This window comes from Caballeronia sp. LZ029 (assembly GCF_031451275.1).
GTDB classification, from domain to species: Bacteria; Pseudomonadota; Gammaproteobacteria; order Burkholderiales; family Burkholderiaceae; genus Caballeronia; species Caballeronia jiangsuensis.
Genome location: NZ_JARUXO010000001.1, coordinates 2754076 through 2809646, shown reverse-complemented (window position 1 = coordinate 2809646; position 55571 = coordinate 2754076). Strand labels below are relative to the sequence as shown.

58 protein-coding genes, 1 tRNA gene and 1 riboswitch (1 of these 60 running past the window's edge) are annotated in these 55571 nt (G+C 62.8%); of the genes, 52 read left to right on the top strand and 7 right to left on the bottom strand.

Translation table 11 applies throughout. The annotated features are described in order from the left end of the window. Both lysA and QCE73_RS13185 read right to left on the bottom strand, forming a co-directional pair. Positions 1-545: the beginning of a diaminopimelate decarboxylase gene (gene lysA / locus QCE73_RS13190; protein WP_187609316.1), read on the bottom strand. Its footprint begins 718 nt before the window's first position; 545 of the gene's 1263 nt are visible here — the first part of the coding sequence; its start codon is at positions 543-545; the stop codon falls past the left edge of the window. A gap of 36 nt (positions 546-581) precedes the next feature. Continuing rightward, on the bottom strand, positions 582-890 hold the full coding sequence (locus QCE73_RS13185; RefSeq protein WP_035506721.1) for an LPS translocon maturation chaperone LptM: 309 nt from the start codon (positions 888-890) through the stop codon (positions 582-584). A gap of 35 nt (positions 891-925) precedes the next feature. Here QCE73_RS13185 and cyaY point away from each other — a divergent pair, with 35 nt between their 5' ends. Continuing rightward, a complete protein-coding gene (gene cyaY, locus QCE73_RS13180) occupies positions 926-1243 on the top strand; it encodes an iron donor protein CyaY (RefSeq protein ID WP_035506719.1) in 318 nt (105 codons plus the stop codon). A 52-nt stretch (positions 1244-1295) separates the two neighbouring features. Here cyaY and QCE73_RS13175 read toward each other — a convergent pair whose 3' ends face one another. Next, a complete protein-coding gene (locus QCE73_RS13175) occupies positions 1296-3704 on the bottom strand; it encodes a penicillin-binding protein 1A (RefSeq protein ID WP_309881567.1) in 2409 nt (802 codons plus the stop codon). A gap of 247 nt (positions 3705-3951) precedes the next feature. On the opposite strand from QCE73_RS13175, the gene pilM reads away from it, so the two are divergent. The 12 genes from pilM (at position 3952) to ugpQ (ending at position 16008) form a co-directional block, all read left to right on the top strand. Then, on the top strand, positions 3952-4953 hold the full coding sequence (gene pilM / locus QCE73_RS13170) for a pilus assembly protein PilM (RefSeq protein WP_309881565.1): 1002 nt from the start codon (positions 3952-3954) through the stop codon (positions 4951-4953). Beyond that, positions 4950-5621, top strand: coding sequence for a PilN domain-containing protein (locus tag QCE73_RS13165; protein WP_309881563.1), 672 nt, complete (start codon positions 4950-4952; stop codon positions 5619-5621). Before pilM ends, QCE73_RS13165 begins: the two co-directional genes overlap by 4 nt. Continuing rightward, positions 5618-6487 (top strand): type 4a pilus biogenesis protein PilO, encoded by an 870-nt coding sequence (gene pilO / locus QCE73_RS13160; RefSeq protein ID WP_309881560.1) that lies wholly within the window; start codon positions 5618-5620, stop codon positions 6485-6487. Before QCE73_RS13165 ends, pilO begins: the two co-directional genes overlap by 4 nt. Further along, entirely contained in the window at positions 6484-7995 is a 1512-nt protein-coding gene (pilQ, locus tag QCE73_RS13155; RefSeq protein ID WP_309881558.1) for a type IV pilus secretin PilQ, read from the top strand. Before pilO ends, pilQ begins: the two co-directional genes overlap by 4 nt. Positions 7996-8087: 92 nt before the next feature. Next, positions 8088-8639: a shikimate kinase AroK gene (gene aroK / locus QCE73_RS13150; protein WP_035506705.1), complete on the top strand. Its 552-nt coding sequence runs from the start codon at positions 8088-8090 to the stop codon at positions 8637-8639. Beyond that, positions 8639-9736 (top strand): 3-dehydroquinate synthase, encoded by a 1098-nt coding sequence (gene aroB / locus QCE73_RS13145; protein WP_309881556.1) that lies wholly within the window; start codon positions 8639-8641, stop codon positions 9734-9736. The genes aroK and aroB overlap by 1 nt, the downstream gene beginning before the upstream one ends. Before the next feature lie 74 nt (positions 9737-9810). Further along, positions 9811-10998 (top strand): deoxyguanosinetriphosphate triphosphohydrolase, encoded by a 1188-nt coding sequence (locus QCE73_RS13140; protein WP_222946824.1) that lies wholly within the window; start codon positions 9811-9813, stop codon positions 10996-10998. Between the two features lie 43 nt (positions 10999-11041). Further along, on the top strand, positions 11042-12367 hold the full coding sequence (gene ugpB, locus QCE73_RS13135; RefSeq protein ID WP_309881554.1) for a sn-glycerol-3-phosphate ABC transporter substrate-binding protein UgpB: 1326 nt from the start codon (positions 11042-11044) through the stop codon (positions 12365-12367). Positions 12368-12418: 51 nt separating this feature from the next. Beyond that, positions 12419-13303 carry a sn-glycerol-3-phosphate ABC transporter permease UgpA gene (gene ugpA, locus QCE73_RS13130; RefSeq protein WP_035506695.1) on the top strand — a complete coding sequence of 295 codons (885 nt, stop codon included), beginning with the start codon at positions 12419-12421 and terminating at the stop codon, positions 13301-13303. Next, complete coding sequence (ugpE, locus tag QCE73_RS13125) at positions 13300-14145, top strand: sn-glycerol-3-phosphate ABC transporter permease UgpE (protein ID WP_035506692.1); 846 nt, start codon at positions 13300-13302, stop codon at positions 14143-14145. Before ugpA ends, ugpE begins: the two co-directional genes overlap by 4 nt. Positions 14146-14161: 16 nt before the next feature. Beyond that, positions 14162-15238, top strand: coding sequence for a sn-glycerol-3-phosphate import ATP-binding protein UgpC (locus QCE73_RS13120; RefSeq protein WP_309881553.1), 1077 nt, complete (start codon positions 14162-14164; stop codon positions 15236-15238). 14 nt (positions 15239-15252) lie between these two features. Beyond that, positions 15253-16008, top strand: coding sequence for a glycerophosphodiester phosphodiesterase (gene ugpQ / locus QCE73_RS13115; RefSeq protein ID WP_309881552.1), 756 nt, complete (start codon positions 15253-15255; stop codon positions 16006-16008). A 4-nt stretch (positions 16009-16012) separates the two neighbouring features. Here the strand turns inward: ugpQ and QCE73_RS13110 are convergent, their stop codons facing one another. Both QCE73_RS13110 and QCE73_RS13105 read right to left on the bottom strand, forming a co-directional pair. After that, positions 16013-16390, bottom strand: a complete 378-nt coding sequence (locus QCE73_RS13110; RefSeq protein WP_035506783.1) for a YqjD family protein — start codon at positions 16388-16390, stop codon at positions 16013-16015. 293 nt (positions 16391-16683) lie between these two features. Continuing rightward, positions 16684-17409 (bottom strand): OmpW family protein, encoded by a 726-nt coding sequence (locus QCE73_RS13105; RefSeq protein ID WP_035506780.1) that lies wholly within the window; start codon positions 17407-17409, stop codon positions 16684-16686. Between the two features lie 205 nt (positions 17410-17614). Here QCE73_RS13105 and QCE73_RS13100 point away from each other — a divergent pair, with 205 nt between their 5' ends. The 3 genes from QCE73_RS13100 (at position 17615) to QCE73_RS13090 (ending at position 24898) form a co-directional block, all read left to right on the top strand. After that, positions 17615-18322: a transposase gene (locus QCE73_RS13100; protein WP_035506683.1), complete on the top strand. Its 708-nt coding sequence runs from the start codon at positions 17615-17617 to the stop codon at positions 18320-18322. 324 nt (positions 18323-18646) lie between these two features. Further along, the gene (locus QCE73_RS13095) at positions 18647-23350 is read left to right on the top strand and encodes a glutamate synthase-related protein (RefSeq protein WP_035506681.1); all 4704 of its coding nucleotides are present in this window, start codon (positions 18647-18649) and stop codon (positions 23348-23350) included. Between the two features lie 81 nt (positions 23351-23431). Beyond that, positions 23432-24898 (top strand): glutamate synthase subunit beta, encoded by a 1467-nt coding sequence (locus tag QCE73_RS13090; RefSeq protein WP_238295342.1) that lies wholly within the window; start codon positions 23432-23434, stop codon positions 24896-24898. Between the two features lie 67 nt (positions 24899-24965). Here the strand turns inward: QCE73_RS13090 and QCE73_RS13085 are convergent, their stop codons facing one another. Next, complete coding sequence (locus QCE73_RS13085; RefSeq protein ID WP_309881549.1) at positions 24966-26708, bottom strand: ABC transporter ATP-binding protein/permease; 1743 nt, start codon at positions 26706-26708, stop codon at positions 24966-24968. A 231-nt stretch (positions 26709-26939) separates the two neighbouring features. Continuing rightward, a riboswitch (TPP riboswitch) is annotated at positions 26940-27064 on the top strand. A gap of 185 nt (positions 27065-27249) precedes the next feature. Between QCE73_RS13085 and QCE73_RS13080 the strand changes: the two genes are divergently transcribed. The 29 genes from QCE73_RS13080 to tatC all read left to right on the top strand — a co-directional run bounded on the left by QCE73_RS13080 (position 27250) and on the right by tatC (position 48648). Next, complete coding sequence (locus QCE73_RS13080) at positions 27250-28398, top strand: FAD-dependent oxidoreductase (protein WP_309881547.1); 1149 nt, start codon at positions 27250-27252, stop codon at positions 28396-28398. A gap of 16 nt (positions 28399-28414) precedes the next feature. After that, on the top strand, positions 28415-28612 hold the full coding sequence (gene thiS, locus QCE73_RS13075; protein WP_035506668.1) for a sulfur carrier protein ThiS: 198 nt from the start codon (positions 28415-28417) through the stop codon (positions 28610-28612). A gap of 23 nt (positions 28613-28635) precedes the next feature. After that, positions 28636-29442, top strand: coding sequence for a thiazole synthase (locus tag QCE73_RS13070; RefSeq protein ID WP_063231770.1), 807 nt, complete (start codon positions 28636-28638; stop codon positions 29440-29442). Next, positions 29439-30524: a thiamine phosphate synthase gene (thiE, locus tag QCE73_RS13065; protein ID WP_309881545.1), complete on the top strand. Its 1086-nt coding sequence runs from the start codon at positions 29439-29441 to the stop codon at positions 30522-30524. The genes QCE73_RS13070 and thiE overlap by 4 nt, the downstream gene beginning before the upstream one ends. 97 nt (positions 30525-30621) lie before the next feature. Then, positions 30622-31437 (top strand): ABC transporter ATP-binding protein, encoded by an 816-nt coding sequence (locus QCE73_RS13060; protein ID WP_309881544.1) that lies wholly within the window; start codon positions 30622-30624, stop codon positions 31435-31437. After that, positions 31434-32201, top strand: a complete 768-nt coding sequence (gene mlaE / locus QCE73_RS13055) for a lipid asymmetry maintenance ABC transporter permease subunit MlaE (RefSeq protein ID WP_035506663.1) — start codon at positions 31434-31436, stop codon at positions 32199-32201. The genes QCE73_RS13060 and mlaE overlap by 4 nt, the downstream gene beginning before the upstream one ends. Before the next feature lie 93 nt (positions 32202-32294). Then, positions 32295-32876, top strand: a complete 582-nt coding sequence (gene mlaD / locus QCE73_RS13050; protein ID WP_035506660.1) for an outer membrane lipid asymmetry maintenance protein MlaD — start codon at positions 32295-32297, stop codon at positions 32874-32876. 10 nt (positions 32877-32886) lie between these two features. Further along, a complete protein-coding gene (locus QCE73_RS13045) occupies positions 32887-33777 on the top strand; it encodes a VacJ family lipoprotein (protein ID WP_309881542.1) in 891 nt (296 codons plus the stop codon). A 124-nt stretch (positions 33778-33901) separates the two neighbouring features. Continuing rightward, complete coding sequence (locus QCE73_RS13040; RefSeq protein WP_035506659.1) at positions 33902-34531, top strand: phospholipid-binding protein MlaC; 630 nt, start codon at positions 33902-33904, stop codon at positions 34529-34531. Further along, positions 34528-34815, top strand: coding sequence for a lipid asymmetry maintenance protein MlaB (locus QCE73_RS13035; RefSeq protein ID WP_035506657.1), 288 nt, complete (start codon positions 34528-34530; stop codon positions 34813-34815). Before QCE73_RS13040 ends, QCE73_RS13035 begins: the two co-directional genes overlap by 4 nt. Positions 34816-35021: 206 nt before the next feature. Continuing rightward, positions 35022-35948, top strand: coding sequence for an ABC transporter ATP-binding protein (locus tag QCE73_RS13030; RefSeq protein ID WP_187609295.1), 927 nt, complete (start codon positions 35022-35024; stop codon positions 35946-35948). Then, the gene (locus QCE73_RS13025) at positions 35945-36700 is read left to right on the top strand and encodes an ABC transporter permease (RefSeq protein ID WP_035506654.1); all 756 of its coding nucleotides are present in this window, start codon (positions 35945-35947) and stop codon (positions 36698-36700) included. Before QCE73_RS13030 ends, QCE73_RS13025 begins: the two co-directional genes overlap by 4 nt. A gap of 15 nt (positions 36701-36715) precedes the next feature. Then, positions 36716-36955, top strand: a complete 240-nt coding sequence (locus QCE73_RS13020; protein WP_035506651.1) for a BolA family protein — start codon at positions 36716-36718, stop codon at positions 36953-36955. 151 nt (positions 36956-37106) lie between these two features. After that, complete coding sequence (murA, locus tag QCE73_RS13015; RefSeq protein ID WP_238217182.1) at positions 37107-38378, top strand: UDP-N-acetylglucosamine 1-carboxyvinyltransferase; 1272 nt, start codon at positions 37107-37109, stop codon at positions 38376-38378. Continuing rightward, positions 38375-39067, top strand: coding sequence for an ATP phosphoribosyltransferase (gene hisG, locus QCE73_RS13010; protein ID WP_035506646.1), 693 nt, complete (start codon positions 38375-38377; stop codon positions 39065-39067). Before murA ends, hisG begins: the two co-directional genes overlap by 4 nt. A 46-nt stretch (positions 39068-39113) precedes the next feature. Further along, positions 39114-40436: a histidinol dehydrogenase gene (gene hisD, locus QCE73_RS13005; RefSeq protein ID WP_309881538.1), complete on the top strand. Its 1323-nt coding sequence runs from the start codon at positions 39114-39116 to the stop codon at positions 40434-40436. A 73-nt stretch (positions 40437-40509) separates the two neighbouring features. After that, positions 40510-41583, top strand: a complete 1074-nt coding sequence (hisC, locus tag QCE73_RS13000) for a histidinol-phosphate transaminase (RefSeq protein WP_309881537.1) — start codon at positions 40510-40512, stop codon at positions 41581-41583. A 32-nt stretch (positions 41584-41615) separates the two neighbouring features. After that, a complete protein-coding gene (gene hisB / locus QCE73_RS12995; RefSeq protein WP_035506636.1) occupies positions 41616-42203 on the top strand; it encodes an imidazoleglycerol-phosphate dehydratase HisB in 588 nt (195 codons plus the stop codon). A gap of 38 nt (positions 42204-42241) precedes the next feature. Beyond that, complete coding sequence (locus tag QCE73_RS12990; protein WP_035506633.1) at positions 42242-42862, top strand: MarC family protein; 621 nt, start codon at positions 42242-42244, stop codon at positions 42860-42862. Next, on the top strand, positions 42859-43500 hold the full coding sequence (gene hisH / locus QCE73_RS12985; RefSeq protein WP_309881534.1) for an imidazole glycerol phosphate synthase subunit HisH: 642 nt from the start codon (positions 42859-42861) through the stop codon (positions 43498-43500). The genes QCE73_RS12990 and hisH overlap by 4 nt, the downstream gene beginning before the upstream one ends. 152 nt (positions 43501-43652) lie before the next feature. Then, positions 43653-44405 (top strand): 1-(5-phosphoribosyl)-5-[(5-phosphoribosylamino)methylideneamino]imidazole-4-carboxamide isomerase, encoded by a 753-nt coding sequence (hisA, locus tag QCE73_RS12980; RefSeq protein ID WP_035506628.1) that lies wholly within the window; start codon positions 43653-43655, stop codon positions 44403-44405. Between the two features lie 78 nt (positions 44406-44483). After that, entirely contained in the window at positions 44484-45257 is a 774-nt protein-coding gene (hisF, locus tag QCE73_RS12975; protein WP_035506626.1) for an imidazole glycerol phosphate synthase subunit HisF, read from the top strand. A 15-nt stretch (positions 45258-45272) separates the two neighbouring features. After that, positions 45273-45665, top strand: a complete 393-nt coding sequence (gene hisI, locus QCE73_RS12970; RefSeq protein ID WP_309882003.1) for a phosphoribosyl-AMP cyclohydrolase — start codon at positions 45273-45275, stop codon at positions 45663-45665. Beyond that, positions 45662-46030 (top strand): phosphoribosyl-ATP diphosphatase, encoded by a 369-nt coding sequence (locus QCE73_RS12965; protein ID WP_106857392.1) that lies wholly within the window; start codon positions 45662-45664, stop codon positions 46028-46030. The genes hisI and QCE73_RS12965 overlap by 4 nt, the downstream gene beginning before the upstream one ends. Before the next feature lie 34 nt (positions 46031-46064). Next, positions 46065-46457, top strand: a complete 393-nt coding sequence (locus tag QCE73_RS12960) for a hypothetical protein (RefSeq protein ID WP_309881533.1) — start codon at positions 46065-46067, stop codon at positions 46455-46457. Positions 46458-46503: 46 nt separating this feature from the next. Continuing rightward, positions 46504-46866 (top strand): histidine triad nucleotide-binding protein, encoded by a 363-nt coding sequence (locus QCE73_RS12955; protein ID WP_035506769.1) that lies wholly within the window; start codon positions 46504-46506, stop codon positions 46864-46866. A 157-nt stretch (positions 46867-47023) separates the two neighbouring features. Further along, complete coding sequence (gene tatA, locus QCE73_RS12950; RefSeq protein WP_309881531.1) at positions 47024-47260, top strand: Sec-independent protein translocase subunit TatA; 237 nt, start codon at positions 47024-47026, stop codon at positions 47258-47260. Between the two features lie 36 nt (positions 47261-47296). After that, a complete protein-coding gene (tatB, locus tag QCE73_RS12945) occupies positions 47297-47827 on the top strand; it encodes a Sec-independent protein translocase protein TatB (RefSeq protein WP_309881530.1) in 531 nt (176 codons plus the stop codon). 44 nt (positions 47828-47871) lie between these two features. Further along, on the top strand, positions 47872-48648 hold the full coding sequence (gene tatC, locus QCE73_RS12940; RefSeq protein ID WP_035506608.1) for a twin-arginine translocase subunit TatC: 777 nt from the start codon (positions 47872-47874) through the stop codon (positions 48646-48648). 98 nt (positions 48649-48746) lie between these two features. Here the strand turns inward: tatC and QCE73_RS12935 are convergent, their stop codons facing one another. Further along, complete coding sequence (locus tag QCE73_RS12935) at positions 48747-49973, bottom strand: S1C family serine protease (protein WP_035506606.1); 1227 nt, start codon at positions 49971-49973, stop codon at positions 48747-48749. Positions 49974-49993: 20 nt separating this feature from the next. Between QCE73_RS12935 and QCE73_RS12930 the strand changes: the two genes are divergently transcribed. The 7 genes from QCE73_RS12930 (at position 49994) to QCE73_RS12900 (ending at position 55101) form a co-directional block, all read left to right on the top strand. Further along, positions 49994-50740, top strand: coding sequence for a Nif3-like dinuclear metal center hexameric protein (locus QCE73_RS12930; protein ID WP_187609285.1), 747 nt, complete (start codon positions 49994-49996; stop codon positions 50738-50740). Positions 50741-50955: 215 nt separating this feature from the next. Further along, positions 50956-51576, top strand: a complete 621-nt coding sequence (petA, locus tag QCE73_RS12925; protein ID WP_309881528.1) for a ubiquinol-cytochrome c reductase iron-sulfur subunit — start codon at positions 50956-50958, stop codon at positions 51574-51576. After that, positions 51577-52959 carry a cytochrome bc complex cytochrome b subunit gene (locus tag QCE73_RS12920; RefSeq protein WP_309881527.1) on the top strand — a complete coding sequence of 461 codons (1383 nt, stop codon included), beginning with the start codon at positions 51577-51579 and terminating at the stop codon, positions 52957-52959. Between the two features lie 23 nt (positions 52960-52982). Beyond that, positions 52983-53738, top strand: a complete 756-nt coding sequence (locus QCE73_RS12915; RefSeq protein WP_250484207.1) for a cytochrome c1 — start codon at positions 52983-52985, stop codon at positions 53736-53738. A gap of 93 nt (positions 53739-53831) precedes the next feature. Then, positions 53832-54443: a glutathione S-transferase N-terminal domain-containing protein gene (locus QCE73_RS12910; RefSeq protein ID WP_014192402.1), complete on the top strand. Its 612-nt coding sequence runs from the start codon at positions 53832-53834 to the stop codon at positions 54441-54443. A gap of 63 nt (positions 54444-54506) precedes the next feature. Next, positions 54507-55007, top strand: coding sequence for a ClpXP protease specificity-enhancing factor (locus QCE73_RS12905; protein ID WP_309881526.1), 501 nt, complete (start codon positions 54507-54509; stop codon positions 55005-55007). 18 nt (positions 55008-55025) lie between these two features. Continuing rightward, positions 55026-55101: transfer RNA gene (locus QCE73_RS12900), tRNA-Thr, on the top strand. Positions 55102-55571: the final 470 nt, after the last annotated feature.

Genomic DNA, 55571 nt, shown 5'->3' with positions numbered 1-55571 from the left:
GCGCGCGCATCGCTGAACGCGACGCCGAACTTGTTCGACTTGAGGCCCGTGGAGATGTACGGATGCGTCTTCGCATCGACGTCGGGATTCACGCGTAACGAAACCGGCGCTGTCTTGCCGAGCGATGCCGCGACTTCGTTCAACGCGTGCAGCTCGGGAATCGACTCGACGTTGAAGCCCTTCACGCCTGCTTCGAGCGCTTCGCGCATTTCCGCCGCCGACTTGCCGACGCCCGAAAACACCGTATTCTCCGCCTTGCCGCCCGCCGCGAGCACCCGCGCGAGTTCGCCCGACGACACGATGTCGAAGCCCGAACCCATGCGCGCGAACACGTTGAGCACGGCGAGATTGCTGTTCGCCTTCACCGCGACGTGGACCGTCGCGTGACGGCCCGCGCATGCATCGGCGTAGGCGCGATAGGCGCGTGTTATCGCATCGCGCGAATAGACGTAGAGGGGCGTGCCGAACTGCTCCGCGAGCGACGCGGCTGAAACGCCTTCGGCGTGCAGCACGCCGTCGACGTAGTGGAATGCGGAATCACTCATGCGTGGAATCGAAAATGCGCCGTGAAGGCTTGGGGATCAATAAGCGGACGACGCGGCTTTCGGCGCCGATGCGGCGTTGGGGCTGGTCTTCAGGTCCGTCTCGGGCGAGAGCGACAGCGGCTGACCCGATGTATCCGGAATGCTGCCCGCACGCGATGCGGTTTCGCTGCCCGGAGTGACATTCGAAGGCGGCGTATTCTGGAGATCGTTTGGACGTTGCGGTAGCGGGGGCACCTTCGGCAGATAGAGCGAACCGCGTTGCCCGCAACCGCCCAGCGTGATCGTTGCCGCGGCGCCGATGCTCAAAGCCGCTACAATCGCGCTCATCCTGAAAACGACTCGCATGACCGTCCCTAAACGTTGAATCGATGGAGTTTAGCATGACAGACCAGGAATACCTGACGCTGGCGGAGGCCGCGCTGACCGCCATCGAACGCTCGGTGGATCAAGCCGAAGCGGATATCGAATTCGAACGCAGCGGCAATGTTTTGACGCTGGAGTTCGAGAATCGCACGAAGGTGATCGTGAACCTGCAACCGCCGAAACATGAGATCTGGCTCGCCGCGAAGGCGGGCGGTTTTCACTACAAGTACGTCGACGGCGCCTGGCGCGACACGCGCGACAACAGCGAATTCTTTGCCACGCTGAGCAAGTATTCGAGCGAACAGGCCGGCGAGCCGATCAAGTTCAAGGCGTAAAAAAAGCGAGCGGACCGCGTGGTCCGCTCGCTTCGAATGTCGCAGGGCAGGACTACTGCCCCTTGAACAGATTCATGATGTCCTGCTTCTCCTGTTCGCCGACTTCGGGCGCCGGCGCCGTCACGCCGGACACGCCTTCCTGCGGCGGTGCCTGACTCACGCCGATGGTCGCGACAAAGCCGTGGCCCGGCGTCATGTCGTCGTAATACAGCTCGTTACCGAGCGACGTGATATCGGGCGGCATCATCGGCTTGTACTCGGGCACGCCCTTCAGCGCGCGGCTCATGTAATCCATCCATACCGGCAACGCGAGGCCGCCGCCGGTTTCCTTGTCGCCGAGGGTGCGCGGATTGTCATAGCCGATCCACGCAATCGCGACGAGCGTGCGCTGATAACCGGCGAACCACGCGTCGCGCGAATCGTTCGTCGTGCCCGTCTTGCCGGCGAGATCGCCGCGCTTCAACTGATTCGTTTTCGAGCCCGTGCCGTGCTGCGCGACGCTCTGCAGCAGGCTGTTCATCACGAACGCGTTGCGCGGCGTGATCGCGAGCGGCGCGCTTTGCTGGGCGACGAGCGGCTGCGGATGCGACACGACGCGGCCGTAAGGATCGGTGATATCGGCGATCAGATACGGATTCACGCGATAACCGCCGTTCGCGAACACCGCATAGCCCGCCGCCATTTGCAGCGGCGTCACGAGGCCCGCGCCGAGCGCCATCGGCAGATAGGCGGGATGGCGGTCCGCATCGAAACCGAAGCGCGTGATGTACTGCTGCGCGTACTTCGTCCCGATATGACTCAGGATGCGGATCGACACCATGTTCTTCGAGCGTTGCAGCGCGGAGCGCATCGACATCGGGCCGTCGAAGCCGCCGCCGTAATTCTTCGGCTCCCACGCCTGGCCGCCGGTCTCGGCGGCGCTGAAGAAGAGCGGGCCATCGTTGATGATCGTCGCGGGCGAAAGACCTTTCTCGAGCGACGCCGAATAGATGAACGGCTTGAAGCTCGAACCCGGCTGACGCCAAGCCTGCGTGACGTGATTGAACTTGTTCTTGTTGAAGTCGAAGCCGCCGACGAGCGCGCGGATCGCACCGTCCTGAGGCACCATCGAGACGAACGCGCCTTCGACTTGCGGCAATTGCGTGATGATCCAGTTGCCGTCGTCGTTCTTCATGAGACGCACGATCGCGCCCGGGCGGATGCGCGAATTCGGCTGAGCGCGCGAGCTCAGCGCGAACTGGACGAAGCGCAGATCGTTGCCGGTGATGGTCGCCGTGTTGCCGTCGATGAAGCTCGCCTTCACTTCCTTCGGACTCGCCGACGTCACCACCGCCGCGACGATCTCGCCGTTGTCGGGATGCTCGGCGAGCGCGTCGTCGATGGCCTGCTCGCGGTCATCGGCATCCTTCGGCAAATCGATATAGCCTTCCGGCCCGCGATAGCCATGCCGATGCTCGTAGTCCATCAAGCCGTTGCGCAACGCGCGATAGGCGGTGTCCTGATCGGCGGAATCGATCGTCGTCACGACGTTCAGACCGCGCGTGTACGCTTCCTCGCGGTATTGCGCGTACATCATCTGACGCACCATTTCCGCGACGTACTCGGCGTGCACGCTGAACTCGCGGCCCTGTCCCTTCACGACGAGCGGCTGATTCACGGCCTGGTCGTAGTCCGCCTGGGTGATGAAATTCAGCTCGCGCATACGTTGCAGGATGTACTCCTGCCGCACTTTCGCGCGCTTCGGATTGACGACCGGGTTATATGCCGACGGCGCCTTCGGCAGGCCCGCGAGCATCGCGGCCTCGGCGAGCGTGACATCCTTCAGATCCTTGCCGAAGTAGACCCGCGCCGCGCTCGCGAAACCGTACGCGCGCTGCCCGAGATAGATCTGATTCATATAGACCTCGAGAATCTGATCCTTCGTCAGCGCGCGCTCGATCTTGTATGCGAGCAGCATTTCGTAAATCTTGCGCGTGTAGGTTTTCTCGCTCGACAGGAAAAAGTTGCGCGCGACCTGCATCGTGATCGTGCTCGCGCCTTGCGACGCGTGGCCGTTGGTCAGCGCCACCGAGCCCGCGCGCAGAATGCCGGTGAGATCGACGCCGCCGTGATCGTAGAAGCGCGAGTCCTCGATGGCGAGCACGGCTTTTTTCAGATGATCGGGCACGTCCTGAATGCGCACGACGCTGCGGCGCTCTTCGCCGAATTCACCGATCAGAACGTGATCCGCCGTATAGATGCGCAGCGGAACCTTCGGCTTGTAGTCGGTGAGCGCTTCGAGCGAAGGCAGATTCGGCATCGCGACGACGAGCGCGTAGCCGAGCACGAGGCCCGCGCAGACGACGAGCGCGAACACACTGACGAAAAATCCGAGCATGAGCCGCGCCCACCATGGGCGCTTGGCTTTTTTGGGCCTCTCGGGCGGCGTGGACGGCGGGTTAGACGAGGAAGAAGATTGCATTGGCACCACCAAAAACGGTCACGCGATTATAGCTGTCCGGTTTTTCGACTTTTCCGAAGCTTTTCGGCGCGCCGGTCGCGCCCTCTGGCCGCTGTCTTCAAGATACGCGCGATCGTGCGGGGAAGCATCCTTCTATCGTGAGCGTTGGCCATTCGGCCGAGTGTTCGCCGCCGATCACGCTCGCGACAATCTTTCCACGTCAAGCGCCCGAACGGTTCGGTGCGCGAGTGAATGGAAGGAGTGGCTGATGAGTAAGGAAAACACGCTGCGCGGCACGATGCTGACGGTCACGCGGCGCTACGCGGCGGGCATCGACGTGGGCGAGGACGCGGTGCGGCTCGCCATCGTGAGCAGGCGGCTGAGAGCGAATGCGGCGGTGTGCGTCGAACATCTGGATTCGGTGGCGCTGCCGTCGGGCGCGGTGATCGACGGCGATTTCGTCGATCGCGAGGCGATCGTTGCGGCTTTGCGCGAGGCGTTCGGGCGCCTGCCGGAAAGCGGCGCGTGGCGGGCGCTGCGCTGCGCGATGGGCTTGCCCGCGTCGGCGACGCTCACAATGCAGATTCCGCTCGCACGTCTGATCGATACCGATGAGCAGCTCGCGGGCGCCATCGGCGGCGATCCGCGCGGCATGCTCGAACCGGCGGTGCTCATGGAAGCGGAGCGCGCGGCGGGGATCGAACGCGGCGCGCTGGCGGTGGACTGGTCCGTACAGGCCCGCGAGGACGGCGAGGCGCAGGTCGCGATCGCGGCCACGGCGCGGCGGCATGTCGAGGCGCGCGTCGAAACGGCGGCGGAGGCGGGCATCGCGCTATCCGCCATCGACGGCGAACCGGCCGCCGCGTTGCGCGCAATGCGCCATGCCGGCTCGGTCGAGCTGGACGCGGATGCGCGCTATCTCGTCTGCTGGCTGGAAAGCACCGGTCTGCATGGCTGGCTCGTCGGCGGGCGCGGCGTGGAAAACGAAATCCGATATCCCGCGCCGGAACATCGGAGTATTTCCGACGCGCTGCACGAACTCGCCGGGCAGGAGGCGCCGCTGGACTGCATCTACGTCGGCGGACAGATCGAGCTGTTGGCGCACGCGAGCCTTCCGCTTCCCGTTCTGGGCAAGACCTTCGGCTGCCCGGCGCTGCCTTTCGAAGCCGCGCCGTACTGCAACGGCGGCTCCGACATCCAGGCCGCGCACCGCGATTCGCCGCGCTTCGCGGCCGCGTTCGGGCTGGCCTTGCGCGAGGTGCTGCAATGAGCGCCGCCATGCTCGACGGTTTCAATCTTCTGCCGTATCGCGCGCGAAAACGCCGCGAAGTACGGCGTCAGCGGCTGGCGCTGCTCGGCTCGGTGACGCTGGCAGGCTGCGCGGCTGTCGGCGCCGTGGCCGGCTGGGATATGTTCGAGCGCGCCCGTCTGGACGAGCGACGCATGGCGCTGGAGGCGTCGCTGCGCACATCGGGCGCGCAGATCGACGAACATGCGCGGCTCGTTCGCGCCGAATCGGATCGGCGGCGCGCGCGTGAAGCTGCGCAGCCTTTGGCGTTGCCGCGCGAGCGCTTTATCGCACTGCTCGAAGCGCTCGCGGACGCGCCGCTGCAACGCGGCGTCGCGCTTCAACGCGTGTCGCAGCGAACGAACGAGGTCGAGCTTGCCGCGCTCGCTCCCGATTCGCAGGCGGCCGCGCAATGGCTCAAGCGGCTGGAGCGCGTGCGCGGCGTGCAGGCGGTCGAAGTAGTCGAGATGAAGCGGCGCGCGGAACCGGCGCCGTCGGGCAAGCGCGGCGCGTCGCCAATTGTCGGAGAACATTCCGCGCGCTTCGAGTTCGTGGCCCTCGTGCGATACGCGCCGGATCATTCGCGCGATGAAGCCGCGTCGCGTCAGGCGCTTCCGATATTGACAGCGACGCAGGAGAAACGGCCATGAGCACGATTCCGATGAACTTCGCAGCGAAGACGCGTTCGCGCGGCGCGCCGTCCATCCTGCAGCCGCTCGACGAATGGTCGCGGCGTCGGACCGCGTGCGTTGCGATTGCGTTGGGTCTGCTCGTCTTCGTGTTCGGTCTGCGCGCCTGGCGGACCTTCGACCCGAGCCAGCTCGACGCGGCCCGCGTCGCGTGGGCGGCGACGCAAGCGAAGGTGCATGACGCGGGGCGCATCGCGGCGGAACTGCCCGACCTGCGAGCGCGGGCGGCGTCGGGCCGCATGGAGCCGGAGCACTGGAGCGCGGCCGACGCGTTGCGCGCCATCGCGGATCTGGCGGCGCAGAGCGGCCTGCGCGTTGCTGATATCGAGCCGGTTGCGATAAAGGTCGGCGAGCCGAAGGTGGCTCAGCCGATTCCGGAGCGCGCACTCAGACTGCGCGCGGAAGGCGCCTTCCCTGAAATCCGACGCTTCCTGGAAGCGCTCGCCGGCCTGCCACGGCTCGTCGTGCCGGAAAGCGTGCAGATCAAACGACAGCCGGGCACGCTCGCCATCGCAGCGACGCTGCGCAACTTCGAGACGCGGCCGGCGATATCGCCCGCCACAGCGTCGCGCGCCGATGCGTTCGTCGTCGATCCGTTCGGCAACGCGGACGCAACGACGCAGAACGGCGACATGCTGCTCGTGGGGACGTTCGTCGGACGCCGTCGTGCGATGGCGCTGTTGCAGAGCGGCCGCGATGTCGATGCGTTTGCGCCGGGGCAGAAGATCGGTGACGAATGGCTCGGGCGCGTCGTGCCGCGTGCGATCGAGCTTGCTCGTACCGATGGCATTTCGCGCAAGCTGACATTCGCGGAGGATCGCACGTGAGCCAGTTCGCGAAGCTTTCACGCAGATTCGCGGCAACGGGCGCGGCCGTGCTGCTGGTCGCGCACGTGGCGCTCGCAGCCGAAAGCGCCGATGCGATCATCGCGCCCCTGCCGCCGCTGCCCGCATCGTTCGACGCACAGTCTGTCGATCCGCTCGTACCCGACGCGCCGGTCGTCCCTCAGAGCGCGGAAGCACCCGCGCCCGAAAAGCCCGCAGCCGAAACGGCGGACGCACTGGAAGGCCCGCCGGTGCCTTTGCCGGAACTCGAACGATTGAGCCGCGCAAATCACGACGGAAACGACGACGGCAAACCGATCACCCTCGATCTGAAAAACGCCGACCTCAGCGCCGCGCTGCACGCATTTGCACGCTTCACGGGACTGAACATCGTCGCGAGCGAAAAGGTGCGCGGACAGGTGTCGATGAATCTCGTCGCCGTGCCGTGGCGCCGCGCGTTCGACACGCTCCTCGAAGTCAACGGTCTCGCGATGGAACAGCACGGCAACGTAATCTGGGTCGCGCCGCTCGCCGAACTTGCCGCGCGCGAGAAGCTGCGCTTCGAGGCGCACGCGCGCGCCGCGGATCTCGAACCGCTCGCGAGTCGTACGTTCGTGCTGCGCTATTCGCGCGCGGAAGACCTGCGCAAGATGCTGACCGGCTCGGGCAGTCAGCGCGTGCTGTCGAAACGCGGCTCCGCCATCGCCGATGCGCGCACGAACCTGCTCTTCGTCACCGACCTCGACGCGCGCGTCCGGCAGATCGCCGAGTTGATCTCGCTGATCGACAAGCCGACGCCGCAGGTGATGATCGAGGCGAAGATCGTCGAGGGCGAGGCGGGGCTGTCGCGCAATCTCGGCGTCAAGCTGGGCGTCGCGTCGCAGAACGATCCCGCGACCGGGTTGACGGGCGGCAAGGACGGTGTGGTATACGATCTGTCGGCGGGGCCGATCAACGGTTTCGACGCGGCGACCGCCGGGCTCACATTGTTCGTCGCGCAGGCGACGCGACTGCTCAATGTCCAACTGAGCGCGCTGGAGGCGGAAGGACGCGGACAAATCGTATCGAGCCCGCGCGTAGTGACGGCGGACCGGATGAAGTCCATCGTCGAACAGGGCATGGATGTGCCGTATCAGGCGAAGGTCGGCAACGGCGTATCGGGCGTGCAGTTTCGGCGCGCAACGCTCAAACTGGAGGTTGAGCCGCAGATCACGCCGCATGGCCACGTCATTCTCGATCTCGACATCACGAAAGACAGCCTCGGCGAGCAGACGGCGAACGGGCCGGCCATCCAGACCAAGCACGTCCAGACGCGCGTGGAAGTGGAAAACGGCGGCACCGTGGCGATCGGCGGCATTTATTCCGATGACGAGCGACAGGACACGACCGGCGTTCCGGGACTGTCGAAATTGCCTGTGATCGGCTGGCTGTTCCGTCACGACGCGCGACGCAGCTCGAAGAGCGAACTCGTCATATTGATTACGCCGCGTGTGATCGCGCCGAGCGGCTGAACGCCGGCTCCCGGGCGGCGCGACTCGACAAAGCGGGCGGTTTGCCCTTAAGCTGCCGCACGAAGAAATTCGATACTGTAAAAGGATCCAGGTTGCAGGAAGGGCACGCGAACGCGAACATTTTTTTCGTCGGACTCATGGGGGCGGGTAAGACCACCGTGGGCCGTGCGGTTGCGCGCCGTCTGCAGCGCTCGTTCATCGACTCGGATCAGGAGATCGAGGCGCGCACGGGCGCCCGCATCCCGGTGATCTGGGAACTGGAAGGCGAGGCGGGTTTTCGTCAGCGCGAGGCGAACGTCATCGACGAGCTTTCGCAGCGAAACGGCATCGTGCTCGCGACGGGCGGCGGCGCAGTGCTGCGGCCCGAGAATCGCGAACATCTGAAGAATCGCGGCATCGTCATATATCTGCGCGCCAATCCGCACGATCTCTGGCAGCGCACGCGGCGCGACAAGAATCGTCCGCTCCTGCAGACCGATGATCCGCGCGGCAAGCTCGAAGCACTCTTTCAGACGCGCGATCCGCTGTATCACGAATGCGCGCATTTCGTCGTGGAAACGGGGCGGCCGACCGTCAACGCGCTCGTTAATATGGTCCTGATGCAACTGGAGGTCGCCGGCGTCGTCAAGTCGGCTGAGTCATAATGTCCGCCATGATTACCCCAACGATCACCGTCAACGTCGAACTGGGCGAGCGCGCCTATCCCATTCATATCGGAGCGGGTCTGATCGGCCGCACGGAACTCTTCGCGCCGCATATCAAGGGCGCGTCCGTGGCGATCGTCACGAATTCCACCATCGATCCGCTCTACGGCGACCAGTTGCGCGCCGCGCTCGAACCGCTCGGCAAGAAAGTGACCACGGTGGTCCTGCCGGACGGCGAAGCGCACAAGAACTGGGAAACGCTCAACCAGATCTTCGATGCGCTGCTCACCGAACGCGCCGATCGCAAGACGACGCTGATCGCACTCGGCGGCGGAGTCGTCGGCGACATGACCGGTTTCGCGGCGGCGAGCTACATGCGCGGCGTGCCGTTCATCCAGGTGCCGACCACGCTGCTTTCGCAAGTCGATTCGTCGGTCGGCGGCAAGACGGGCATCAATCATCCGCTCGGCAAGAACATGATCGGCGCGTTCTATCAGCCGCAAGCGGTCATCGCGGATATCGGCGCGCTGCACTCGTTGCCGGAGCGCGAACTCGCGGCGGGCATCGCGGAAGTCATCAAGACCGCGGCCATCGCAGATGCCGAATTCTTCGAATGGATCGAAGCCAACATCGACGCGCTGAATCGCCGTGACGACGAAGCGCTCGCGCACGCAGTGAAGCGTTCGTGCGAGATCAAGGCGTCGGTCGTCGCGTCGGACGAGCGCGAAGGCGGCCGGCGCGCCATTCTCAATTTCGGCCACACCTTCGGCCATGCGATCGAAGCCGGGCTCGGCTACGGCGAATGGCTGCACGGCGAGGCGGTCGGCTGCGGCATGGTGATGGCGGCGGATCTGTCGGTGCGCCTCGGCAAGCTCGACGAAGCCGCGCGCCGGCGTCTCGTGCGCGTGATCGAAGCGGCGAAACTGCCCGTCACGGCGCCACAACTCGGCGACGACCGCTATGTCGATCTGATGATGATCGACAAGAAGGCCGAAGCCGGCGAGATCAAATTCATTCTGCTGACCCGCTTCGGCGCGACCGAGATCACGAGCGCGCCCGATCAGGCCGTGCGCGCGACGCTCGCAGCCAGCGTCTGATCCGCGCGAGCGGCGGCCAGAACCACGATTCGGAGCAGCCGGTGAGCGACAAAGAACAGCAACTTCCGCCGGGCATGCCGCCGACGCTCGCGTTCGAGGCGCATCTCGCGCCGTACGCCGCGCACGCGTCGCAATCGCGCGGGCGGCGTTTCGCCGAACCGCCGCCGGCGGCGCGCACGGAATTTCAGCGCGATCGCGATCGCATCGTGCATTCGACCGCGTTTCGCAGGCTCGAATACAAGACACAGGTCTTCGTCAATCACGAAGGCGATCTCTTCCGCACGCGTCTCACGCATAGTCTCGAAGTCGCGCAGATCGCGCGTTCGGTCGCGCGCAATCTGAGGCTGAACGAGGATCTCGTCGAAGCCATCTCGCTCGCGCACGATCTCGGCCACACACCGTTCGGTCACGCCGGGCAGGACGCACTTCACGAATGCATGCGCGACCACGGCGGCTTCGAACACAATCTGCAAAGCCTCGCGGTGGTCGATCAGCTCGAAGAGCATTACGGCGCGTTCAACGGCCTGAACCTCTGCTTCGAGACGCGCGAAGGCATCCTCAAACATTGCTCGCGCGAAAACGCGCGCAAGCTCGGCGAACTCGGCGAGCGCTTTCTCACGGGGAAGCAGCCGTCGCTCGAAGCGCAGATCGCGAATGTCGCCGATGAAATCGCGTACAACAATCACGACGTGGACGACGGCCTGCGCTCCGGCCTCATCACGCTCGATCAGCTTTCCGAAGTGAGCCTCTGGCACACGCATTTCGATGCCGCGCGTGCCGACTATCCGGACATCGAGGGGCGCAGGCTCATCCACGAAACGATCCGCCGCATCATCAACACGTTGATCGTCGATCTGATCGAGGCGACGGGCCGCAATCTCGAACGCGTCGCGCCGCAATCGCTCGACGCCGTGCGCAATGCGCCGACGCTCGTTGCGCACAGCGATGAAGTCGCGGCGCAGGCGGCGCAACTCAAGCGCTTTCTGTTCAAGAACCTGTACCGCCACTATCGCGTGATGCGCATGGCCAACAAGGCGAAGCGCGTGGTGACTGGCCTCTTCGAAGCCTTCACCGACGATCCGCGCCTCTTGCCGCCCGCTTATCAGGCGCGCGGACCGGTGACGGAGGAATCCGCGAACGACGCGCCTTCATCGAGCCACGACAGCTCGCAGGCGCGGCTCATCGCGCATTACATCGCGGGCATGACCGATCGCTATGCATTAAAAGAGTATCAACGCCTGTTTGTCATCGACAACAACTAATATCGCGCGTTTCAAGCGCGAATCCTCGAAAGGAGACTCATCGATGAGCTGCAAGCCCCTGTTCCGCACGATCTCGGCCGCCGCCGTTCTGGCCTTCGGCGCCAGCACCGCGGCGCACGCCGCGACGGAAATCCAGTTCTGGCACGCGATGGAAGCCGCGCTGGGTGAACGCGTGAACGACATCGCCAACGACTTCAACAAGTCGCAGAGCGATTACAAGATCGTTCCCGTGTTCAAGGGCACGTATGACCAGGCGCTCGCGGCGGGCATCGCGGCGTATCGCAGCGGCAATGCGCCTGCGATCCTGCAGGTCTACGAAGTCGGCACCGCGACGATGATGCAGGCGAAGAAGGCCGTCATCCCGGTCTCCGATGTCTTCAAGCAGGCGGGCGTTCCGCTCGACGAAAAGGCGTTCGTGCCGACCATCGCCGGTTACTACAGCGACGCGAAGACCGGCCATCTGATCTCGATGCCGTTCAACAGCTCGACGCCCGTTCTCTACTACAACAAGGACGCGTTCAAGAAAGCCGGTCTCGATCCGAACCAGCCGCCGAAGACCTGGGCCGATGTCGAAGCCGACGCGAAGAAGCTGAAGGCCGCCGGTTATTCGTGCGGCTACTCGTCGGGCTGGCAAAGCTGGATTCAGCTCGAGAATTACAGCGCGTGGCATGCCGCGCCGTTCGCGACGAAGAACAACGGCTTCGACGGTCTCGACGCCAAGCTCGAATTCAACAAGCCGTTGCAGGTCGCGCACATCCAGTTCCTGCAGAACATGGCGAAGGAAGGCACGTTCACGTATGTCGGCCGCAAGGACGAGCCCGTGTCGAAGTTCTATAGCGGCGACTGCGGGATCATCACGAACTCGTCGGGCTCGCGCGCGACCATCGCCAAGTTCGCGAAGTTCGATTACGGCGTCGGCATGATGCCCTACGACGCGAGCGTGAAGGGCGCGCCCCAGAACGCGATCATCGGCGGCGCGAGTCTGTGGGTGTTGTCGGGCAAGGACCCGGCTGTCTACAAGGGCGTCGCGAAATTCCTCGCGTATCTTTCCACGCCGGAAGTGGCGGCGAAGTGGCATCAGGACACGGGCTATCTGCCGGTCACGCAGGCCGCGTATGAGCTCACGCAGAAACAGGGCTTCTACGACAAGAATCCCGGCGCGGACATCGCGATCAAGCAGATGCTGAACAAGCCGCCGCTGCCCTACACCAAGGGCCTGCGTCTGGGCAACATGCCGCAGATCCGCACGATCGTCGATGAAGAACTGGAGCAGGTCTGGGCGGAGAAGAAGACGCCGCAGCAAGCGCTCGACGCATCGGTGCAACGCGGCGACGAACTGCTGCGCCGCTTCGAGAAGACCGGCAACTAAAACGCGTGCGCCCGCGTTCATCGCGGGCGCTTCCGTTCGGGACATCAACGCATGGAAAAACGGTCTCGTTTCGATACGAGCGTCTTGCCGTATCTGCTCGTCGCGCCGCAGCTCGCGATCACCGCGCTGTTCTTTCTGTGGCCGGCCGGTGAAGCGCTCTGGCAGGCCACGCAGAGTCAGGACGCGTTCGGCACGTCGAGCGAGTTCGTCGGGCTGGCGAACTTCAGGCAGTTGTTCGCCGATCCGCTCTATCTCTCGTCGTTCAACACGACGATGATCTTCTGCTCGCTCGTCACCGTGTCGGGCCTCGTGATCTCGCTGCTGCTCGCCGCATGCGCCGATCGCGTGACGCGCGGCGCGAAGGCATATCAGACGCTGCTCATCTGGCCGTACGCGGTCGCGCCCGCGATCGCCGCCGTGCTGTGGTCGTTTCTGTTCAACCCGAGCATCGGGCTCGTGACGTATGCGCTCGCGAAGCAGGGCATCGTCTGGAATCACGCGCTCAATGGCACGCAGGCCATGTTCCTCGTCGTGCTCGCGTCGGTGTGGAAGCAGGTCAGCTACAACTTCCTGTTCTTCTACGCGGGCCTTCAGGCGATCCCGCAATCGCTGATCGAAGCCGCGGCCATCGACGGCGCCGGGCCCGTGCGACGCTTCTTCGGCATCGCGCTGCCGCTCTTGTCGCCGACGTCTTTCTTTCTGCTCGTGGTGAACCTCGTCTACGCGTTCTTCGATACCTTCCCGGTCATCGATGCCGCTACCGGCGGCGGCCCCGCGCAATCGACCAAGACGCTCATCTACAAGATCTTCGCGGAAGGCTTTCAGGGACTCGATATCGGCAGCTCGGGCGCGCAATCGGTCGTGCTGATGGTGATCGTCGTCGCGTTGACGGTGATCCAGTTCCGCTTCGTCGAACGCAGGGTGCAATACTCATGATCGAAAACCGTCGCGGCTTCGATATCTTCTGTCACGCGGTGCTTCTGCTCGGCGTCGTGCTGATCGTGTTTCCGGTGTACGTCGCGTTCTGCGCGGCCACGATGAATTCGAAGGAAGTGTTCAGCGTGCCGCTCTCGCTGATTCCGAGCACGCATCTCTTAGAGAATGTCGCGAATATCTGGACGCACGGCAGCGGCAACGCGGCGGCGCCGTTCGGTCTCATGCTGATGAACAGCCTCGTGATGGCGCTCGTGATTTCGATCGGCAAGATCGCGGTGTCGATCGTCTCCGCCTACGCGATCGTGTTCTTCCGCTTTCCGCTGAAGAACCTCGCGTTCTGGCTGATCTTCATCACGCTGATGCTGCCCGTCGAAGTGCGCATTTTCCCGACGGTGCAGGTCGTCTCGTCGATGCATCTGTCGAACACGTATGCGGGATTGACGCTGCCGCTGATCGCATCCGCGACGGCGACGTTCCTCTTCCGCCAGTTCTTCATGACGCTGCCCGACGAACTGATGGAAGCGGCGCGCATCGACGGCGCGGGTCCGCTGCGCTTCTTCTGGGACGTCGTGCTGCCGCTTTCGAAGACGAACATCGCGGCGCTCTTCGTCATCACGTTCATCTACGGCTGGAATCAGTATCTCTGGCCGATTCTCATCACCAACGAAGTGTCGCTGCAGACGGCGGTGGTCGGCATCAAGAGCATGATCGCGTCGGGCGATACCGCGACCGAATGGCATCTGGTGATGACGGCGACGCTGCTCGCGATGCTGCCGCCGCTCGCGGTCGTGCTGACGATGCAGCGTTGGTTCGTGCGCGGACTCGTGGACTCAGAGAAATAACGGAGAAGGCTGATCGATGGCCGCATTGAATCTCAAAGGCGTAAAGAAAACGTACGACGGCTCGAATTACGTGCTTCACGGCATCGATGTCGCGGTCGAGGACGGCGAGTTCGTCGTGATGGTCGGTCCGTCAGGCTGCGGAAAATCGACGCTGCTGCGCATGGTCGCGGGACTCGAAAGCGTGTCGGAAGGCGCGATCGAAATCGGCGGCAAGGTCGTGAACAAGCTGGAGCCGAAGGATCGCGATATCGCGATGGTCTTTCAGAACTACGCACTTTATCCGCACATGAGCGTCGCGCAGAATATGGCGTATGCGCTGAAGATCGGCGGCGCGGACCGGAAGACCATCGAGGCGCGCGTCTCCAATGCCGCGCGCATACTGGAGCTCGAACATCTGCTCGCGCGCAAGCCGCGCGAACTGTCGGGCGGGCAGCGGCAGCGCGTCGCGATGGGCCGCGCGATCGTGCGCGAGCCGGCGGTGTTTCTATTCGACGAACCGCTTTCGAATCTCGACGCCAAACTGCGTGTGCAGATGCGCCTCGAAATTCAGCGCCTGCACGCGCGGCTCGCGACCACGAGCCTGTATGTGACGCATGACCAGATCGAAGCCATGACGCTCGCGCAGCGCGTCATCGTGATGAACAAGGGGCACGCCGAGCAGATCGGCGCGCCGACTGAAGTGTACGAGCGGCCGGCGACGGTATTCGTCGCGAGCTTCATCGGCTCGCCAGCGATGAATCTGCTGGGAGGCAAGCTGTCCGAAGACGGCGCGACTTTTATCGTCGCAGGCGACGGACCTGCATTGCCCGTATCCAATGTGAATAGCGCGATGCATGGGCGCGAGTGGATCGTCGGCATTCGTCCGGAGCACATGACGCCCGGCAACGTCGACGCACCGAGCGCGACGCTCGAAGTCGATTCGGCCGAACTGCTCGGCGCGGACAATCTCGCCCACGGCAAATGGGGCAAGCACGACGTGGCGGCGCGCTTGCCGCACGAGCATCGTCCGCAGCGCGGCGAGCGGCTCAGCGTGTCGCTGCCCGCGCGGCATCTGCATTTCTTCGATCCGGCGTCGGGACTGCGCGCCAATTGAATGGAGCACACGCGATGAGAACCTGGCCCTATCCCGCGATCGTCGCGCATCGCGGCGGCGGCAAGCTCGCGCCGGAGAACACGCTGGAGGCGATCGACGTGGGCGCGCGCTTCGGTCACAAGATGATCGAATTCGACGCGAAACTCTCCGCCGACGATATCGTCTTCCTGCTGCACGACGACGCGGTGGATCGCACGTCGAACGGGCGCGGCGCGGCGAAAGCGATGACCTACGCGCAACTGCGCGCGCTGGATGCGGGCACCTGGTTCAGCGCCGAGTTCGCCGATGCGCACATGCCGACACTCGCGCAAGTGTATGAACGATGCGCGAAGCTTGGCCTTGCCGCGAACATCGAGATCAAGCCGAGTCAGGGGCGAGACGTGGAAACAGGCGTGCTCGTCGCGCGCGAGGCGGCGCGCTTGTGGGCGGATGCCGAAACTGCGCCGCTGTTGTCATCGTTTTCATACGCGGCACTGGAGGCCGCACGCGATGTCGCACCGAATCTGCCGCGCGGCATGCTGTATGAGCGCGTTCCGGAGAACTGGCGCGCGCAGACTTCGGCGCTATCGTGCGTGTCGCTACACGCGAATCATCGCGCGCTCGATGAATCGCTCGTCGAGCAAATCAAGGATGCGGGCTTGCGCATCCTCGCCTACACGGTGAACGATCCGGCGCGCGCGCGTCTGCTCGCGCAATGGGGCGTCGACGCGATCTGCACGGATCGCATCGACATCATTGGCGCGGATTTTCTGGAAGCGTCGTCCGACTGAAACGTCAGCGCACACGCGCGAGCAACACGCCCGCGACAAGCGCCAACCCGCCGACGAGCGCGATCGTCTGCCAGGGCTTTTCGTGAAGGTAGGCGTCCGCGTCTCCAAATGCAGCGCCGGCGCGCTCGCGGAGTGCCGCGTGGGTATCGTTCAGACGTGCACGGGCATTGTCGAGACGCTCGCTGATCTGCGCGCGCAACGCAGCCGCATCGGCTGAGGTGCCTTCGGACAACGTGCTTTCGAGTTCGCTGAGAAGCGTGCGGAGTTCCGAGCCGATATCCTCGGCCGCTTCACGGCCGTGGCGCGCCATGCGGCGTGCGCGGCGGCTCGTCGTGCTCCATGAATCTCCGATGGCGTCTCGCGTATTAGGCAGTGCGTTCATAGATCGCTCCGATGGATGAGTCGTGGATAGCCCGCCCGAGATGGCGGGAAACTCATCATGCAGCAAATTCGGTGCCGATGCCTCGACGTTGCGCAACGCATCGGTAAGCGCGACCGTGATCGATTCTGCACTCGCGTTCACACGTAAGAACTGCATGCGATTTCTTCAATCGAAGGTCACATTTACAAGCACGCGCAAAACAAAACGCCGACACGAGTTAATCATGCCGGCGTTTTCTTTCTTTTCAACAATCGCGCTTATATCGACGTTACATGCCGATGCGCAGTTTGACTTTAGAAACGATAGCCAACGCGCAAATATGTGACGATCGGGTTGAGCGTGATTTTCGCTTGCGACTGGACATTGAGCGTGCCGACAGGCGTTTGAGCCTGCGTGTTCAGCTTTGCCGTGGCCTTCAAAGGAATGAACGACACGGAAAATCCGGCAAACCAGTGTTCTGTGAAATTGTAAGTCGCACCGACGTTAAACACGGGCGCCCACGAACTATCCGTGTCGACTGTGGTCGGACCATGCAGGACGGAGCCTTCGAATTGCTGATTCGTGATCTGGGCGTCGGTGAACCAGGTGCGCGTCACACCAAGACCGACGAACGGACGGAACTTCGCCGTAGGAGCATTGAAGAAGTATTTGAACAGCAGCGTCGGGCTCCATTGCTTCGCGCTACCGAGCTTGCCGTACTGCGAGAAGCTGCCTGTGCCTTCGAGATCGAACGTGGGCGGCACGCCCATTTCGAGTTCCGCTGCGATGTGGTCGGTAGCGAAGTAGCCGAATGTGAAGCCGGCCGTGTCAGCGCTCGAAATGCCGGCGCCGGTGCCGGGAACATCGATATTGACCGGAGATCCGCCTACACTGGTTTCTTTGAGCGGACCACTGCTGTCTTGCGGGGCAAAGTGAAACCAGCCTGCTGTTGCATAGAAGGACCCAGCAGATTGCGCATGTGCCGCGGTAGACACACACGCTAATGCCGCGATCCCCGTGATGACTTGTTTTATTTTCAATTTGTGCTCCTCCAAAAAAGCACGCTCATTATGAACACAACATTTCACATTAACCATAGCGATGCCGTAGAGCATTTTCCCTAGGGCAAAGAGCGGCTTTGGGGCCTCGTTGCACGGCACTTGCATGTGTTTGTCCGCGCTACCGTAACGGCTCCGAAAGGCCCCCGATTGGGGTAACACAAATGCGACCAACGGAATATCCAGAATGGCACGGCTTGCACGACTCTACGTTCCCGAACAGCCGCAGCATGTCATCCTGCGTGGTCTCGACCAGCAACCCGCCTTCGTCGACGACCAGGACTACGAGCTCTTCATCGACTGCTTGAGGACTGCTTCACGTGATCATCACCTTTCCATCCACGCCTACGCGCTGATGCCGCAAGCGGTGCATCTGCTCGTCACGCCTCGCGACGAGTCCAGCTTGCCCAAAGCGATGCAGGCAGTAGGACGTCGTTACGTAGCGCACTTCAATCGCCGTTACACGCGACGCGGCACTCTGTGGGAAGGCCGCTATCGTGCCACGGTCATCGAGGGCGAACGTTACTTTTTGCTCGCCACACGCGTCGTCGAAATGGCGCCCGTGCGCGCGCAACTCGTCGCGGCGCCGCAGGACTACAAGTGGTCCAGCTTCCGTCATCACATCGGGCTCACCCTGGATGGGCTGATCACCGACCATCCGCTCTTCTGGTCGCTCGGCAACACGCCGTTCGAACGCCAGCACGCCTATAAGGAACTGTGCGAGCAACCGCTCGACGAGCGCGAAGCCAACCGTCTCCTGCAAGCGACACTCAAAGGCTGGGTGCTGGGCAGCGATGCCTATCGCGAATGGGCATCGCATGCGGCCAACCGACGGGTGTCGCCGCTGCCGCGCGGACGTCCGCGCAAGATCCGCGAAACCCCACAAACCCAATAACGGCGCGCCACGGCAAACCTGAAGCAGAAATGAAACGGCGTCTCGAAATTTCGGGGATCGCCGTTTCTTTTTCGTCAACATTGATGCGCCCCTAATATATCGGTGCGTGTTTGCACCATATCGATAATTGGTGCCACATCATCAAGTTTTATTTGCCATCTTTTTGATTCGTCGCGTATATTTCGATTTCCGGCGATTGCCGCGGTGCAGCGTGCCGCGCACGACCGTGCTTCGTGACGCTTTCCAAGTTGAAAAAACGGTCGCAAGCGACAAGAAAATGGTTCAACGGCCGAGTCGGCCCCTCACAGTAGAGACGGTGTCCCCATGAACGATCATCAGCAACCGGCAGCCGGTTCGCTTCCCGCCGCGCAGGGCATGTATGACCCTGCGAACGAGCATGACGCCTGCGGCGTCGGCTTTGTCGCCCATATCAAGGGGAAAAAGAGCCACGAGATCATTCAGCAGGGTCTCAAGATTCTCGAAAATCTCGATCACCGTGGCGCGGTCGGCGCGGATCCGCTGATGGGCGACGGCGCCGGCATCCTGATCCAGGTGCCGGACGGCTTCTATCGCGAAGAAATGGCCAAGCAGGGCGTGACGTTGCCGCCGGCTGGCGAGTACGGTGTCGGCATGATCTTTCTGCCGAAGGAGCACGCGTCGCGTCTCGCGTGCGAGCAGGAACTGGAGCGCACGGTCAAGGCCGAAGGGCAGGTGGTGCTCGGCTGGCGTGACGTGCCCGTCGATTCCAACATGCCGATTTCGCCGACCGTGAAGGCGAGCGAGCCGCTGATCCGCCAGATCTTCATCGGCCGCGGCAAGGACATCGTCGTGACGGACGCGCTCGAGCGCAAGCTGTACATCATCCGCAAGACGGCGAGCCATCGCATTCAGGCGCTCAAGCTCAAGCACGGCAAGGAATACTTCGTGCCGTCGATGTCGTCGCGCACGGTCGTCTACAAGGGGCTGCTGCTGGCGGGTCAGGTCGGCGTGTACTACCGCGACCTGCAGGACGAGCGTGTCGTGTCGGCGCTCGCGCTCGTGCACCAGCGCTTCTCGACCAACACGTTCCCGGCTTGGGAACTCGCGCACCCGTATCGCATGATCGCGCACAACGGTGAAATCAACACCGTGAAGGGCAACGTCAACTGGCTGAACGCGCGCACCGGCGCAATCGCGTCCTACGTGCTCGGCGACGATCTGCCGAAGCTCTGGCCGCTGATCTATCCGGGCCAGTCGGACACGGCGTCGTTCGACAACTGTCTCGAACTGCTCGTGATGGCAGGCTACCCGCTCGTCCACGCGATGATGATGATGATCCCCGAAGCGTGGGAACAGCACACGCTGATGGACGACAACCGCCGCGCGTTCTACGAATATCACGCCGCGATGATGGAACCGTGGGACGGTCCCGCCGCGATCGCGTTCACGGATGGCCGCCAGATCGGCGCGACGCTGGACCGTAACGGCCTGCGTCCGGCGCGCTATCTCGTCACCGACGACGATCTCGTGATCCTCGCGTCGGAGTCCGGCGTGCTGCCCATTCCCGAATCGAAGATCGTCAAGAAGTGGCGTCTGCAGCCGGGCAAGATGTTCCTTATCGACATGGAGCAGGGCCGCATCATCGAGGACAAGGAACTCAAGGACAACCTGTCCAACGCGAAGCCGTACAAGAGCTGGATCGACGCCGTGCGCATCAAGCTCGACGAAATCGAGCCGAAGGCGGAGGACGTCGAAACGCAACGCCGCGAAGCCGCCGCGCTGCTCGATCGCCAGCAGGCGTTCGGCTACACGCAGGAGGACCTCAAGTTCCTGATGGCGCCGATGGCGCAGTCGGGCGAAGAGGCCGTCGGCTCGATGGGCAACGACTCGCCGCTCGCGGTCATGTCCAACAAGAGCAAGACGCTCTACAACTACTTCAAGCAGTTGTTCGCGCAAGTGACGAACCCGCCGATCGACCCGATCCGCGAGAACATGGTGATGTCGCTGAACTCGTTCATCGGACCGAAGCCGAACCTGCTCGACACGACCAACATCAACCCGACGATGCGCCTCGAAGTGTCGCAGCCCGTGCTCGACTTCAAGGACATCGCGAAGATCCGCGCGATCGACAAGTACACCGGCGGCAAGTTCAGCTCGTACGAACTGAACATCTGCTATCCGGTGGCGTGGGGCAAGGAAGGTATCGAGGCGCGCATCGCGTCGTTGTGCGCGGAAGCGGTCGATGCCGTGAAGTCCGGCTACAACATCCTGATCGTGTCCGATCGCAAGATGGACCGCGATAACGTCGGTATTCCGGCGCTGCTCGCCACGTCCGCGATCCACTCGCATCTCGTCGCGCACGGTCTGCGCACGAGCACGGGTCTCGTCGTGGAAACGGGCTCGGCGCGCGAGACGCATCACTTCGCGCTGCTCGCGGGCTACGGCGCGGAAGCCGTTCACCCGTACCTCGCGCTCGAAACGCTCGCCAACATGGCCGACGGCCTGAAGGGCGACCTCTCGGCCGACAAGGTCATCTACAACTTCACGAAGGCGGTCGGCAAGGGCCTGTTGAAGGTCATGTCGAAGATGGGCATTTCGACGTACATGTCCTACACCGGCGCGCAGATTTTCGAAGGCGTCGGCCTGTCTTCGGAGCTGGTCGAGAAGTACTTCCGGGGCACGGCGACCAAGGTCGGCGGCATCGGCCTTTTCGAAGTGGCGGAAGAGGCGATCCACCTGCATCGCGACGCATTCGGCGACAACCCGGTCCTCGCGAACATGCTCGACGCGGGCGGCGAGTATGCGTACCGCGTGCGCGGCGAAGAGCACATGTGGACGCCTGACGCGATCGCCAAGTTGCAGCACTCGGCGCGCAGCAACTCGTATCAGACGTACAAGGAATACGCGCACATCATCAACGACCAGACGAAGCGTCACATGACGTTCCGCGGTCTGTTCGAGTTCAAGGTCGAGCCGACGAAGGCGATTCCGCTCGACGAAGTCGAATCGGCGAAGGACATCGTCAAGCGCTTTGCGACGGGCGCGATGTCGCTCGGCTCGATCAGCACGGAAGCGCACGCCACGCTGGCTGTCGCGATGAACCGCATCGGCGGCAAGTCGAACACCGGCGAAGGCGGCGAGGACGAAACGCGTTATCGCAACGAACTGCGCGGCATTCCGATCAAGAACGGCGACACGCTGCAATCGATCATCGGCAAGGAAGTCGTCAGCGACATCCCGCTGAAGGACGGCGATTCGCTGCGCTCGAAGATCAAGCAGGTTGCGTCCGGGCGTTTCGGCGTGACGGCGGAGTATCTGTCGTCGGCGGATCAGATCCAGATCAAGATGGCGCAGGGTGCCAAGCCTGGCGAAGGCGGTCAGTTGCCGGGCCACAAGGTTTCCGAGTACATCGGCAAGCTGCGTTATTCGGTGCCGGGCGTCGGCCTGATTTCGCCGCCGCCGCACCACGACATCTATTCGATCGAAGACCTGGCGCAGCTCATTCACGATCTGAAGAACGTGAATTCGGCGTCGAGCATTTCGGTGAAGCTGGTGTCGGAAGTCGGTGTCGGCACGGTTGCCGCCGGGGTCGCGAAGGCGAAGGCGGATCACGTCGTGATCGCGGGTCATGACGGCGGCACGGGCGCATCGCCGCTGTCGTCGCTGAAGCACGCGGGCACGCCGTGGGAACTCGGCCTCGCCGAAACCCAGCAGACGCTCGTGCTCAACCGTCTGCGCGGCCGTATCCGCGTGCAGGCCGACGGCCAGATGAAGACCGGCCGCGATGTCGTGATCGGCGCGCTGCTCGGCGCGGACGAATTCGGCTTCGCGACGGCGCCGCTCGTCGTCGAAGGCTGCATCATGATGCGCAAGTGCCATCTGAACACGTGCCCGGTCGGCGTCGCGACACAGGACCCGGTGCTGCGCGCGAAGTTCTCCGGTCAGCCGGAGCACGTCGTCAACTTCTTCTTCTTCGTCGCGGAAGAAGTGCGCGAGATCATGGCGCAGTTCGGCATCCGCAAGTTCGACGACCTGATCGGCCGCGTCGATCTGCTCGACATGAAGAAGGGCATCGAGCACTGGAAGGCGAAGGGTCTCGACTTCTCGCGCATCTTCTATCAGGTGCCGGTTGGCGAAGACGTCGCGCGCAAGCACGTGGACGTGCAGGATCACGGTCTCGACAAGGCGCTCGATCACGTGCTGATCGAGAAGTCGAAGGCGGCGATCGAGAAGGGCGAGCATGTGTCGTTCATCCAGCCGGTGCGCAACGTGAACCGCACGGTCGGCGCGATGCTGTCCGGTCTGATCGCGAAGAAGCACGGTCACGACGGCCTGCCCGACGACTCGATCCACATCCAGTTGAAGGGCACGGCGGGCCAGAGCTTCGGCGCGTTCCTGGCGAAGGGCGTCACGCTGGATCTCGTCGGCGACGGCAACGACTATGTCGGCAAGGGCCTGTCGGGCGGGCGCATCATCATTCGCCCGACGAACGACTTCCGCGGCAAGTCCGAGGAAAACATCATCTGCGGCAACACGGTGATGTACGGCGCGATCGAAGGCGAATCGTATTTCCGCGGCGTGGCGGGCGAGCGCTTCTGCGTGCGTAACTCGGGCGCGACGGCAGTTGTTGAAGGCACCGGCGATCACGGCTGCGAGTACATGACGGGCGGCACGGTGGTCGTGCTCGGCGAGACGGGCCGCAACTTCGCGGCGGGCATGTCGGGCGGCATCGCATTCGTGTACGACCCGGACGGCACGTTCGCCGGCAAGTGCAACAAGTCGATGGTCGCGCTCGATCCGGTGCTGCAGCAAGCCGAACAGGAGCGCACGGTGGATCGCGCGCTGTGGCACACCGGCAAGACCGACGAAGCGCTGCTCAAGGGCTTGATCGAGCGTCACTTCCAGTTCACCGGTTCGCCGCGTGCGAAGTCGCTGCTCGAGAACTGGGATTCGGCTCGCCGCCAGTTCGTCAAGGTGTTCCCGACCGAGTACAAGCGCGCGCTCACCGAGCTCGGCGCGAAGAAGTCGAAGGACGCCATCGCGGCTTAAGGCCCGAATCGCAACGTTTAGAAAGGCTCTCCGGTGCGTGTGCATCGGGGAGCGCGATCCTCACCAAATACAGAGAAAGAAATGGGCAAGGCAACCGGTTTTCTCGAATTCGAACGCCGCCACGAGGCGTACGAAGCACCGCTGACCCGCGTCAAGCATTACAAGGAATTCGTCGCCGCACTGACGGATGAAGACGCCAAGGTTCAAGGCGCGCGCTGCATGGATTGCGGCATCCCGTTCTGCAACAACGGCTGCCCGGTCAACAACATCATTCCGGACTTCAACGATCTCGTTTTCCAGCAGGACTGGAAGAGCGCGATCAACGTGCTGCATTCGACGAACAACTTCCCGGAATTCACGGGCCGCATCTGTCCGGCGCCGTGCGAAGCGGCGTGCACGCTCGGCATCAACGACGATCCGGTCGGCATCAAGTCGATCGAGCACGCGATCATCGACAAAGCCTTCGCCGAAGGCTGGGTCGTGCCGCAGCCGCCGAAGCACAAGACGGGCAAGAAGGTCGCTGTCGTCGGTTCGGGTCCTGCGGGCCTCGCGGCTGCGCAACAGCTCGGGCGCGCGGGGCATGAAGTCGTCGTGTTCGAGAAGAACGATCGCATCGGCGGTCTGCTGCGTTACGGCATTCCCGACTTCAAGCTGGAGAAGTGGCTGATCGACCGTCGTATGCGTCAGATGGAAGCCGAAGGCGTGTCGTTCCGCACGAACGTGTTCATCGGCAAGGATCCGTTGCCGGCGTATATCGGCAACACGGCGAAGGAAACGATCACGCCGGACGAGCTGAAGGAACAGTTCGACGCGGTCGTGATCGCGGGCGGCTCGGAAACGCCGCGCGATTTGCCGGTGCCGGGCCGCGAGCTGGAAGGCATCTACTACGCGATGGAATTCCTGCCGCAGCAGAACAAGGTCAACGCCGGCGACAAGCTGACGGATCAACTGCTGGCGAAGGGCAAGCATGTCGTCGTGATCGGCGGCGGCGACACGGGTTCGGACTGCGTGGGCACGTCGAATCGTCATGGCGCGAAGAGCGTGGCGCAGTTCGAACTGCTCGCGCAACCGCCCGAGGAAGAAAACAAGCCGCTCGTGTGGCCGTATTGGCCGATCAAGCTGCGCACGTCGTCGTCGCATGAAGAGGGTTGCGATCGCGACTGGTCGGTGGCGACGAAGCGCTTCGAAGGCAAGAACGGCAAGGTCGAGAAGCTGATCGCGGTGCGCGTCGAGTGGAAGGGCGGCAAGATGCAGGAAGTGCCGAATTCCGAATTCGAACTGAAGGCCGATCTCGTGCTGCTCGCGATGGGTTTCACACAGCCGGTGTCGCCGGTGCTGGAGGCGTTCGGCGTCGAGAAGGATGCGCGCGGGAACGTGCGCGCGGCGACCGAAGGCGACAAGGCGTATTACACGTCGGCGGACAAGGTGTTCACGGCGGGCGATATGCGCCGTGGTCAGTCGCTGGTTGTGTGGGCGATTCGCGAAGGACGTCAGTGTGCGCGCTCGGTGGATGCGTATCTGATGGGGTCGAGCGAGTTGCCGCGGTAGGTTTCGGCGATGCTTGATGAAAAGGCCACGCGACTGCGTGGCCTTTTTTGCTTTGGCTGCGGGCGAATCAAGCCTCCGCCATCGCCCTCTCGATCTCGATCTTGTAATCATGGAACATCGCCACCGACTCGCGATGCGCCACGCTCAGAATCGCCGCTTTCGGCAGCCGCTCGACGAGCGTGTTGTAGATATGCAGCTCGTTTTCCGCGTCGAGCGCGCTGGTGGCTTCGTCGAGGAACACGAAGTCCGGCTTGTGCAGCAGCACGCGCGCCGCGGCAAGACGCTGTTGCTCGCCCGGCGACAGACTCCGCGCCCAGTGCGCGCTTTCCTCCAGCCGGTCCGCATACGCTTCGGGATTGCACAGACGCAGCGCTTCGCGCGATTCGTCATCGCTGAACGTGCCGCCGGGCGACGGATACGACAGCGCCGCGCGCAGCGTCCCGATCGGCAGATAGCTCATTTGCGGGATGAACATCATCTTTGCGTCGACGGGCGCGTCGATGGTGCCGTCGCCGAACGGCCACAAGCCGGCCAGCGCGCGCATCAATGTGCTTTTGCCCGATCCCGACGGCCCGACGACGAGCCAGCGCGAGCCCGGCTCGATCGACACGTTCGCCACGCGCGAGAGCGGCGTGCCGTTGGGCAGCGCGAGCATGAGGCCGTTCGTCGTGAGCGAAGGCGTGCTCGTGTAATGCAGGTTGATGCCGCCGTGTTCCGTCGCCGGCGACGTTTCCTCGCGGATATGGGTCGAGCGCATCACGCGTTTGAATTCGCGCAGACGGTTGACGGTAGCGCGCCATTCGACCAACGTCGAATAACTATTGATGAACCATGAAAACGAATCGCTGACCGTGCCGAACGCCGATGAAATCTGCATCAGCACGCCAAACGAAAACGCGCCCGCGAAGTAGCGCGGCGCGGCGACCATGATCGGAAAGATGATCGCGATCTGCCCGTAGAAGCTCAGCACGAAGGTCATGCGCTTCGTGTACTTCATGATGAGCCACCAGTTGTCGCGAATGCGCTGGAAGATGGTCTTTGCGTTGGCGGTCTCGGTGGAGATGCCGTCGTAGAACGCGATCTGCTCGGCGTTCTCGCGCACGCGAATCAGCCCGAAGCGAAAATCCGCTTCCACTTTCTGCTGCTGATAATTGATCGACACGAGCGGATGGCCGACCTTCTGGATGATCAGCGAGCCGAGAATCGCGTAGAGCGCGGCGGCCCACACCATGTAGCCCGGAATCGTGATCGGCGTGCCGCCGAGCGAGAACGTGAGCGCGCCCGCGATGGTCCAGAGAATCGTGATGAAGGTGACGAGCGTGACGAGCGTCGAAAGCAGGTCGAGCGACAGCGAAAGCGTGGTGGTGGCGAAGGACTGGAGGTCGTCGGAAATACGCTGGTCGGGGTTGTCGGCGAGACGATCGCGCTCGATGCGGTAGAACGCCTTGTCGCCGAGCCATTGCTCCAGAAACCGGTTGGTGAGCCACTGCCGCCAGCGGAACGCGAGCATCTGCCGCAGATAGCGCCCGTACACCGCGAGCAGGATGTACGCGAACGCGAGGCCCGTGAAGATCAGCAGCAGATGCGGGAAGTCCTTGACGTTCTTGTTCTGCAGCGCGTTGTAGAAGTCGGCGTTCCAGCTGTTGAGCCGGACATTGATCCACACGACCGTCATGTTGATCGCGATGATCGCGACGAGCAGGCCCCACGCGAAACCGCGCTCCTCCGAGACCCAGTAGGGCTTGATGAGGCTCCAGGCCGAGACTTCGTCGGCCTTCTGTTGCGTGCTTTGGGTACGAGTGTTGGTCATGAGCTTCCTGCTGATGCGCCCCGTGGCGCCCGATTGTGACGTCCGCGGCCGGGCCGCGCGCGGCGTTTTCCGGCCCCGTAAATTGTTCCGGGATTCTCTTAACGCTCGCTTAATTTCGTGCGATCGGCCGGCGAACCATGTTCGCGGCATTGTGCCAGAGTGCCGACGCGCGCGATAAAAGGCGGGCAATCCCGGTTTGCAGCGGCTTCGCCTTTCATGTTTTAATGATCCTCGACGAAACAGGGGTGCTTCGCGTGCATCGGCGGCCGGAACGGTCGGCAGCGCGGCGAGGCTGAGAGAGACCCTTTGCACCCGATCCGGGTAATACCGGCGAGGGAAGTTTCCGGAGAACGCGCGAATCCCGCGCCATTCCTCCAGTCTCTTCCAGTATTTCTCTTCCGCCCGGCGCGTTTCATCCGATGCCGAGCCGGTCTCTCCGCTGATTTCGTCCTTGTGATGTGGCGCCGCGCCAGCACGGTCGAGAACGCGTACTCCGTTTCCTCGTTTCCAGTGCAGCGTCACGCCCTTTGGAGACATCGAATTGAACAGGATCGAACAGGGCGCGCCGCGCCGGCAGGACTTCGCCGTCGTCGGCGGCGGGCTCGTCGGGCGGCTCGTCGCCTGGCAACTCGCGGGCGCGGGCCATGACGTCGCGCTCTACGAACGCGGCGATGCGGCGGGCACGCAATCGGCTGCGTGGGTCGCCGCCGCGATGCTCGCGCCGCTCGCGGAAGCGGCGAGCGCGGAGCCGCTCGTGGTCGGCCTCGGCGCGGCGTCGCTTGCGCGCTGGCCGCATCTCATCGAGCAATTGCCCGAGCCGGTCTTCTTTCAGCGCAACGGCACGCTCGTCGTGTGGCACGGTGCGGATCGCGCCGAGGCGCCGCTTTTCGAGCGCCGTCTGCGCGCCAATTCGCCTCCCGATCTGCTCGATGGCGGTTTCGTCAAGCTCGCGGGCGCGCAGGTCGCGCAGGCCGAGCCCGCGCTCGGAACGCGCTTCGCACAGGGCTGGCTGCTGCCGAACGAAGGCCAGCTGGATAACCGTCAGGCCCTGAGCGCGCTCGCGGCCGGCCTCGCTGCGCGCGGCGTGCGCACGCACTGGAACACGCCGGTCGACGCAATGCCCGACGCCCGCTGGATCATCGATTGCCGCGGTTTGGGCGGAAAGCCCGCGTGGCCCGCGCTGCGCGGCATCCGCGGCGAGGTCGCGCGCGTGCATGCGCCGGGCATTGGGCTTTCGCGGCCGGTGCGGCTGCTGCATCCGCGCTATCCGCTCTATATCGCGCCGAAGGAGAACGATTTGTACGTGATCGGCGCGACGGAAGTGGAAGGCGAAGACATGTCGCCGGTCAGCGTGCGCTCGGCGCTCGAACTGCTGAGCGCGGCTTTCGCCGTGCATCCGGGCTTCGGCGAGGCGCGCATCCTCGAACTGAATTCGCATTGCCGGCCGACCTTGCCGGATCATCGGCCGGCCATCGTCTGGGACGGGGCGCGGACCTTGCGCGTGAACGGCCTGTACCGGCACGGTTTCATGATCGCGCCGGAAGTCGCGGATGCCGCGAGCCATCTGGCCGAAGCGCTCGCTTCAGGCGACGTCGCCGATGCCGACACCTTCTCCGATTTCCGCGGCACCGCGCGCTGGCCCGAGCTGCTGCACGGCGAGTTCTCGGTCGCGCCCGCGCTTTCGCATTGAGAAAGAGACAAACGAGATGAACATCCACATCAATCAGCGCGTCTTCGATTTGCCCGACACCGCCACCGTTACCGAAGCGCTCGCCGCGTTCGGCGCGAAGCCGCCGTTCGCGGTTGCGTTGAACGGCCAGTTCGTCGGGCGCGGCGAGCACGCCACGAAAACGCTCGCCGCGGGCGACAAGCTCGACGTCGTGTCGCCCGTCGCGGGCGGCTGAATTCCGAACCGAAGGATCGAATCATGACCATATCCACCGCCGACGTTCTCACGCTCTACGGCGAGACCTTTCCGAGCCGCGTGCTGCTCGGCACTTCGCGTTATCCGTCGCTGCAGTCGCTGTCCGACTCCATCGATGCCGCCCGGCCCGGCATGGTCACGGTCGCGCTGCGCCGCCAGTCGGAAACGGGCGAGGCCGGTTTTTTCGATGTGCTGAAGCGCCACGGCGTCGCGCTGCTCCCCAACACGGCCGGATGTCAGAGCGTCGATGAAGTGCTGACCACCGCCCATATGGCGCGCGAAGTCTTCGAAACGCCGTGGATCAAACTGGAACTGATCGGCGACGACTACACGCTGCAGCCCGATCCGATCGGCCTCGTGGAAGCGTCCGCGAAGCTGATCCGCGAAGGCTTCAAGGTGCTGCCGTATTGCACCGAAGACCTCGTGATCGGCAGACGTCTGCTCGATGTCGGCTGTGAAGCGCTGATGCCGTGGGGCGCGCCGATAGGCACCGGCAAGGGCGTAACCAATCCGTACGGGCTGCGCACGCTGCGCGAGCGGCTGCCGGACGTGCCGCTGATCGTCGATGCCGGTCTCGGTGTGCCGTCGCACGCCTGCCAGGTGATGGAATGGGGCTTCGACGGCGTGCTGCTCAATACGGCCGTATCGCAGGCGACTTTCCCGCCGCAGATGGCGCGGGCCTTTGCGCTGGGCGTCGAGGCGGGGCGCACCGCATTTCTCGCTGGACCGATGGCCGAGCGCGACAGCGCGCAGGCGAGCACGCCGGTCGTCGGCATGCCGTTCTGGCATCAGGACGGAGGCGCGGCATGAGCTTGCTGAATCGCGAAGTTTTCTGGCCGCCGGCCGACGAGCTGATCGAAGTCGCCGAGCGGATTCGCGCCCGTCTGGGCGAATGGCCCGCGGCCGAAACGCGCTGGCGTATCTGCCTGACCGCGCCGGAATCGCCGAAGGCCGGCGATCTGATCGTTGCGGCCGAGTCGCACGACGCGGACAGCGAGCGGCTCCTGGCAAGCGGCGCGGCGGTGCTCGACGCGCGCGACGGCCGCGTGACGCTGCTGCGTGGCGACGAACGATTCGCACTCGAAGGCGATTGGTCCGATGATTGGCTGGCCGCGCTCGCCGCCTTCCTCGATTGCAATTTCGAACCGCACGACGCGCTCACGCTCGCGCTCGCCTGGCGTACGGGCGACGAAAACAAGGCCGACGCGTGGCCTGTCGATTTCACAACTTTCCCGCGCGTCGCCGATTTGCCGCTGGCTCCCGAGGGCGGCTTCCCGGCGTGTCCCGATCGCCTCGGCCTGTATCCGGTGCTGCCGAGCGCGGATTGGGTGGAACGCGTGCTGGACCTCGGCGTGTGCACCGCGCAGTTGCGCCGCAAATCGACCGACGCCGCCGATTTGCGCAACGAAATCGCGCGCTCGGTCGAGGCAGGGCGTCGGCATGACGCGCAGCTTTTCATCAACGATCATTGGCGCGAGGCGATCGCGGCGGGCGCGTACGGCGTGCATCTCGGCCAGGAAGACGTGCAGACCGCCGATCTGAACGCGATCGCGAAGGCCGGTGTGCGACTCGGACTCTCGACGCACGGCTATTACGAGATGCTGCGCGCGCTGCATTTCAAGCCGAGCTATCTCGCGCTCGGCGCCGTTTTCCCGACCACCACGAAAGTCATGCCGACCAAGCCGCAAGGGCTCGCACGGCTCACGCGCTACGTGCAGCTTCTGTCGGGACGCGTGCCGCTCGTGGCAATCGGCGGAATCGACGCCAAGGTGATGCCGGACGTCCTCGCGACACGCGTCGGCAGCGCTGCGGTCGTGCGCGCGGTCACCGAAGCGGCAGACACGGCGGCCGCAGTCTCGCTGCTGCAACAAATGTTTGCAAGTCAATGGTGAAAAATCCCAAAAACGAAGGGACGCAGACCTAGGCAAAGCACCGATTGCGCGCAGGCCCTATAATTCGGCGTTTTGCGTCTACGGAATCTCTTACCCAGTGCCTGCTTCTTCCGAGACTCTGCTGGAGCTACGCGACGTCGATTTCGGCTACGGCGACCGGCTCGTACTGTCGAACCTGAACATGCGTTTCACGCGTGGGCAGGTGGTCGCGGTCATGGGCGGCTCAGGCTGCGGCAAAACCACGACCTTGCGCCTGGTCGGCGGCCTCGTGAAGGCGAGCCGCGGTCAGGTCATGTTCGACGGACAGGACGTCGGCACGCAGACGCGCGACGGTTTGTACGCGTTGCGCCGCAAGATGGGCATGCTGTTTCAGTTCGGCGCGCTGTTCACTGACCAGACCGTGTTCGAGAACGTGGCGTTTCCGCTGCGCGAACACACCGATCTGCCGGAAGCGCTGATCCGCGATCTCGTGCTGATGAAGCTGAACGCCGTCGGTCTGCGCGGCGCGCGCGATCTCGCGCCGTCGGAAATTTCGGGCGGCATGGCGCGCCGTGTGGCGCTCGCCCGTGCCATCGCGCTCGATCCCCAGCTCATGATGTACGACGAACCGTTCGCCGGCCTCGATCCCATCTCACTCGGCATCACGGCGCAACTCATCCGCACGATCAACGACGCGCTCGGCGCAACCTCCATTCTCGTCACGCACGACGTGCCGGAATCGTTCGCCATCGCCGACTACGTGTATTTCATCGCGAACGGCGGCATCCACGCCGAAGGCACGCCGGCGGAGCTGCGCGCGTCGCAGGACCCGACCGTGCGGCAGTTCATCGACGGCACGCCGGACGGCCCGTTCAAGTTCCACTACGCGAGCACGCCGCTCGCCGCGGATTTCGGCATCGGAGGGCAGGCATGATCAGCGCGCTCGGACGCTGGGTGCTCGACGGTTTCGGCACCGCGGGCTACGCGACGCGCATGTTCCTGCGCCTCGTGCTCGAATTCTTTTCGCTGTTGCGGCGCCCGCGGCTCGTCACGAAACAGATCCACTTCGTCGGCAATTATTCGCTCGTGATCATCGCGGTGTCGGGATTGTTCGTCGGCTTCGTGCTTGGCTTGCAGGGTTATTACACGCTGAGCCGCTACGGCTCGGAACAGGCGCTCGGTCTGCTTGTCGCGCTGTCGCTCGTGCGCGAGCTCGGGCCGGTCGTCACGGCGCTGTTGTTCGCGGGGCGCGCGGGCACGTCGCTCACCGCCGAAATCGGGCTGATGAAGGCGGGCGAGCAACTCACCGCGATGGAAATGATGGCGGTCGACCCGCTCAAGGTGGTCGTCGCGCCGCGCATGTGGGCGGGCATCGTCGCCATGCCGGTGCTGGCGGCCATTTTCAGCGCGGTCGGCATCATCGGGGGCTACGTCGTCGGCGTGATCCTGATCGGCGTCGATCCGGGCGCGTTCTGGTCGCAGATGCAGGGCGGCGTGGATGTGTGGCGCGATGTCGGCAATGGCGTCATCAAGAGCATCGTGTTCGGCTTCGCGGTGACGTTCATCGCGTTGTTCCAGGGCTACGAGGCAAAGCCGACGCCGGAAGGCGTGTCGCGAGCGACGACCAAGACCGTCGTGTACGCGTCGCTCGCCGTACTCGGGCTCGATTTCCTGCTGACCGCATTGATGTTCAGCTAATGGACCAGGCGCAGGCGCCGGGCAAGGCGCGGGCGTTGTGAAGGGCACAGACCATCACGCGCCATCTGCGAAAAGATTCTCTTTGGGAAGACGATGAAAAAGACTGCTCTCGACTTTTGGGTCGGCCTCTTCGTGGTGCTCGGTTTCGTGGCGCTGCTCTTTCTTGCGCTGAAGGCGGGCAACATGAGCTCGCTGTCGTTCCAGCAAACCTACGAGGTGAAACTCAAGTTCGACAACATCGGCGGGCTCAAGGCGCGTGCGCCGGTCAAGAGCGCGGGCGTGACAGTCGGGCGCGTGGGCGGCATCGGCTTCGACTCGAACACGTACCAGGCTGTCGTCACGATCGATATCGACAAGCAGTACCAGTTTCCGAAGGATTCGTCCGCGAAGATCCTGACGTCGGGTCTGCTCGGTGAGCAGTACATCGGCCTGGAGCCGGGCGGCGACGATCAAATGCTGAAGAACGGCGACACCATCACGATGACGCAATCGGCCGTGGTCCTCGAAAACCTGATCGGCCAGTTCCTCTACAACAAGGCGGCGGATTCCGGCGCCTCGAAATCATCGGCAGCGCCGGCAGCGCCTGCGCCCGCACCGGCTTTCCCGGGCGCGGCGAGCGCGATGGGCGCATCGGGCGCGGCCGGGGCGAATGCCGCCTCGGCTCCGGCTCAATAAGGAGAACAGCATGCAGGCGATGGGGATGCGGCGCGCAATCATCGTGACGGGCGCGATCGCGCTCGCCGGCTGCACGACGGTGACGACACCAACCAAAGGGGACCCGCTCGAGAGCTACAACCGGACGATGTTCACGATCAACGATACCGTCGATCAGTACGCGTTGAAGCCGGTGGCGAAGGGTTACGTGTGGGCCGTGCCAGAGCCGGTGCGCAACAGCGTGACCAACTTCTTCTCGAATATCGGTGACGTCTACATCGCCGCGAACAATCTGCTGCAGTTGAAGATTGCGGATGGCGTGTCGGACATCATGCGCGTCGCGATCAACACGCTGTTCGGCGTCGGCGGCCTGTTCGACGTCGCGACCATCGCCAAGCTGCCCAAGCACTCGGGCGATTTCGGCCTGACGCTCGGGCACTATGGCGTGCCGGCCGGCCCGTATGTCGTGCTGCCGTTGCTCGGGCCGAGCACCGTGCGGGATTCGGCGGGTCTGGTCGTCGATTATTTTGGCAATCCGCTCACCTATGTGAGTCCGGATTCGGTGAGCTGGGCGCTCTATGGCGTGAATCTCATCAACGTGCGCGCGAATTTGCTCGGCGCCACCGACGTACTCGCCGATGCCGCTCTCGACAAGTACTCGTTCGTGCGTAACGCGTACTTGCAACGCCGTCAGTACCTGATCTCCGGCGGCGACAGCAACATGCCGGATTACGGCGAAGCGCCGCTGCCAAATTACGGCGACGAGGGCGCGGCTCCCGCGGCGGGCGCATCGGCCACAGCGGCTCCGGCTCCGGCTTCGGGCACGGCCGCTGCGCCTGCTCCGGCGAGCGGACCGAGCAATACGGTGCCGGGCAACCAGTATGTCCCGCCGTCCGGTTTTCCTTCATTCCGCTTGCGGTGAGCGGCTTTTCGCTAACGCGCGGTAACATATCTAACGACATTTCTTACGCTTTGGATGCTGCACCGCCTGAACTCGATTCAGGCGGCGCGCTCAAACCGAAGCCTCTACTTTTGCAGGGTCTGTGATGAAAAAACTTCTCCTTCTTCCCATCTTCGCGATGTTCATGGCGCTTTGCGGCGCGGCGTCGGCGCAGAGCGTCGATTCGAGTTCGCCTGACGTGCTGATCAAGACGGTGACGCAACAGGTCCTCGACGAGATCAAGTCCGATCCGAAGATTCAGTCGGGCGATATCGCCAAGATCACCGAGCTCGTCAATCAGAAGATCCTGCCGTACACGGATTTCACGCGCACGACGCGCCTCGTGATGGGCCGCAACTGGAACTCGGCGACGCCGGAGCAGCAAAAGCAGATCGTCGAGCAGTTCAAGATGCTGCTGATCCGTACGTACTCGGGCGCGCTTGCCCAGGTGCGCAACCAGACGGTTCAGTACAAGCCGTTCCGCGCGAATCCGGACGACACCGACGTCGTGGTCCGCTCGGTCGTGATGAACAACGGCTCGCCGGTCGAACTCGACTATCGCCTGTACAAGACGGCCCAAGGCTGGCGCGTGTACGACATCAACGTGCTCGGCGCATGGCTGATCCAGGCGTATCAGCAGCAGTTCAACGAGCAGATCTCGCAGAATGGCGTAGGCGGTCTGCTGCAGTTCCTGACGCAGCGTAACCAGCAACTCGCGAGCGGCAAGGCATCGTGAGCACGCAAGCCACGGGCGGTCGTTTCCAGACGGCCGCGACCTTGACCCACGAGAGCGCGAAAGCCGCGCTCGACTCGGGTCTGTCGCGTATCGCAGCAGGCGCGACCGAAGTCGATTGCGCGCCGCTCACGCAGTTCGACTCATCCGCGCTCGCCGTGCTGCTCGCATGGCAGCGCGCCGCGTCCGCGCGCGGCGCCGCACTGGATGTCGTCAATCTTCCTTCCGGGCTCGTCAGTCTCGCGCGAGCCTACGGCGTCGATACGCTTCTCTCGTTCCGACATTGATCCTGTTCTGACACCTCATGCAGAACGCGGCAGCGCGCTTCGCTGCCGCAATCAGGATCGCTCCGAAGTCGGCCCCAGCCGCTTTGCCCTATAATCAAACGTTTTTTTCGGGCCTCAACCCGGCCCTTTTTGGTCCGAGTCCGGGTCCGTCAAGCGAAAATCCGCACATTTGAGGCGCGGCCGTGCGCGGCGCGCGCACTGTCTACATGTCAGCCATAGAAATCCGAAACGTCAGGAAGCGCTACAAGGATCTCCAGGCGCTTAAAGGCGTGAGCCTCACGGTGGAAGAGGGCGAGTTCTTCGGCTTGCTCGGCCCCAACGGCGCGGGCAAAACCACGTTGATCAGCATTCTGGCCGGCCTGGCGCGCGCCGATAGCGGCACGATCTCCGTGCGCGGCCACGATGTCGTCAGCGACTTCCGGGCGGCGCGGCGCGCACTCGGCGTCGTGCCGCAGGAACTCGTGTTCGATCCGTTCTTCACCGTGCGCGAGTCGCTCCGGATCCAGTCGGGCTACTTCGGCTTGCGCAACAACGACGACTGGATCGACGAAGTCATGGCCAATCTCGATCTCACCGAGAAAGCCGACGTCAACACGCGCGCGCTGTCGGGCGGGATGAAGCGCCGCGTGCTCGTCGCGCAGGCGCTGGTGCATCGTCCGCCCGTGATCGTGCTCGATGAGCCCACCGCCGGCGTCGATGTCGAATTGCGTCAGACGCTCTGGAAGTTCATCTCGCGCCTGAATCGCGAAGGTCACACGATCGTGCTGACGACGCACTATCTCGAAGAAGCCGAATCGCTGTGTCACCGGCTCGCGATGCTTCGTCGCGGTGAAGTCGTCGCGCTGGAGCGCACGAGCACGCTGTTGCAGCGTTTCTCGGGCATGCAGTTGTATCTGCGTCTGTCGAACGGTGCGTTGCCCGCCGACTTGCGCGCGCTCGAAGTCGATCCGCACGCGGTGTCGGGCGCGCAGCATCTGCTGCGCCTCGCGAGCTACGACGACGTCGAGCCGATTCTCGCGAAATGCCGCGCGGCAGGCTGCACGTTCGATGAAATCGACGTGCGCAAGGCCGATCTGGAAGACGTGTTCGTGCAGGTGATGAACGAGCCGGAAGTGGTCGAGGGGCTTTCATGAGCGGTTTCCAGACGTTGTTCTACAAGGAGTTGCTGCGCTTCTGGAAGGTTTCGTTTCAGACCGTGCTCGCGCCGGTCGTCACGGCGCTGCTGTATCTGACCATCTTCGGTCACGCGCTGTCGGGGCACGTGCAGGTGTATCCGGGCGTCGGCTACACGAGCTTCCTCGTGCCCGGCCTCGTGATGATGAGCGTGCTGCAGAACGCGTTCGCGAACAGTTCGTCGTCGCTGATCCAGTCGAAGATCACCGGCAATCTCGTATTCGTGCTGCTGCCGCCGATCGCGCATTGGGAAATGTTCTTTGCGTACGTGCTGGCGTCGGTCGTGCGTGGGCTGTGCGTAGGCTTCGGCGTGTTCATCGTGACGATATGGTTCATCCCGATGTCTTTTTCCGCGCCGTTCTACATCATTGCGTTCGCGATCCTCGGTTCGGGCATTCTCGGCACGCTGGGTCTGATCGCGGGCATCTGGGCCGACAAGTTCGATCAGCTGGCCGCGTTCCAGAACTTCCTGATCATGCCGCTCACGTTTCTTTCCGGCGTGTTCTACTCGACACATACGCTGCCGCCCCTGTGGCGCGCGGTGTCGCATCTGAATCCGTTCTTCTACATGATCGACGGCTTTCGTTACGGCTTCTTCGGCCTGTCCGACGTGAATCCGCTGGTGAGTCTCGGCATCGTCGGCGGATTTCTGGCCGTGCTGGCGCTGATCGCCGTGCGATTGCTCGCGAGCGGCTACAAGCTGCGTCACTAATTCAAGGAGACTTCCATGTTGCCGACTCCGGAGCAAGTGAAGGACTACATCGCTGGCGGCTTGTCCTGCCAGCATCTCGAAGTGGAAGGCGACGGCCAGCACTTTTTCGCGACCATCGTGAGCGATGCGTTCGTCGGCAAGCGGCTGATCGCGCGTCATCAACTGGTTTATGCGGCGCTCGGCGAGCGCATGCGCGAGGAAATTCATGCGCTGAGCATGAAGACCCTCACCCCCGACGAGTGGAAATCGGCCTGAGTCCACCCGGCGAAGCCAATCAGGTCACACGACTCAATTCACGTAACACCGGCATCACCGGCAGACAAAGGCAGTAAGAGTGCGATTCATTCAAGATAACCGCGGCGCTGAAAACGGCTCCGCAGCAGGAAGCTCGGTCGAAGGACAAGCAATGGATAAATTGGTCATCACGGGGGGCGCGAAGCTCTCTGGCGAAATCACCGTATCGGGCGCGAAGAACGCGGCTTTGCCCATTCTTTGCGCAAGTCTTCTCACCGCCGACGACGTCCATCTGTCGAACGTGCCGAATCTTCAGGACGTGCGCACGATGGTCAAGCTGCTGCGCCAGATGGGCGTGCAGTCCGAAGTGTCCGGCGACGGCCGCGTGAGCCTCAATGCATCGAAGGTCGACAAGCTGATCGCGCCGTACGAAATGGTCAAGACGATGCGCGCTTCGATTCTCGTGCTCGGACCGCTCGTCGCGCGCTTCGGCGAGGCGAAGGTGTCGCTGCCCGGCGGCTGCGCGATCGGCGCGCGTCCGGTCGATCAGCACATCAAGGGCCTGCAGGCGATGGGCGCCGAGATCAATATCGAGCACGGTTTCATCGAAGCGCGCGCGAAGCGTCTGAAGGGCGCGCGCATCATCACCGACATGATCACCGTCACCGGCACAGAAAACCTGCTGATGGCGGCGGTGCTGGCCGAAGGCGAGACGGTCATCGAGAACGCGGCGCGCGAACCCGAAGTGAGCGACCTCGCGCATCTGCTCGTGAAGATGGGCGCGAAGATCGACGGCATCGGCACCGATCGTCTGGTGATTCAGGGCGTCGACAAGCTGCACGGCGCAAAGCATGACGTCGTGCCGGATCGCATCGAGGCCGGCACGTTCCTGTGCGCGGTCGCGGCGGCCGGCGGCGATGTCACGCTGCGTCGCGTGAGCTCGCATCTGCTCGACGCCGTGACGGCCAAGCTGCGCGAAGCCGGCGTCAGCATCGAAGAAGGCGACGACTGGATGCGCGTGCGCATGGACAAGCGCGCTGGCGCGGTGAATATCCGCACGTCCGAATATCCCGCGTTCCCGACCGACATGCAGGCGCAGTTCATGGCGCTCAACACAATCGCGAACGGTACGTCGCAAGTGGTCGAGACGATCTTCGAGAATCGCTTCATGCACGTGCAGGAGCTGAACCGTCTCGGCGCGCACATCACGATCGACGGCAACACGGCGCTCATCAGCGGCGTCGAGAAACTTTCCGGCGCAAAGGTCATGGCAACCGATCTGCGCGCGTCCGCGAGTCTCGTGATCGCGGCGATGTGCGCGGATGGCGAAACGCTGATCGACCGCATCTACCATCTGGATCGCGGCTACGACCGCATGGAATCGAAGCTGACGGCAGTCGGCGCGAACGTGCGCCGCATCAAGGGCAGCGGGAGCGAGCAATGAGCTCGCTGCCGCAGACGTCGTCGTCGGTGGAGCCGAGCGCGCCCCTCACGCTCGCGCTGTCCAAAGGGCGTATCTTCGAGGAAACGCTGCCGTTGCTCGCCGCCGCCGGCGTGCAGGTGGCAGAAGATCCGGAGAGCTCGCGCAAGCTGATCCTGCCGACCACGAACCCGAACCTGCGCGTGATCATCGTGCGCGCGACCGATGTGCCGACCTACGTCGAATACGGCGCGGCGGACTTTGGCGTCGCAGGCAAGGACGTGCTGATCGAGCACGGCGGCAGTGGCCTGTATCAGCCGGTCGATCTGGACATCGCGCGTTGCCGGATGTCGGTGGCCGTGAAGGCGGGCTTCGATTATGCGAGCGCGGTGCGCCAGGGCGCGCGTCTGCGCGTCGCGACGAAGTACACCGAAACCGCGCGTCAGCATTTCGCGGCGAAGGGCGTGCACGTCGATCTGATCAAGCTGTACGGTTCGATGGAACTCGCGCCGCTCGTCGGGCTCGCGGATGCGATCGTCGATCTGGTCAGCTCGGGCGGCACGCTGCGAGCGAACAATCTCGTCGAAGTCGAAGAGATCATGCAGATTTCATCGCGCCTCGTCGTGAACCAGGCGGCGCTCAAGCTGAAGCGCGCGGCGCTCAAGCCGTACCTCGACGCGTTCGAGCGCGCCACGGCCGCAATAGGAAATTAGGCGAGCCGCACGCCGCGGCGCGCCACCAGCAAAACGGAAAACCAGCATGTCTATCAAGATTCGCAAACTCGATTCACGCACCGATGGTTTTCACAAGGCGTTGCGTGCGGTTCTCGCATTCGAAGCGAGCGAGGATGAGGCAATCGAGCGCTCGGTCGCGCAGATTCTCGCGGATGTGAAGGCGCGCGGCGATGACGCCGTGCTCGAATACACCAACAAGTTCGATCGTCTCAAGGCGGATAGCGTCGCGGCGCTCGAATTGCCGCTGTCCGAAATGGAAGCCGCGCTCGAAGGTCTCGAGCCGAAGCGCCGCGCGGCGCTGGAAGCGGCGGCAGCGCGCGTGCGCGGCTATCACGAGAAGCAGCGCATCGAGTGCGGCAGCCATAGCTGGCAATACACCGAAGCCGACGGCACCGTGCTCGGCCAGAAAGTCATGCCGCTCGATCGCGCGGGCATCTATGTTCCGGGCGGCAAGGCGGCGTATCCGTCGTCGGTGCTGATGAACGCGATTCCGGCGCGCGTCGCGGGCGTGAAGGAAATCGTCATGGTCGTGCCGACGCCCGACGGGGTGAAAAATCCGCTCGTGCTCGCGGCGGCGCTGCTCGGCGGCGTGGATCGCGTGTTCACGATCGGTGGCGCGCAGGCGGTAGGCGCGCTCGCGTACGGCACGGAGAGCGTGCCCGCGGTGGACAAGATCTGCGGTCCGGGCAACGCGTATGTCGCGTCGGCGAAGCGTCGCGTGTTCGGAACGGTCGGCATCGACATGATCGCGGGGCCGTCCGAGATTCTCGTCATCTGCGACGCCACCACCGATCCCCGCTGGGTCGCGATGGACCTCTTCTCGCAAGCCGAGCACGACGAGCTCGCGCAATCCATCCTGCTGTGCCCGGACGACAACTTCATCCAGCGTGTCGAGGATGCGATCGTCGAACTGCTTCCGTCGATGCCGCGCCGCGACGTCATTCAGCGTTCGCTCGAAGATCGCGGCGCGCTCATCAAGGTTAAGGACATGGCCGAAGCGTGCGCGATCGCGAACGAGATCGCGCCGGAGCATCTCGAAATTTCCGCGCTCGATCCGCATCAGTGGGCCGCGCAGATTCACAATGCCGGCGCGATGTTCCTCGGCCGCTACACGAGCGAAAGTCTCGGCGACTACTGCGCCGGTCCGAACCACGTGTTGCCGACGTCGCGCACCGCGCGCTTTTCGTCGCCGCTCGGCGTGTACGATTTCATGAAGCGTTCGAGCGTGATCGAAGTGAGCGCGGACGGCGCCCAGACGCTCGGCGAGATCGCGGCGGAACTGGCGTACGGCGAAGGCCTGCAGGCGCACGCGCGCAGTGCGGAATACCGGATGAAAAACGTCGGCTGACATCGAGCCGGCCCGAATGAACGAGGCGGCCTGAGAGCCGCCGCCTGACCGGCGAGCGAGACGCCGGGAAAACATGACCACAACACAAGACATCATTCGTCCCGACATCCTCGCGATGACGAGCTATCCCGTGCCCGACGCCACGGGCCTGATCAAGCTCGACGCGATGGAAAATCCCTACAGCCTGCCCGCCGATCTCGCCGAACGTCTCGGCGCGCATCTCGCGGGCGTCGCGCTCAATCGCTATCCGGCTCCGCGCCCCGTGGATTTGCTCGCGAAGATCAAGCGCACGATGAAGGTGCCCGACGCATGCGACGTGCTGCTCGGCAACGGCTCGGACGAACTGATCAGCATGATGTCGGTCGCGTGTTCGAAGCCGGGCGCGAAGGTCGTTGCGCCTGTGCCGGGCTTCGTGATGTACGAAATGTCGGCGAAGTTCGCGCATCTGGAGTTCATCGGCGTGCCGCTGAAGCCGGACTTCGCGCTCGACGCCGACGCGCTGATCGCCGCCATCGACGAACACGAGCCGGCGCTCGTGTATCTCGCGTATCCGAACAACCCGACCGGCACGCTCTACGACGACGCCGACATGGAGCGCGTTATCGCCGCGTCGAAGAAGAGTCTCGTCGTGATCGACGAGGCGTATCAGCCGTTCGCCGGGAAGAGCTGGATGCCGCGCGCGGCGGAGTTCGATAACGTCGTCGTGATGCGGACCGTCTCGAAGCTCGGGCTCGCGGGCATCCGCCTCGGTTACATGGCGGGCCGTCCTTCGTGGCTCACGCAGTTCGACAAGGTGCGCCCGCCGTACAACATCAACGTGCTGACGCAGGCGACCGCCGATTTTCTGCTCGATCACCTCGACGTGCTCGACGCCCAGGCCGCCGATCTGCGCGCGCAACGCGCCGCGCTCGTGCGGGAAGTTGCCGCGCTGCCCGGCATGACGGTCTTTCCGAGCGCGGGCAATTTCCTGCTCGTGCGCGTGCCGGACGCCGCCGTCGCTTTCGAAACCCTTCTGACTTCGCGGGTTTTGATAAAAAACGTGGGTAAAATGCATCCATTGCTGGCCAATTGCGTGCGTTTGACGGTCGGAACGGCCGAAGAAAACGCACACATGGTCGCGGCGCTGAAAAAGCTCGCGCCGAACTGAAATCCCACTTTCGAAAGTCTCAAGGAATCACCATGCGCATTGCGGAAGTCGTTCGCAACACCAGCGAAACGCAGATCCGTGTGAAGCTCGATCTGGACGGCACCGGCAAGCAAAAGCTCGCCACCGGCGTCCCGTTCCTCGATCACATGCTCGACCAGATCGCCCGTCACGGGCTCATCGATCTCGACATCGAAGCGCATGGCGACCTCCATATCGACGATCACCATACCGTCGAAGACACCGGCATCACGTTGGGGCAGGCGGTTGCGAAAGCCATCGGCGATCGCAAGGGCATTCGCCGCTACGGTCATTCATACGTGCCGCTCGACGAGGCGCTGTCGCGCGTCGTGATCGATTTTTCCGGCCGTCCGGGTCTCGAATTCCACGTGCCGTTCACGCGCGCACGCATCGGCACGTTCGACGTCGACCTCACTATCGAATTCTTCCGCGGCTTCGTGAATCACGCGGGCGTCACGCTGCATATCGACAACCTGCGCGGCATCAATGCGCATCATCAGGTCGAGACCGTGTTCAAGGCGTTCGGCCGCGCGCTGCGCATGGCCGTCGAAATGGACGAACGCGCGGCGGGGCAGATTCCGTCGACCAAGGGCAGTCTCTGATCGACTCACGCTGATTCGGCGCGCGCGTCGACAACAAGATGGATCTGTTCAAGTCGTTCATATCGTTGCTCGCGCTGATCAATCCGGTCGGCGCGATACCGTTTTTCCTGAGCCTGACCGCGCAGCAATCCGACATCGAAAAGCGCAACACGATTCGCGTCGCGTCGATTTCCGTGTTTTGCGTGATCGCGGTGACGGCGCTGCTCGGGCAGCAGATCATCGCGTTCTTCGGCATTTCGGTCGGGTCGTTCGAAGTGGGCGGCGGCATCATCATGCTGCTCATGGCAATCAGCATGTTGAACGCGCAGGTCGGCAACGCGCGCTCGACGGCCGAAGAACGCATGGAAGCCGAGGAGCGCAACAACGTCGCGGTGGTGCCGCTCGCGATACCGCTGCTCACCGGCCCGGGTTCGATCAGCACGGTGATCGTCTATGCTGCCAATGCGCAGCACTGGTACGACCGCTTCGGACTCGTCGTGCTGGGCGCGATCATCGCGGGGCTGTGTTTCGGCGCACTGAATCTCGCCGAGCCGATCGCGCGCTGGGTCGGCCGCACGGGAATCAACATTGGCACGCGTCTCATGGGTTTGATGTTGTCCGCATTGGCGGTGGAATTCATCGTCAACGGGTTGAAGGCCTTGATGCCATCTTTGAAATGAATACTTCGATTGCGATTGTTGATTACGGAATGGGCAACCTGCGCTCGGTCTACCAGGCGCTGAAAAAGGCTGCACCCGAAGCGAACGTGGCGATCGTCGATCAGCCGCAAGGCATCCATGCGGCGGATCGCGTCGTGCTGCCGGGACAGGGCGCGATGCGCGACTGCATGGCGCATCTGGCCGAATCCGGCCTGCAGGAAGCCGTGATGCAGGCGGCGCGCGAAAAGCCGATGCTCGGCGTGTGCGTCGGCGAGCAAATGCTCTTCGACTGGAGCGAGGAAGGCGATACGAAGGGCCTGGGCCTTTTGCCCGGCAAGGTCGTGCGTTTCCAGCTCGACGGCCTGTTGCAGGACGACGGTTCGCGTTTCAAGGTGCCGCAGATGGGCTGGAACCGCGTTCGTCAGACGCAGGCGCACCCGATCTGGGACGGCGTCGCGGACGGCGCGTTCTTCTACTTCGTGCACAGCTACTACGTGGTGCCGGACACTCCGGCTCACACGTCCGGCGAAACCATGTACGGCAGCGCATTTACGTCGGCGGTTGCGCGCGACAATATCTTCGCGACCCAATTCCATCCGGAAAAGAGCGCGGATGCCGGTTTGCGCCTGTACCGGAATTTCGTGCACTGGAACCCGTGAAAAGGCTCGCGCGCTAGCGTTTTCGCCTATTACTACGGGCCCATGACCGTTGCAAGACTTGTACTACACTAGCGAGACGGCTCGCGGCGCAGGCACGAAAGACCGCACGTGCGCCGTTTTGATCAACTCTACCCAGAAAATACGCGATACCTATGCTGCTCATTCCGGCCATCGATCTTAAGGACGGTCAGTGCGTGCGCCTCAAACAAGGCGATATGGACCAGGCGACCATTTTTTCAGAAGATCCTGCAGCGATGGCCCGACATTGGGTCGATCGCGGCGCCCGTCGGCTGCATCTGGTCGATCTGAACGGCGCGTTCGCCGGCAAGCCGAGAAACGGCGACGCGATCCGCGCGATCCTCGACGAGGTCGGCAGCGAGATCCCCGTGCAACTCGGCGGCGGCATTCGCCACCTGGAAACCATCGAGCGTTATCTGGACGACGGCCTGTCGTACATCATCATCGGCACGGCGGCGGTGAAGAATCCGGGCTTTCTTCAGGACGCGTGCAGCGCGTTCGGGGGGCACATCATCGTCGGGCTGGACGCGAAGGACGGCAAGGTCGCCACGGACGGCTGGAGCAAGCTCACGGGCCACGAGGTCGTCGATCTCGGCCGCAAGTTCGAGGACTACGGCTGCGAATCCATCATTTACACGGATATCGGCCGGGACGGGATGCTTCAGGGCATCAACATCGACGCGACCGTGCGCCTCGCGCAGGCGGTGAAGATTCCGGTGATCGCGAGCGGCGGGCTGTCGAGCATCGCGGATATCGAATCGCTCTGCGAGGTCGAGAGCGAGGGCATCGAAGGCGTGATCTGCGGTCGCGCGATCTATTCCGGCGATCTCGATTTCAAGGCGGCCCAAACGCGCGCCGACGCGCTGCGCGAAGCCGACGGCGCCTGACGACGCCAGAGCGCGAGCACATCTGAGCAGCACACCGGGCGGCCGCGACGCCGCCCTTACTTCGTAAGTGGCAAGAACATGGCTCTCGCAAAACGCATCATTCCCTGTCTGGACGTGACCGCCGGTCGCGTCGTCAAGGGCGTCAATTTCGTCGAACTGCGCGACGCGGGCGATCCCGTCGAAATCGCGCGTCGTTACGACGATCAGGGCGCCGACGAACTCACGTTTCTCGACATCACCGCAACCTCCGATCAACGCGATCTGATTCTGCCGATCATCGAGTCGGTGGCGTCGCAGGTGTTCATTCCGCTGACGGTCGGCGGCGGCGTGCGCGCGGTCGAGGACGTGCGGCGTCTGCTCAACGCGGGCGCGGACAAGATCAGCATGAATTCGTCGGCGGTCGCGAATCCGCAACTCGTGCGCGACGCGTCGGACAAGCACGGTTCGCAGTGCATCGTCGTCGCGATCGACGCCAAGCGCGTGTCGGCCGAAGGCGAGACGCCGCGCTGGGAAGTGTTCACGCATGGCGGCCGCAAGGCGACGGGCATCGACGCGATCGAGTGGGCGCGCAAGATGGCCGAGTACGGCGCGGGCGAAATTCTTCTGACCAGCATGGATCGCGACGGCACCAAGGCCGGCTTCGATCTCGCGTTGACGCGCGCCGTATCGGACGCGGTGCCGGTGCCGGTGATCGCGTCGGGCGGCGTCGGAACGTTGCAGCATCTCGCGGACGGCATCGTCGAAGGCCACGCGGACGCGGTGCTTGCCGCGAGCATCTTTCACTACGGCGAGCACACGGTCGGCGAGGCGAAGCGCTTCATGGCCGATCACGGCATTTCGGTGAGGACGTAAGCGGTGAGCGATCAAATGACCTGGCTCGACAAGGTGAAGTGGGACGCGAACGGCCTCGTGCCGGTGATCGCCCAGGAAGCTTCGACCAACGACGTGCTGATGTTCGCGTGGATGAATCGCGAGGCGCTCGCGAAAACCATCGAACTGAAGCGGGCGGTGTACTTCTCGCGCTCGCGTCAGCGCCTGTGGTTCAAGGGCGAGGAATCCGGTCACGTGCAACACGTCCACGACGTGCGCCTCGATTGCGACGAAGACGTCGTGCTCCTCAAGGTCGAGCAGGTGTCGGGCATCGCGTGCCACACCGGCCGCCATTCCTGTTTTTTCCAGAAATTCGAAGGCACGGCGGAAAGCGGCGACTGGGTCGCCGTCGAGCCGGTCCTGAAAGACCCAGAAAGCATCTACAAATGACGCAAGCCAATACGCTGGACACGCTGCTGCGCCTCGCCGCCGTCATCGACAGTCGCAAGGGCGGCGATCCGGAACAATCCTACGTTTCCCGACTCTTTCACAAGGGTGACGATGCGGTCCTGAAAAAGATCGGCGAGGAAGCGACTGAAGTCGTGCTCGCCGCCAAGGACGCGCGTCATGGCGGCGCGCCGAAAGCGCTCGTCGGGGAAGTCGCCGATTTGTGGTTTCATTGTCTCGTGATGCTGTCGCATTTCGATCTGAGCCCCGCCGACGTGGTCGCTGAACTGGAGCGTCGCGAAGGGTTGTCGGGGATCGAAGAGAAAGCGCTGCGCAAGTCGCGCGAGCGCGAACAAAGCGGCAGCTGACGAGCATCTCGCTTTCGAGCGAAGGAGGGCAAGCATGAACCGGCAGTACGAACCCTATCCGCCGCCTGTCGTTCAGAACTCTGATGACCCTGAACGTCTGCGCAGCATTCGCACGTTCACGCATGTTCTGTATGCGTTGTATGCCTTCTATTGGCTGACCGGCGGACTTACCGGCCTCGTCGCCATCATCCTCAACTACATCAAGCGTGGCGATGCCGCCGGAACGCCGTATGAGGATCACTTCACCTGGCAGATCCGCACGTTCTGGTGGGCAGTGCTGGGGCACGTGATCGGTTTCGCGACGATCTGGATCGGCATCGGCTTCCTAATTCTCGCCGCGGTCAGCATCTGGACGCTTTATCGCATCATCAAAGGCTGGTTGTATCTCTACGAGAACAAGACGATTCAACCGCGTGCGTGGTTCTGACTCTGCTTTGATCGGACAGGCCAGCACAGGGAGACACGGGACATACATGAGTCAAGACAACTGCATTTTTTGCAAGATCGCCACGGGTCAACTGCCGAGCACGAAGGTCTATGAGGATGAAGAGTTCGTCGCCTTCAACGACATCAATCCGGCAGCGCCGGTGCATGTCCTGGTGATCCCGCGCAAGCATATTGAAACACTTTCCCACTGCACAGAAAGTGACAGTCCGCTGCTTGGTAGAATGGTGAGTCTCGTCGGACGTTTGGCGAAAGATCTGGGTGTCTCTTACACGGGAGGCGACACCGGTTTTCGCACGGTAATTAATACTGGGCCGGGCGGCGGGCAGGAGGTGTATCACATCCACGCGCATTTGTTGGCCGGCGAGCGCCCGTGGCGCCGAATGGGGTAATGCGGCAATCTAAGTTCGCTTTCTCCTTTCCAATGAAATATTGGGCGAGCAAAATCGATAGTTGAAGTTGAGGCGGGACAGCCTCAGCTGAGGCCGCAAGGCCAGTCTTCCGTCCTCGGTACCCAATTCGGGGCGGAATCACGGAGAGTTTTCATTCATGGGTTCGTTAAGCATTTGGCATTGGTTGATCGTTCTGCTGATCGTGGCGCTCGTGTTCGGCACGAAGAAACTGCGCAATATCGGCGGCGATCTGGGCGGCGCGGTGAAGGGTTTCAAGGAAGGCATGCGCGAAGGCGAGACGCCGGCAAACTCGCCCGATCAGCGCGAGCTGCCGCGTAACGGCGCCGTGGACGTCGAGGCGAAGGACAAGTCCCGTTCGGGCGACTATCGCTAATCCGTCCGCCGACGGTAACCCTCCACTTTTCGTTCAATGCTCGATCTCGGTCTGACCAAAATGGCGGTCATCGGCGTCGTGGCGCTGGTGGTCCTCGGGCCGGAGCGCCTGCCCGGCGTCGCTCGCACGGCGGGGGCGCTGTTCGGGCGCGCGCAGCGCTATATCAACGACGTCAAATCGGAAGTCTCGCGCGAGATGGAACTCGATGAGCTGAAGAAAATGCGCACCGAGTTCGAAACCGCGGCGTCGAATGTCGAATCGACGATTCATGACACGCTGCGTCGTCATGAATCCGACTTGAACGATGCATGGAAAGAGGGCACGTCGGTCACACCGAGCATTGCGGGCAGCGCGGGCGAATCGGCGGACAGCGCCGCGTCGGACAAGCCCTGGGCAAACACGTCTTCATCGACGTCAACCAGGCGCAAGAACTGGCGCGTGAAACAGGCCGCGATTCCCAACTGGTACAAGCGCACGACTTCGCGTCGCACGCGGGTCCAATCGGGCGCGGCGCGCGTCGCTCGTCATACGCCCGCCACCCTGCGCCGGCAGACGAAGTTCTTCTGAGCGAGCCGCGATTCCTTCATCGATGATTTCTACCGAGGGCCGGCGTGAGCGACCCGCAACACATTAAAGAAGAGCCCGTCGAAGAGACGTTCATTTCGCATCTGGTCGAATTGCGCGATCGCATCATTCGCGCGGGCGCTTCAGTCATCGTCGTATTCATCGCACTGGTGTACTGGGCGCCGGACATCTTCAAGCTGCTCGCCCGTCCGCTGATGCAGAACCTGCCAGCCGACGGCAAGATGATCGTCACCGATGTCACCGGTTCGTTCTTCGTGCCGATGAAGGTGACGATGCTCGTCGCCTTCGTGATCGCGTTGCCGATCGTGCTGTATCAGGTCTGGGCTTTTGTCGCGCCGGGTTTGTATCAGCATGAGAAGAAGCTCATCGGGCCGCTCGTATTCAGCAGCTACGCGCTCTTTCTGTGCGGCATGGCGTTCGCGTACTTCGTCGTGTTCCCGACTATTTTCCGTGTGATGGCGCACTACAACGCGCCACTGGGCGCGGAAATGACGACGGATATCGACAATTACCTGAGCTTCGTGCTGACGATGTTCATCGCGTTCGGGGTGACTTTCGAAGTTCCGATCGTCGTCGTGCTGCTCGCGCGCATGGGCGTCGTATCGATCCAGAAGCTCAAGCAGATCCGCCCGTATGTGATCGTCGGCGCGTTCGTTATTTCAGCGGTCGTCACGCCGCCTGACGTTTTCTCGCAGCTCATTCTCGCGATTCCGCTCATCATTCTTTATGAGGCGGGCATCATCGCGGCGCGGCTGGTAGTCGGCAAGGAACAGGTCAAGAACGAGGAGCCCGCGGCGGAGTAAGTGCGGCGTATTGTCGCGGCGGGAGTCGGCGTCGTGCGAACAAAAAAGGCAGCTTCGAGCGATCGAAGCTGCCTTTTTGCTTTCACGGATGCGTCGTTTTATTCGTCGCCCTGGTCACCCTGATCGCCTTGATCTTCGTCCGGCATCTGCGGCGCGCGTGGTTGCGCGGGACGCTTGCCGATCATCACGTTGACGTCCAGTTCCTTGTTCTTGCGCATCAGGTGAACCTTCACTGATGTGCCCGGCTTGATCTGCGCGACGACGTTGAGCAGGCGCGTGGTGTCGGTGATCGTGTCGTCGTTGATTGAGACGAGGATGTCGCCCGGCTTGATGCCCGCCTTGTCCGCCGGGCCGCCTTGCAGCACGCCCGCGACGATTGCGCCGGACTTCTGATCCAGCCCGAACGATTCGGCGATCTCCGGCGTGACGTCCTGAGGCTCCACGCCGATCCAGCCGCGCGTGACCGTGCCCGTCGTGATGATGCTTTCGAGCACGCTGCGCGCGGTCGACACGGGAATCGCGAAGCCGATGCCGAGCGAGCCGCCGCTACGCGAATAGATCGCCGTGTTGATGCCGAGCAGATTGCCGTTCACGTCCACCAGCGCACCGCCCGAATTGCCGGGATTGATCGCCGCGTCCGTCTGGATGAAGTTCTCGAACGTGTTGATGCCGAGGTGATTGCGCCCGAGCGCGCTCACGATGCCCATCGTGACCGTCTGGCCTACGCCGAACGGATTGCCGATCGCGAGCACGACATCGCCGACGCGCGTCTGATCCATGCGGCCGAGCGTGATGCTCGGCAGATTGGTCATGTTGATCTTCAGCACGGCGAGGTCGGTTTCCGGATCGACGCCGATCACTTTCGCGCTGGACGTGCGACCATCGGCGAGCGCGACTTCGATTTGATCCGCCCCGTCGACGACATGCTGGTTCGTTAGAATGTAACCTTCCGAGCTGACGATGACGCCGGAGCCGAGATTCGATGCAGGCGGCTCGTCGCTCTTGCGTTTGTTCTTGTCACCGAAGAAATAGCGGAACAGCGGGTCTTTCGCACGCGGGTCGGGCGGCAGATTGCCGTCCTTGCTGGAGAAGACGTTCACGACGGCCGGCATCGCCTTTTGCGCGCCTTCCGAGTAGGACGACTGAACCGGGCGCGAGCCGATGCTCGGCGCCACCTCCTGCAACGCGACGATCGGCTCGGCAAGCTGCTTGCCGAATTGACCCTGACGTTGAAGCCACTGCGGTTTCAAGGTCGCGATGATGAACATCAGGGCCAAAAGCACGGTGACCGCTTGGGCAAAAAATAGCCAGAAGCGTCTAAGCATTTGAAGGGATAGAGGATTTCATGGATCGGATCGAACTCGAATTGTATCTGAACAATCTGCTGGAAATCGGCCGCTTCAAGGACTATTGCCCTAACGGTCTGCAGGTTGAAGGCGCGCGCCGCGTGCAGAAGATCGCGACCGGCGTAACGGCCTCGCAGGCGTTCCTCGAGGCCGCGCTGGAGTGGGGCGCGGACACCGTGCTCGTGCATCATGGCTACTTCTGGCGCAACGAGGCGCCGCAGATCACAGGGCGCAAGCACCGGCGGCTGCGCACGCTGATCGCCAACGACATCAATCTCTTCGCTTACCATCTTCCGCTCGATTCGCACCCGGAGCTGGGCAACAATGCGCAGATCGGCGCGCGACTCGGGCTGATCGCCGACAGCCGTTTCGCCGATCAGGATCTCGGCTGGGTCGCGACGCTCGCCATGCCGCTTTCGCTCGAGCATTTCAGCGCGATGGTCGAGAACGCGCTCGGCAGGAAGCCCCTCGTGTTCGGCGATACGGACAAGGAGTTGCGTCGCGTGGCGTGGTGCACGGGCGGCGCGCAGGGCTATTTCGAAGACGCGATCGCGGCGCGCGCGGACGTATATCTGAGCGGCGAAGTCTCGGAACAGACGATGCACATCGCGGCGGAATCGGGCGTGGCGTACATCGCGGCCGGCCATCACGCGACGGAGCGCTACGGCGTGCAGGCCGTCGGCGCGCATCTGTCCGAGCAGTTCGATATCGAACATCTTTTTATCGACATCGATAATCCGGTTTAATACGTTGTTAAGCCGGCGTGTCGATTATTGGTTCTTGCAGCTGCCTGAATGAAGCTTCACCAGTTTGCGCGAAAAACGTGGGGAAAACCCTGAAGCATCAATCACTTCGAGTGATTTTTGCTAGTCAGCCCTTGTAAATGCTAACTCCATTCGCGCACACTAACGGCGAACAACTGATGTGACGGTATAAATCCAACTCAGAAGTGGGGCGTGTGATGCGAGACAAGGATGAAAAACGCGTCGACGGCGGCCGCCGTTCCTGGCTGATTGCGACGACCGCAGCAGGTGGTTTCGGAGCTGTGGCAACCGTAGTTCCTTTTGTAGGTTCGTTCGCTCCATCGGAGAAGGCCAAGGCGGCGGGCGCGCCTGTCGAGGTCGATATCAGCGGACTCAAGCCAGGCGAAATGATGACCGTCGCCTGGCGCGGCAAGCCGGTGTGGATCGTCAACCGCACCGACGAAATGCTGGCCGACGTCAAGAAGGCCGACAACGAAGTGGCCGACCCGAAGTCGAAGATGGAATTTTCGATGCCGTTGCCGGAGTACTGCAACAACGAGTTCCGCTCGCGCGCCGAACACAAGAACATTTTCGTAGCGGTCGCCGTGTGCACCCACTTGGGCTGCACGCCTACGCCGCGCTTCCAGGAGGGTGCGCAACCCAATCTCCCCGATAACTGGCCGGGCGGCTTCCTTTGCCCGTGCCACGGTTCGACCTATGACATGGCCGGCCGCGTCTTCAAGAACAAGCCCGCGCCGCAGAACCTGGACATTCCGCCGTTCATGTTCACTTCCGCGACGCAACTCGTGATCGGCAAGGACGAAAAGGGAGAGGCGTAAATGGCGACCGCAGACAAGGAAGTGGAGGCAACGGGCTTGACCGGCTGGATCGACCGCCGGTTTCCGATGACCTCGACCTGGAAGAAGCACGTATCCGAGTACTACGCGCCGAAGAATTTCAACTTCTGGTACTTCTTCGGCTCGCTCGCGCTGCTGGTGCTGGTGAATCAGATCGTCACCGGCATTTTCCTGACGATGAACTACAAGCCCGACGCGACGCTCGCGTTCGCATCGGTCGAGTACATCATGCGCGAGGTGCCGTGGGGCTGGCTCATCCGCTACATGCATTCGACAGGCGCGTCGATGTTCTTCGTCGTCGTGTATCTGCATATGTTCCGCGGGCTGATGTACGGGTCGTATCGCAAGCCGCGCGAACTCGTCTGGATCTTCGGGTGCGCAATCTTTCTCTGCCTCATGGCCGAAGCGTTCTTCGGTTACCTGCTTCCGTGGGGGCAGATGTCGTTCTGGGGCGCGCAGGTGATCGTGAATCTGTTCTCGGCGATTCCGTTCATCGGCCCGGATCTGTCGCTGTGGATTCGCGGCGATTACGTCGTGTCGGATGTCACGCTGAACCGCTTCTTCGCGTTCCACGTGATCGCGATTCCGCTGGTGCTGATCGGGCTCGTGGTCGCGCATCTGGTCGCGCTGCATGAAGTGGGCTCGAACAATCCGGACGGCATCGAGATCAAGGCGAAGAAGGGCCCGGACGGCATTCCGCTCGACGGCATTCCGTTCCACCCGTACTACTCGGTGCACGACTTCATGGGCGTGTGCGTGTTCCTGCTGATCTTCGCCGCGATCATCTTCTTCGCGCCGGAAATGGGCGGCTACTTCCTCGAAGCCAATAACTTCGTGCCGGCCAACCCGCTGCAGACGCCGCCGGAGATCGCTCCGGTGTGGTACTTCACCGCGTTCTACGCGATGCTTCGCGCGACGACCGATCCGTTCAAGATCGTGCTGATGATCGTGATAGCGCTGCTCGGCGTGCTCGCGCTGGTGAAGGGGCGCGGCAAGTGGCGGCTCGGCCTTCCCGTGCTCGCGGCCCTCGTGCTGATTTTCATGGCGCTGACGGAATCGAAGTTCTGGGGCGTGGTCGTGATGGGCACGGCAGTCGTGTCACTGTTCTTCTTGCCGTGGCTCGACCGCAGTCCGGTGAAATCGATCCGCTATCGGCCGCTTTTCCATAAGGTCTTTTACGCGATCTTCATCTTCGCGTTCCTGATGCTCGGTTTCCTCGGCACACGACCGCCATCGCCGGCCGCGACGCTGATCGCGCAGGTCTGCGCACTGATCTATTTCGCGTTCTTCCTCGGCATGCCTTTCTGGACGCCGCGCGGCAGATTCAAGACGCCGCCTGAGCGAGTGCACTACAAACCTCACTGAGCGCACGTCCGGAGACAAATACGATGAAAAAATGGCTCTCTACAATAGCGATGATCGGCGCGGCGCTGCTCGCGTTCGGTGCGGCGCCGGCGTTTGCGCAGGAAGAAGCGGTGCTCGATCGCGCACCTGACAGTTCGGACAATCTGGCGTCTTTGCAGCATGGCGCCCAAGTTTTTGTAAACTACTGCCTGAACTGCCACAGCGCGAATCTGATGCGGTACAACCGGCTGACCGATCTCGGCATCAGTCAGAAGCAGATTCAGGAGAACCTGCTCTTCTCGACGGACAAGGTCGGCAACACGATGTCCATCGCGATGCGCCCGGAAGACGCGAAAGCGTGGTTCGGCGCGTCGCCGCCGGATCTGTCGGTCGAGGCGCGGGCGCGCGGCAACGACTGGCTCTATACGTACTTGCGGAGTTTCTATCGCGATCCGACGCGGCCGACCGGCTGGAACAACCGCGTGTATGAGAATGTCGGCATGCCGCACGTGCTCTGGACGCTTCAGGGCATTCGCGATGCGAAATTCGAGACCGATACGGACGAAAAGACGGGCGAAAAGGTAAGAAGATTCGTCGGTTACACTCAGGTTACGCCTGGTGCCATGTCATCCGTGGATTATGATTCAACTGTGGCCGATCTCGTTTCGTACATGTCGTGGATGGCGGAACCCGCGCAGCAGACGCGCAAGCGGCTCGGTGTCTGGGTTCTGCTGTTCCTGGCGCTCCTGAGTTTCCTCGCGTGGCGCCTGAACGCGGCATACTGGAAAGATATCAAATAGCGCGCCTTCGACGGCGTGGGTCGGCGCGACGACGTTTTCCTTGAGAAAACGCCGCGGCCGGCCCTTCGAGTTTACTGAAGGAACTTTAAAAACATGATGGTTCTGTATTCCGGCACTACTTGCCCCTTCTCCCAGCGCTGCCGGCTGGTGTTGTTCGAAAAGGGCATGGACTTCGAGATTCGCGACGTTGACCTGTTCAACAAGCCGGAAGACATCGCGGTGATGAACCCGTACGGACAGGTGCCGATCCTCGTCGAGCGCGACCTGATCCTGTACGAGTCGAATATCATCAACGAATATATCGACGAGCGTTTCCCGCACCCGCAACTTATGCCGGCGGATCCGGTGCAGCGCGCCCGCGCGCGCCTGTTCCTGCTGAACTTCGAGAAGGAACTGTTCGTTCACGTCGGCACGCTCGAGAACGAGAAGGGCAAGGCCGCCGAGAAGAATCACGAGAAGGCGCGCGGCGCGATCCGCGATCGCCTCACGCAACTCGCCCCGATCTTCCTGAAGAACAAGTACATGCTGGGCGAAGAGTTCTCGATGCTCGACGTCGCGATCGCTCCGCTGCTGTGGCGTCTGGATCACTACGGCATCGAACTCTCGAAGAACGCTGCACCGTTGATGAAGTACGCCGAGCGGATTTTCAGCCGCCCGGCTTATATTGAAGCGCTGACGCCTTCCGAAAAGGTGATGCGTCGATAGTTTGAGTGCGTTGGGACGCGGCGGCGCGGTTTCGCGCGGCCGCATTCCGGCAGAGGAAAGTTGATGCAAGAGATTTCCACCAAGCCGTATTTGTTGCGCGCGCTGTACGAGTGGTGCACGGACAACGGTTTCACGCCCCATATCGCCGTGCGGGTCGATGCCGCTACGCGCGTGCCGCGTCAGTTCGTGCGCAACGACGAGATCGTGTTGAACATCAGTTTCGAGGCGACGAGCCAGCTGCAGATGGGCAACGAGTGGATCGAGTTCAGCGCGCGGTTCTCCGGCAAGTCGCACAAGATCGAGGTGCAGGTCGCGAACGTGCTCGCTATATACGCGCGCGAAAACGGACAGGGGATGGCGTTCCCGGTCGAACAGACGCATTCCGGTTCGGAACTGGCGAGTGCATCTGTCGGGGCGCGATCGCCTGAACGTGAGACACGGCAGATCGAGGAGCCCGCTGGTGAGCGTGCGGAGTCCGCTCCGAAAGATGAGTCGCACGCCGCCACAGATGACGACGACGCTTCGAAATCACCCGCGAGGTCTCACCTCAAAGTCGTTAAATGAAGTAGAATCTCGCTCTTCGCCGGCTTAGCTCATCTGGTAGAGCAGTTGATTTGTAATCATCAGGTGGCGGGTTCGAGTCCTGCAGCCGGCACCAAGACTTACGCCGACGGGTCGTGCGATGTCCGCACGACCCGTTTGCTTTGAGTCGGCAGGATCAGTAGGTTGAGTCAATGAGAAAACGCTTCGAATCTTGTTGACACGAACCGAAATGTTGTTCATAATCTCGTTTCTCTGCTGCTGATGCAGCGACGCAAGACGGAAGTTGAGGTGGTAGTGCTCTTGCGATGTGCTCTTTAAAAACTAACAGCCGATAAGTGTGGGCGCTTGATGCGAGTGCGGTTTCAGTCTTTTGGGCTGAGACAACAAGCAAAAGTATCAAGAGTCTCACACGAAGTATCAGAGGAAGGTTTTTCTGTTTTAGGACAGGATAATCATCGTCAGAACGTTGAGTGAGCGACCGGTTCTTAACGGAACCGAAAAACAGTAACAGGTTTGAACTGAAGAGTTTGATCCTGGCTCAGATTGAACGCTGGCGGCATGCCTTACACATGCAAGTCGAACGGC

Excerpts from the sequence above, each read along its gene's own strand:
- QCE73_RS13185 (WP_035506721.1), bottom strand. The coding sequence starts at position 890 with ATGCGAGTCGTTTTCAGGATGAGCGCGATTGTAGCGGCTTTGAGCATC.
- cyaY (WP_035506719.1), top strand. The coding sequence starts at position 926 with ATGACAGACCAGGAATACCTGACGCTGGCGGAGGCCGCGCTGACCGCC.
- QCE73_RS13175 (WP_309881567.1), bottom strand. The coding sequence starts at position 3,704 with ATGCAATCTTCTTCCTCGTCTAACCCGCCGTCCACGCCGCCCGAGAGG.
- pilM (WP_309881565.1), top strand. The coding sequence starts at position 3,952 with ATGAGTAAGGAAAACACGCTGCGCGGCACGATGCTGACGGTCACGCGG.
- QCE73_RS13165 (WP_309881563.1), top strand. The coding sequence starts at position 4,950 with ATGAGCGCCGCCATGCTCGACGGTTTCAATCTTCTGCCGTATCGCGCG.
- pilO (WP_309881560.1), top strand. The coding sequence starts at position 5,618 with ATGAGCACGATTCCGATGAACTTCGCAGCGAAGACGCGTTCGCGCGGC.
- aroB (WP_309881556.1), top strand. The coding sequence starts at position 8,639 with ATGTCCGCCATGATTACCCCAACGATCACCGTCAACGTCGAACTGGGC.
- QCE73_RS13140 (WP_222946824.1), top strand. The coding sequence starts at position 9,811 with ATGCCGCCGACGCTCGCGTTCGAGGCGCATCTCGCGCCGTACGCCGCG.
- ugpB (WP_309881554.1), top strand. The coding sequence starts at position 11,042 with ATGAGCTGCAAGCCCCTGTTCCGCACGATCTCGGCCGCCGCCGTTCTG.
- ugpA (WP_035506695.1), top strand. The coding sequence starts at position 12,419 with ATGGAAAAACGGTCTCGTTTCGATACGAGCGTCTTGCCGTATCTGCTC.
- ugpE (WP_035506692.1), top strand. The coding sequence starts at position 13,300 with ATGATCGAAAACCGTCGCGGCTTCGATATCTTCTGTCACGCGGTGCTT.
- QCE73_RS13120 (WP_309881553.1), top strand. The coding sequence starts at position 14,162 with ATGGCCGCATTGAATCTCAAAGGCGTAAAGAAAACGTACGACGGCTCG.
- ugpQ (WP_309881552.1), top strand. The coding sequence starts at position 15,253 with ATGAGAACCTGGCCCTATCCCGCGATCGTCGCGCATCGCGGCGGCGGC.
- QCE73_RS13110 (WP_035506783.1), bottom strand. The coding sequence starts at position 16,390 with ATGAACGCACTGCCTAATACGCGAGACGCCATCGGAGATTCATGGAGC.
- QCE73_RS13100 (WP_035506683.1), top strand. The coding sequence starts at position 17,615 with ATGGCACGGCTTGCACGACTCTACGTTCCCGAACAGCCGCAGCATGTC.
- QCE73_RS13095 (WP_035506681.1), top strand. The coding sequence starts at position 18,647 with ATGAACGATCATCAGCAACCGGCAGCCGGTTCGCTTCCCGCCGCGCAG.
- QCE73_RS13090 (WP_238295342.1), top strand. The coding sequence starts at position 23,432 with ATGGGCAAGGCAACCGGTTTTCTCGAATTCGAACGCCGCCACGAGGCG.
- QCE73_RS13085 (WP_309881549.1), bottom strand. The coding sequence starts at position 26,708 with ATGACCAACACTCGTACCCAAAGCACGCAACAGAAGGCCGACGAAGTC.
- thiS (WP_035506668.1), top strand. The coding sequence starts at position 28,415 with ATGAACATCCACATCAATCAGCGCGTCTTCGATTTGCCCGACACCGCC.
- QCE73_RS13070 (WP_063231770.1), top strand. The coding sequence starts at position 28,636 with ATGACCATATCCACCGCCGACGTTCTCACGCTCTACGGCGAGACCTTT.
- thiE (WP_309881545.1), top strand. The coding sequence starts at position 29,439 with ATGAGCTTGCTGAATCGCGAAGTTTTCTGGCCGCCGGCCGACGAGCTG.
- mlaE (WP_035506663.1), top strand. The coding sequence starts at position 31,434 with ATGATCAGCGCGCTCGGACGCTGGGTGCTCGACGGTTTCGGCACCGCG.
- mlaD (WP_035506660.1), top strand. The coding sequence starts at position 32,295 with ATGAAAAAGACTGCTCTCGACTTTTGGGTCGGCCTCTTCGTGGTGCTC.
- QCE73_RS13045 (WP_309881542.1), top strand. The coding sequence starts at position 32,887 with ATGCAGGCGATGGGGATGCGGCGCGCAATCATCGTGACGGGCGCGATC.
- QCE73_RS13040 (WP_035506659.1), top strand. The coding sequence starts at position 33,902 with ATGAAAAAACTTCTCCTTCTTCCCATCTTCGCGATGTTCATGGCGCTT.
- QCE73_RS13030 (WP_187609295.1), top strand. The coding sequence starts at position 35,022 with ATGTCAGCCATAGAAATCCGAAACGTCAGGAAGCGCTACAAGGATCTC.
- QCE73_RS13025 (WP_035506654.1), top strand. The coding sequence starts at position 35,945 with ATGAGCGGTTTCCAGACGTTGTTCTACAAGGAGTTGCTGCGCTTCTGG.
- QCE73_RS13020 (WP_035506651.1), top strand. The coding sequence starts at position 36,716 with ATGTTGCCGACTCCGGAGCAAGTGAAGGACTACATCGCTGGCGGCTTG.
- murA (WP_238217182.1), top strand. The coding sequence starts at position 37,107 with ATGGATAAATTGGTCATCACGGGGGGCGCGAAGCTCTCTGGCGAAATC.
- hisG (WP_035506646.1), top strand. The coding sequence starts at position 38,375 with ATGAGCTCGCTGCCGCAGACGTCGTCGTCGGTGGAGCCGAGCGCGCCC.
- hisD (WP_309881538.1), top strand. The coding sequence starts at position 39,114 with ATGTCTATCAAGATTCGCAAACTCGATTCACGCACCGATGGTTTTCAC.
- hisC (WP_309881537.1), top strand. The coding sequence starts at position 40,510 with ATGACCACAACACAAGACATCATTCGTCCCGACATCCTCGCGATGACG.
- hisB (WP_035506636.1), top strand. The coding sequence starts at position 41,616 with ATGCGCATTGCGGAAGTCGTTCGCAACACCAGCGAAACGCAGATCCGT.
- QCE73_RS12990 (WP_035506633.1), top strand. The coding sequence starts at position 42,242 with ATGGATCTGTTCAAGTCGTTCATATCGTTGCTCGCGCTGATCAATCCG.
- hisH (WP_309881534.1), top strand. The coding sequence starts at position 42,859 with ATGAATACTTCGATTGCGATTGTTGATTACGGAATGGGCAACCTGCGC.
- hisA (WP_035506628.1), top strand. The coding sequence starts at position 43,653 with ATGCTGCTCATTCCGGCCATCGATCTTAAGGACGGTCAGTGCGTGCGC.
- hisF (WP_035506626.1), top strand. The coding sequence starts at position 44,484 with ATGGCTCTCGCAAAACGCATCATTCCCTGTCTGGACGTGACCGCCGGT.
- hisI (WP_309882003.1), top strand. The coding sequence starts at position 45,273 with ATGACCTGGCTCGACAAGGTGAAGTGGGACGCGAACGGCCTCGTGCCG.
- QCE73_RS12965 (WP_106857392.1), top strand. The coding sequence starts at position 45,662 with ATGACGCAAGCCAATACGCTGGACACGCTGCTGCGCCTCGCCGCCGTC.
- QCE73_RS12960 (WP_309881533.1), top strand. The coding sequence starts at position 46,065 with ATGAACCGGCAGTACGAACCCTATCCGCCGCCTGTCGTTCAGAACTCT.
- QCE73_RS12955 (WP_035506769.1), top strand. The coding sequence starts at position 46,504 with ATGAGTCAAGACAACTGCATTTTTTGCAAGATCGCCACGGGTCAACTG.
- tatA (WP_309881531.1), top strand. The coding sequence starts at position 47,024 with ATGGGTTCGTTAAGCATTTGGCATTGGTTGATCGTTCTGCTGATCGTG.
- tatB (WP_309881530.1), top strand. The coding sequence starts at position 47,297 with ATGCTCGATCTCGGTCTGACCAAAATGGCGGTCATCGGCGTCGTGGCG.
- QCE73_RS12935 (WP_035506606.1), bottom strand. The coding sequence starts at position 49,973 with ATGCTTAGACGCTTCTGGCTATTTTTTGCCCAAGCGGTCACCGTGCTT.
- QCE73_RS12930 (WP_187609285.1), top strand. The coding sequence starts at position 49,994 with ATGGATCGGATCGAACTCGAATTGTATCTGAACAATCTGCTGGAAATC.
- petA (WP_309881528.1), top strand. The coding sequence starts at position 50,956 with ATGCGAGACAAGGATGAAAAACGCGTCGACGGCGGCCGCCGTTCCTGG.
- QCE73_RS12920 (WP_309881527.1), top strand. The coding sequence starts at position 51,577 with ATGGCGACCGCAGACAAGGAAGTGGAGGCAACGGGCTTGACCGGCTGG.
- QCE73_RS12915 (WP_250484207.1), top strand. The coding sequence starts at position 52,983 with ATGAAAAAATGGCTCTCTACAATAGCGATGATCGGCGCGGCGCTGCTC.
- QCE73_RS12910 (WP_014192402.1), top strand. The coding sequence starts at position 53,832 with ATGATGGTTCTGTATTCCGGCACTACTTGCCCCTTCTCCCAGCGCTGC.
- QCE73_RS12905 (WP_309881526.1), top strand. The coding sequence starts at position 54,507 with ATGCAAGAGATTTCCACCAAGCCGTATTTGTTGCGCGCGCTGTACGAG.